The organism is Lentilactobacillus raoultii (assembly GCF_900411375.1).
In the GTDB taxonomy this organism is placed as follows: domain Bacteria; phylum Bacillota; class Bacilli; order Lactobacillales; family Lactobacillaceae; genus Lentilactobacillus; species Lentilactobacillus raoultii.
On the sequence record NZ_LS423002.1, the window covers coordinates 1 to 57,671 of the forward strand.

Below are 57,671 nucleotides of genomic sequence, written 5' to 3' on the forward strand. Positions count from 1 at the left end.
GCCATTTTCTCACGCATCTACCGGCCGTTTTGACCAGGGAATTAGTGTCAGCTTGAATTTCCATTTTCTGACGGATTATTCCAGGACGACTAAGGTGTTCGGTTAATTTTTAGCTTTCAAGTTTCAGTTAAGATATAAGAAATAGGGTGATGCTGTTGAGTCATCACTCCAAACTTTGGGGATACAGAGAGGAAGATCCTAATGAAATTTTTAAATAAAGCAGTTACGTTTCTTTTCTTAACCATCAGTTGTGGGCTCTTTTTCCTAGACCCAGACGATGCTCAGGCAAAGAGTAATTGGCATCCATATAATGATCTCCTGTTTGGATATGCCAAAAGGCAAAAGATCCTTAAGTATAGTTCAACTGGTTGGGGGGATTTTGACGGGTATCAACACATGCTTTTTAGCTCCAAACGCCATCCCCAGTATAAATATACTCGAAAAAATAGAACATTTCTCATTAGGTATAATACAGTAAGCCCTTATCTAAAGGCTAAATACAATTATCGAAAAATTAAAATTAGTCACGGTACGAAGACACCGATTTTTTCCTATTGGTTTAAGCATCAAAATGAAGGCTGGACTTACATCAATACGATTGAATTTTGGATGGTAAAGCCAATAAGATTCTGAAGGTTTAAATAAAATCGGGAAAATAAATCATAAATTCCATATTTGCTAACTTAGTTGGACTTCTTCCCCGTGTAATGGGGCAGAAAATGATTAGTTATTAGTTGGTGTAAGAACAGAAAAAATTATAACTGCATAAATACAGTACCTAAATTAGGGGACTTTTGATACCAATAATTAATTCTAGATTCATCAATACAGCATTTAGCAATTGAATAGTTTGATTTTAAGGCAAAAGCATTTAGCATAAAAGTAAATTTAAAAGCGCATACAAAGAATTTTTATAGACGATTTTCTTTACTATTTTTCAGCCCGTAGTATGATAAGGCTGTACATAGAAGTGATTACTTTTGGTTGATTAGTGGGTTGAAGAATCTCTAATTCTCTCGTCAATCATGCAATGTAAAGGCGACTGCTGATGTTACTTAGCCAAACATTATATTTCAATTTGGCTATATTAAGGAATGCTAATTGCGGCATCGGCTGTTGTTAGAGCAATTGTGGCTGACTCAATTTTGAAATTAAAGTTGGGTTGCACATTGACGTGGGGAGGTAAGTAACATGAAACTGTCCTTATCTGTTCGAATTCTGTTAATCATCTTAATGTTGGCATTGCTTGTAGCGTATCTGTTGAAGGATGACAATGTTGCAATTGCCTTATTATTTGCTGTCGGCATCCTTGGGTTTGGTGAGCAATTTTATTTGAGTTCGCATCGTCATCATCAATAAGGGCCTAACCTTGGAATTCTTGATTTCAACAGGCATTTCAGATTGGATCATGCGGACTGGCAGATTAAAAATTAGTCGTCGTTAAGAATTAAGTTTGGCATAAAGGAATCATTATCTGGAAAGGTGATGAGGATAATGTCAGTTATTAAGAAAAGATTGCTTACCTATTTCACGAAGAGTGTCCCGTTTGCAGGGTTAGTAATTTCAGTGCTGGCCTATATCTACTTTGTTTTAATCAACCACCAAACTAGTCCGGGGGCATTGTTCTATGTATCAATTCCATTTGATGTCGGTGTCTTGATTGCATTGCCATTTTGGGGATGGCTATTTTGGGTATGGATTCATAAAAATAAAACAGATGCCAATCAAAAAGTCAAAAAATCCCAGTGAGACTAATCACTGAGAATTTTGACACTTATGTAATCAGGAAGTACTGGACGGAGTAAGCCGATGCTTCCTGATTTTTCGTTCAGAGGGGGCGTAGTAAATAGTAACAGACACGACATAGAAGAAGGAATTAATGTATTTGTACGGGTACATGACATCCTTTTTTACCCCCTCCATATTTTATATACGCGAAGTAATTGCCGGATTTTTTGGTAATTTTGATTTTTTGGAATTTATTTTTACCCATACGATTGATTTTAATGGCCAAGTTGGCTTAGAATCCATGGAAATCGATTTTCGGATTGAAAGGCAGTTATCAACTCGTCAACCGTTCTTTGAGCCGTTTGAAGGGAAGTGTCGGGCTTGATTTTTTGGATTTCGGATGCTAATTGATTGGAAGTGACCGGACTTTTTTTGATTTCAATTTTTGCTAAAAATGAAAACAAATTTTGAATGTCGCTGTCTGAGTAAGATCGATTTAAAAAGACCAATGCACTACTTTTGATCTCAAGTTTATCGCAAATGGTATTTAGAACTTCTAATAATAAAGCTTTTTCGGTGAAAACTTCCATGTGATAACCCTACTTCCTGTATTTTAAGTTAATGATCGAGCAGCTTGTGTGATCTAAAATTCAACTGATTTAGAAATGAAATAAGCGTTGAGATCACTTTATCATATTTTGTGAGCTGAACCAAACTGAATTCTAGTTGAAAACCTAAGTCAGGGAAATTCACAACCTTTTGATTGCTGTACATGGTCTTAATTGATGTCTAAACCAGAGGTAGTAAAAAATGAATAATTCGGTTAAAAAATTGAAAATCGTACAAAAAAGCACTCGTAATGAGCGCTTTTTTTAATCACCAATCAATTGATTTTCTTATCCGAATTCAAAACTATTTAATTTGTTCGGCGACATCCTCCTGAGCGCCACTACGCGTTCGCAGGTCTTCTTCGATATCTTCCAATGATCGGTTTCTGGTTTCAAAGACTTTGGCGTGGACGAACCAGATGGCCACAAAACACAAGACCCCGTAACCAATAAAGAGGCTTCCAGTGCCGAAGAAATCGAGTAATGGTGGAAATGTCAGGGAAACAATCATGTTAGCGGTCCAGTTGATCACGCTGGAGAAAGAGTTTCCCAGGCCACGAATATTTAATGGGAAGACTTCACCAATCATGACCCACATGACTGGTCCCCAAGTGGCGGAGAAGAAGGCGATGTAGATGGTTAGGGCAATCACGCAGATAATTGCAGCAGCCTGACTTTGACCGGAGAATTTCATCGCGAAGCTCATGATAAATAGTGACACACCCATCCCGATGGCACCGCCGATCAGCATCTTTTTTCGATCAATCTTATCCATAATCATCACGGCTACAGCAGTCACAATAACGTTGAAGATCCCAATGCCGATGTGGGCAATTAAAGCAGCAGACACGCCAAAGCCGACGTCGGTAAAGATAGTTGGTGCGTAATAAAGCACGGTGTTGCAGCCCATGACCTGTTGAAAAATGGCTAAACCAACGCCAATGACTAATGCCGGGCGGACCAATTTGCCGAATAATTCTGACCAGCCGCCACTCTTGATAGCAGCCTGTTCTTTAATGTCGGCAAGTTCCTGGTCCACAACGCTGGTATCATGACGGTTCATGATTTCTAAAATTTGTTTGGCTTCAGTAACTTTATTTTCTTTTACCAAAAAACGGGGACTTTCCGGTAAGATCAGGGCGCCCAAAAAGAGCAGGGCCGCCGGTAATGCCGCAAAGCCCAGCATCCAGCGCCAACCGGTGTAGAAACCGGAGAAGGAGTAGTTGGTCACGTACGCAATAAAGATCCCGGTCATGACCATCAGTTGAAAGAGACTGGACATGGATCCCCGCTTGTCAGCCGGTGATAGTTCAGCCAAATAGGTTGGAATCAGTGCTGAAGCAGCCCCAACGGCCATCCCCAAAATGATTCGGGAAATAATCAGTGTCCAAAATTCAGGGGAAAAGGCTGATCCCAAGGCCCCAATGAAGAAGATAATGGCAGATAACAAAACAAGTTTTCGTCGGCCAAAGTGATCAGACATTGGTCCGATGACAGCGGCACCCAAAATAGCGCCTAGTAAAACGGCACTGACTACCCAGCCCTGTTGCCAGGAATCCAGGTGAAGTTGTTTTTCAATAAAGAGAATCGCCCCGGAGATCACACCGGTATCGTAACCGAATAACAGGCCGCCCAGTGCGCCGAAAAAGTAGACAAACGCTGACGAAACCTTATGAACCTTAGGAGTCGGATTAGAATTAAGTTGCATTTCTTAACACCTCATATTTGCTATAAAATTTCAACAACAAATTAATTGTAAGTAGGTTGGTTGTTTGAACTTTTTAACGTGGCTTGATTATAGCGCGTTGAAAAAATAATTGCAACCGCTTCCAAACAAATTTAACCCAATTTCAGTCGGATATGGTTAAATAGACAGTGATGATAAGGGATTATTCGAGTTAAAAACGAATTCGGCTAGATAATCAGGGGGGATTAAAGATGCAAACAGAAAGTAGAAAACATCCCATTTGGTTAAAAGTGGCCCTGATAAGCTTATTAATGGGGCTGAATCTGCTTTTTGGGACCATCATGATCAATACACCATCAGCGATTGTGCCAACGGCCCTTGCCAAAATTCAGCCTAATGCCAATCAAGCAGCTATTACCAAGGGCAATGTGAGTGGTTTGTGGCACCAAGGCTATCGTGGTCAGGGGATGGTTGTAGCGGTTATCGATACGGGCATCCAGCCGCATCGTGATCTGCGATTATCTGATCCGAGCAGTGCTAAACTTTCCAAAAGCGATGCCCAACAATTGATTGCTAAAAAAGGATATGGCCGTTATGTGAACGCTAAGATTCCGTTTGCCTATAATTATGTCACCAACAGTAGCCGGGATACGGCACCGGATAACGTTTCGACCTACCACGGTGAACACGTTTCCGGCATTATTGCAGCTAACGGGCAACCGACAACCAAAAAAAGTAATGAATATGTTATCGGTGTCGCACCGGAAGCCCAGCTGCTGGATCTTAAAGTCTCCGATATGATTAATGATGAAACCAAGAATGACGTGGCTCGGGCCATTTACGACGCGGTTGATCTGGGCGCGAATGTGATTAGCATCTCACTTGGGGTGGGACTACCCAACCAGTCAATGACGGATGAAGAGCAGGCGGCCGTTCAATACGCGATTAATCATGGAGTGTTTGTTTCCCTTGCCGGAGGGAATAGTGGTCATTCTGCCAGCATTTTTACCAGTAATCCGTTAGCCGACACCAACAGCATTAACACGGCCTTTGAGCCGGCTAATAGTGGGACGTTGGCCGATCCAAGCGTGGCTGTTAATGCCATGACGGTTGGCGCAGAAAATTCGTTGCAGGGTAAGAAATCGGATGAAGCCGGTTTTTCGTCTTGGGGTCCCACTCCCAATTTTGCGTTAAAACCAGATATTTCAGCTCCCGGAATGGGCATTACATCAACTTGGGCTAATAATACCTATCAGGTTCAGGAAGGCACTTCGATGGCCACCCCATATGTTTCCGGCGCGGCGGCGCTGTTATTGCAAAAGATACACCAGGATCAGCCAAATTTGACGGGAGCGGGCCAAGTTGCGGCCGTTAAGAATGCGTTGATGAACGGTGCCTCACCGCTAAGAGATCCTAATGATAAAAAAGCGAAGGTGCCAGTGTCACCCAGACGACAGGGGGCTGGCCAAATCAACGTGACTCGGTCTGCAAATTTAAACGCTAGTGCAGTTGACCCGACTACCAACCTGGCTTCGGTTTCTTTGGGACAAATCGGATCAACCAAGCATTTTCGAATTAACATTACCAATCATGGGACATCACCAATGACCTATTCAGTTAATGACAATGGCGGCCCCATGACCGAAGTTCGTGATAAAAAGCAGGCGGGTCAGGTTCATGATGCATTTTTGAAAGGCTCCTCAGTGGTTTCAAATTATTCCCGGATTACCGTTCAACCGGGGGAAAGCCAGACGCTGGACTTTCAATTGACCCTCGCTGATAGTGTCGCTCCCCAACGAATGGTTGAAGGGTATCTGACTTTTAAGGCTGATCAGGCCGATCAATCTTTAGTGGTGCCTTATATGGGATATTACGGTGACGCAACTAAAGAGCGGATTGTCGACGCCCCGGCTTATCAACGCGGCAGTGCCTTTAAAGGCGGTTATTTAATCGATGAACACAATACGCCGTTAGGAATCAGTGATCAGGCGTCACTCAATCAATATGTCAATGCCCACGCTGATCGAATCAGCTGGAAGCAACTTGTTAAAAGCATTCACCCATCGTTGGTTGCCTTTTCGCCTAACGATGATCATCATCAGGATTTGGTGGAGCCATTAGTGTATGTCAAACAAAGCTTAGCCGGTGTTAAGGCCCAAATTGTCAATCAGGCCGGCCGGGTTGTCCGAGTCATTGATCAAGAAACCAATTTGGATAAATCGATTGCCGGTGACGATGATAATTTGGATTTGACAACCTCGTATTCGATGCGGCAACATCCAAATGCGTTGGAATGGGATGGTCGATATGACGATGTAGCCACTGGTCAAAGTCGGGTTGTCCCAAACGGCCGCTACCATTATCAGTTGATTACGACCAACTATAATGACGGGATCCAAAAGAAACAGACAGTTTCCTATCCAGTGATGGTCGATACGATTTCACCAAAGGCCTTTCACTTGGTTTACGCCGGAAAATCCGGGCGGCTAACTGGTCGTTTCAGCGATCGGGGTGCCGGCTTTACCAAAATTTCTCGAGCCGCCCTTGAAATCAATCGCCGACAATATGCCGTGCCAGTCACGGCTAAAGCAGCTAAAACCGGACACTTTAGCGATCACTTGAACTCGGCAGCGCGAACAGCCTTGCGCCGACATTCAGCTAAACTTAAGTTGACGGATATTGCGGGTAACTCGGCAACTTTTGCGGTACGACGCCATCAAGCAGCAACGGCTTCGGCTAAACCGACTACGGAGACCCGTCAAGCTATGCCACAATTTAAATGGTATCGATATGGAACCAGTCAAACCGGCTTTTCAAGTTCCTACATTGATATTCGGGATCGGACCTTTAAGTTGTTGGCCCGGGTGCCTAAGCATGTGACTGGTTTAACAGCCTATGCGAAAAACACGTTGACCAACCGGGTGACCAAAGGACACGTTAATTCTGCCAAGGGAATTGCAAGCTTTAAGTTTAAATTTGATTCAAGCGGCTCAATTGTTTTGAGTGGTTGGAGTCAAGTCCCTGGCAGTCAGGTTGGGACTTACTTGAAGTCTGCCTCAGCTGAAACTTCCTTGGGCCGGTTTCCAAGCTCGCCAGCTTTTGCAAAGTTGAAAAAGTTGGCACCGAAATTGGCAACCAATCGGCAGGCTAAAAAGCTGGTTACCATTTCCAAAGGCGCCCCGCAGATTTATGGTCATCGCCAGAAGGATTTGACAGATCGAGCGGCCGCAACACCGGGGATTAAATTTAGCCAGTTAAAGGATAACGGACCAAGCTGGCTGAATGCTAAAACCAGTGCGTCAATTTATAATCCTCAGTCCCAAGAGTTAACAATCAACGGCCAGGTTAAGAATCCTAAGCGGCAACAACTGACGATCTTGGTGACTCCAGATGATCAAGCAGCTATCAATCAGGTACCCCTTTCTGCGACAGGTCACTTTAGTGTTCAGGTACCCTTTAAACCGACGGAACAAAGGGGCGTTGGTTATATTCTGACAACTAAAGTTAAGGAAAAACATCGAGTTAAATACCAGCGTCACCGGGGTGTCTTGGAAATTTATCTGGACACCGTTGCACCAACTTTAACAGTTCAGAAAACGGTTGCGGCTAATAAAGTTACTTTTACCGGTTCCGCAAACGATAATGTGTCAGGGGTGCGATTGCTGATTAATGGAAGTAATCTGTTGACCCAGCAAAATGATGCCGGTCTAAATCAGCACGTTGCCGGCCAGCCATTGAATCCTTATCCGGCTGAATCATTTAAAAAGACTTATTCATTAAAGCCGGGACCTAATCACTTTAAAGTTGAGGCAGTAGACCAGGTTGGCAATGTCACCACCAGTTTATATACAATTAACGGTTAGTCATTAAAATTTATTCTTAAAGTGGGTTAAACAACTTTGAAATTGCAAAAGTTGTCTAGCCCGCTTTTTTACTAAATTGGTTTAATTTGATACACTAAGAACACGTTAATTAGAACATCAGAGAACATTTTTTAGAAAGTGGTGTGTTCAATAATGAAAGCTTTTATGTTGTCACATCCCAGATTAAGTGGCTGGTTACTGGGGCTCATGATTATCTTTTCGTCACTTCTGTTTTTAATGAAATTGGATTACTTTATGGTCGACTGCGTAGTGGGACTGCTGGTCGGAATTGGCCTTTTTCTAAATTGGCAATGGTCAAACAACCATCATCATTGATCCCTTTGGGGTTTTAGTAAAGTAGTCAGTTAGTGTAAACTAAACATATAACTATTTTAGACTGAAAAAGTTACCGACTATCGAATTCAAGCTGTTTCTTCCATCATTCCTCTGATAAGATAGGGTTAACTTAAATCAATGCAAGAAGGCAAAACTTATGAAAACAATCACGAACAAGGATCTGATGCGCCAGGCCAATCGCAAGCTGGTTCTTCAAGAAATTTTTAATAATAAGTATACGACACGGGCGGCCATTTCCCGCCAACTGGGGCTAAACAAATCAACCGTCTCATCGATTTATGATGAATTAAAGGCCGAACAATTGGTTGAAGAAGTCGGTGAGGGAGCGGCTTCGCACGTTGGCGGCCGCAAACCAACCAATATTCGAATCTATGGCGACTACGGGTTTACGCTGAGTTTTGATATTTCATTTCATAATTTACATTTCATGGCGAATTACTTAAATGGCCAAGTGATTGACCAATCCGAGGCCCCGATTTATCAAAAGTCGATTCAAGAGATTAGTCAAATTATTGACGAGCAAATTAATCATTATCTCACAACGGTGACGTCAATTAAGGGGTTACTCGGCATCTGTCTGTCGATTCACGGCATTGTGAACGATCAGCAGGAAATTACTTATTCCCCCTTTGTGAATTTTGACAACGAGAATTTACGCGAACGCTTGGGATCCAAGTATCACGTGCCCGTTGTCCTGGAAAACGAGTCTAATTTAACGGCCGTTTACGTTCGGGACTTTATGATGACGTTTGACCATAAGAATCTGGTGGCTATTAGTATTCATAAAGGTATCGGGTCGGGGGTCATTTTGGATAACCGTTTGTTTCGGGGCTTTAAGGGCCAGGCTGGTGAAGTGGGACGAACCCTGACTAAGAATGCGGCTGGTCAACTAACGCCGATTGAACAAATTTGTTCGGAAGATGCGATTATTAATCGGTTGAGTGATGAATTGAACTTGACGGACTTAAACCGCTATAAAGTTGTTGACATGTACCGCAACCGTGAACCACACGCTGTAGCGGCAATCAATGAATTTATTCAAGAAATTGCCGGTTTAATTTACAATTCGGCCATGTATTTTGATACGGGGGCGATGTATATCGGCTCACCATTAATGGAAGCTGCCCCGGAAATCTTTGATCAAGTGGCCGTTCGGGTTCAGCAACTTGGCAAGTCCGAAATTGAGTTGGTACGGTTGACGGATTCGGATAAAGCCACGTTACTGGGTGCCTGTTCGGTGATTACACACTATGCGTTGGATTTAGTGGGGTATTCGCTAGATTTTTCGAAAAATTGATGCGATCGTAAAACTTTTTGGTGAACCATTGATTGGAAATTCGAAAATGATGATTAATTTTAGGAGAGATGGCTTAGTTGAAAATAATTGTTTTATTTCCCAGAACGGTCACTTTTTTAATCTTTTTAGTAAGTTCAGGAATTGGAATGCTTGTGATGGACGTGGTGATGAAAGTCAATCCACCAGCAGACCTTCTAGGAGACTGGTTGGTTCCTAATTTTGTACTTGCGGTTGGTTTTGGAATTAATTGGCTTCGGCACCAAAAATAGAATAGAAACATAGTGACTCAGAAAGTTTGAAAAGACAATTTTCTGAGTCACTTTATGTATGGGTCATTATTAAAAGTATGCCGTCACAAACAAATAGGCAGCCAACCCAAAGGCGGCCAGCGAAATTAAGGCTCGCAACAGGTGAATATTGGCGTGACGAACGATAATCGGGCCGGTGTAACCGCCAATTAGCAGACCGAATCCCAGTGGAATCACCATTAACCAATCAATTTGTGAGTTGAAGATGAAAATGATGGTCGCAATCAAATTTCCGGCAAACGCAATTACGTTTTTCATGGCGTTCACGACCGCAAACCGATCATCAGTAATGACTGATAAAATGGCCAAAAAGATAACGCCACCAGCTGCACCGAAATACCCGGTGTAGGCACCGACAAGGATGATGCCGATCAAACTGATGAGTGAAACCCACCATCTTTTGTGAGGCGTGGCGTGGGCTTCCTTTAGCTTCGAAGTGGAGACATCCTTTTTACGACCCGAAAGAAACAGGAGGATCCCGGCGAACAGAATGAAGAAAGGAACCACTTTTTCAAAGGAAGACGCCGGTGCGACTAGGAGCAAAATGCTACCGCCGATACTTCCGAATAGAGAGAGCACCACAAACAGCATCAGCTTTTTCCAATGTCCCCGTAACTCCTTTAATGAAGAGACGGTGGCTCCAATTCCGGAAAAAATCAACGCGGTCGTATTGGTCACGTTGGCAAGAACCGGTGGTAAACCGACAGCTAAAAGGGCGGGGTAGGAAACCAGAGAAGCTAATCCGGCAACGGAGGCGAGTAAACCAGCCGCAAAACCGGCAATTATCAGAAAAATAAATGCAAGTATCAAATTAGATGACACACCCTTTCAAAATTTAGATACTTCTAATATACTACTTCCGTCAAGTATTCAGGGGGCTTTCTGAAAAAACGTTAAAAAATTCAGTGATAAATGAATTCTTTAACGTTTTTGGATTAAGAAATCGTATTAACCTGTTTTTTCCGAATGGCGCGATTTAATAAAAATAAACAACCGAGCGAAATAGCAGCGTAAACTGCAGCTCCAATACTGATTTTGTCCAAGCCAACAATGCCGACCATGGCAGACGCAGTGGCAGAACCCAGTGAAATGCCGAAATTAAAAAAGATGGAATTTAGGGATGACGCCAAGACCAGTGATTGTGGGTAATCGGTTTCGGCAATGTTGAGAAAATGAAGTTGAATGGGTGAATTTAGGACGGTCACAATGAGTGTTAAAATCAAGATAATTGTCATTCCTGATAACTTGTTCAACAAGCCGAGTGGCAGTAATAGTAGTAAGAGAATGTCACCCAAGTAGAATTTTGGCAATGTTCCTAAACTGTTGGGCCTTTCAGCGATGACGCCAGATAACCGGTTACTTAGGATGCTCATAATACCAATGATGAATAATAGCCAATTTAAACTGGCCGTGCTAAAGCCCATCGACGTGGTTAGTAGTGGTCGAATGTAGGTGTAGTAAGCATACATGGTGGCAGCTGTGAAGAGAACCAGAATGATGCCAAAATAAATTCGCGGATCCAACAACAGCACTAGCTGATTCTTGATCGAGCTTTGGGTTTGGCTGACTTTCTTTGGCAGGAGAAAGACCAACAAAATGAAGGTTAAAATGCTAATCACTGAAATGCCAAAAAATGTGTATCGCCAATTATAACTGGTGCTAACCGCTACGCCGATCGGTACACCAAAGACTGACGCAATACTGAAACCGGCAAAAATCCACGACACCAGGCTGGCCCGTTTATTTCGAGGGGCGATCGTGCTGGCAAAGGTCATAATCAGTGAAATGATTGAACCGGCGGTCATGGCGGTGATTACTCGAGAGGCTACCATAAACAGATAACTGGTTGAAAGCCCGCTCAAGGTGTTCCCAATTAAGAAAATTATCATCAAAGTTAGTAGCGTTTTGTATCGGCTAAAGCGACTGGTTAGCACCGTTACAAACGGTGTACTAATGGCATAAACTGTCGCGAAGATGGTGACCAGATACCCCATAATGGAAATTGGTACTTGAAATTGTCTGGAAAGATCAGATAGGATACCGACAACAATAAATTCGTTACATCCTAACATGAATGAAACCAACACAAAGACAATGGACTGCAATTTGAATTTGGTCATGGCAGTTTCCCCCTCAGTTGATAATGATTAAATCGTTGATTTGCTTTAAAACGATGCCTTATATAGGCTATCATAAATTATCAATTATTGGAAAAGATATTTTGTTATCGGGTTAAATCTGGGGATGAGTGCCTAAATCGGGGATCATTGACCGGAAACTAATAACAGATTAGAAAGGGGCTTGCCAATGAGCCAAAAATTAAAAATTACCCTGCTATTTTGGCTAAATCTTTTAGTCAGTCCCATATATATTTATTTTGCTAACGGGTTTACTTTTTTTCAATTTTTTAAGTCTGGTTCACAACCATTTGTTAAGCCGTCTCTAATGCCGGGACTGATCGGCAACACATTTTTGTTTTCGTTGCTCATCAGCTGCTTACTAATTGGACTATTAGCCAAACACTATTTTGATAATCAACCAATTATGGAAAGCACTTCTGACCGAGTAACTGTTGCGTTAGTAATTGTAGGAAACTTAGTGCTTCTGGGTGGTGTGATTGTGAAATTAATGACTGGCGAAGCGCTTCAAATTGCCGTCGTGGTCAATGACTTTTCATCAGTAATTGCCTTGGCATTATTAGTTTGGCTTAATTACAAGTTTTGGAAATCAACTAATCCAAGATGGGTGTTCCTTGGTTTACTAATCCAAGGATTATGTGTTTGTCTTTTCATGGAAGGCTTTTATTCATCAATTTGGTAAACGTTGCTTGTTGACAGGATTGTGAGGAATTGAAACCTGATAATACAGTTAAAAATTTAAACCCAAAAAGCGCCTTTAATCAACTGTTTAAATGCAACCGATCAAAGACGCTTTTTATAATGACTTAATTAAATCCGGTTAACTAATCATTGGCATTAGCCGAAACCATACTGCGTTGGTGCAGGTAAGTAATCCCGCCAAAGATGACGGTCCAGGCAATGGCGCCAAGTGCACCGATAATATCTTGTGGAATAAAGAACAGGGTCATGAAGATGACGGCAAAGAACGCAATCGTTAATGGACTGGTAATTCGATACCAAGGCATCTTAAATCCGTCAGGCAGGAAGTCAGATGACTCCCGGTACTTTCGGTGAGCAAGCATGACTAATGCGTACACAATAATATACATATCATTTGAAGAACCAGCCACGATTGTGAAGACGGCGTTTGTGGCGTTGGTCAAACTCATCAGTGGGGTGATCAGCAACACTAGCGCGGAAATTTTAATAGCGGCTGCCGGAACGCCATTTTTAGAAATCTTGGCAAAGTGATCGTGCAGCCAAGAGCCCTTGGGTAATTCATCCGCAATTTGATAGAAGTGACGACCAGCCGAAAAAATGAAGCTGTTCAGTGATGAAGAAGCTGAGGTCAAGACAACGAAGTTAATGAAAGCAGCCGCTGCCGGCAAACCAGCTAACTTGAAGACTTGAACAAAGGGACTGCTTTCGGGGGTCAGATGGGTCCAAGGAATAATTCCCATGATCACGATCATTGCACCAAAGTAGAAGATTAAAATTTTCAGTAGGGTTTCATTAACCGCTTTTTTAATGATGCGGTGCGGGGTTGTGGCTTCCCCAATGGTAATGCTGACAAACTCGATTCCTTGAAAGGCAAAGAAAACCATTGGAAAGGCTGAAATAAAGCTTAAACCGCCGTGCGGGAACATACTGAAGTTGTGAAAAATGTTTTGAACCGAAGCGTGACCAAGTGGGGTGACTGAATGACTAGTCATCATAAAAATCCCGGTAACAATTAGGGCCAAGATGGCAACAATTTTAATCAAGGCAAACCAGAATTCAGCTTCCCCAAAGATCTTAGCGGCAATTAGGTTGACCGATACCAGTGTGCCCAAAAAGGCCAATTGAATGATCCAGGCCGGTAGATTTGGGAACCAGAACTGAACATAAGTGGAGATTGCAGAAAGTTCCGCCATGGCGCAGAAGGTCAGACCCAGCCAATAGGTCCAGCCGGTAAAGTGACCAACTGTTGGCCCAAGATAGCGGGTAATAAATGAAACAAACGTATGTTGAGACGGGTCAGAATAAAGCATTTCGCCGATTGCCCGCATCATCCAAAAGAAAAAGATTCCTAAGACTAAGTAAACTAATAAAATTGATGGTCCAGTCTTGCTAATGGTGGTACCGGAGCCAAGAAACAATCCGGTTCCGATCGTTCCGCCAATGGCAATCATTTGGACGTTGCGGTTGCTTAGAGAGCGCATCGTACCATCCGCATTTTCAGTAATTTGCGACTTTTTCATGAAACTAATTTCCTCCCTGATTAAATATGGAATCATGTTTATTAAAATTAGAGGCCCTCTGATTAATCTGAAATTATCCTAACATGTCAGTGTCCAAAATCCATTATTTTTGAGGGAAGTTTTTAGATGATTTTGTTTTTCATGAAAATCTTTAATGAAAAATAGGCAGATGAAGAAAATTACCTATGAAAATGAAGTCGAAATGATTTAACAACAATGATCAAGATCGATTATACCGGCAAAAAGAAAAAGCCGGTTTAATCCGACTTTTCTTCAGGTAAGTTTAATGGCCGTGGTCCGATATTGGTTGTAAAAGCAACGTTGGTATGCGTATTGCCGAATTCCTTTAATGACGCGTTAAATCGGTTAAGTTCCGTCATGGTTTTATAAAAAACTTTTAATTGGACGGAAGCATCCCCCGTAATAAAATTGCATTCCACGACATTGGGGACCTGAGAGACAAATTTAACGAATTTGGGTAATTCTTTGTAGCTGACGTCAATTCGGACAAACGCCTTAATTAAATAGCCCAACTTTTCATAGTTCACATGGGCTGTGTAGCCGGTAATAAACCCGTGATTTTCCAAATTTTGTAGGCGAACCGAAGCCGATGGTGCTGAAATAAAACACTTTTCGGCAATTTTTTTAATCGAAATTCGACCATCCTGTTGCACAATATTTAAAATTTTACGATCAAGTTTATCCATGTAAAGCAACGCTCTTTTCTAAAAAATAACGATTGAAGTCTTTCTATATCATATCATTTTGCTTTGAATTTGCCGAGAACTCGCACCTTCTTGTCATTTTCAGAGTCAATGATGGTCGTTTCGACGACCCGAAATCGTTATTATTTTATTGAAAGGGCTTGCATTTTGAAAAAGAGGTTATTATAATAGCATTTGTAAGTTGGTTGCGTGAACGAACTAAATAAAATGAATTTTTGGAGGATACTCGTTATGGCATATTGGAATGTAGATAAAATCAAGTATATTGGCACTAAGAATAAGAAATCAGGACTGGGGTTCCAGTACTATAATCCTGATGAAATGATTGGCGGCAAGAAAATGCGCGATTGGCTGCGCTTTGCCGTTGCTTATTGGCACACCTTTGATCAGCGGTTGGTTGATCCATTTGGGGATGGCACGGCAATTCGGCCCTATGATCAATACACCGACCCGATGGACCTGGCCTTGGCCAAAGTGGATGCGGCTTTTGAATTTTATGATAAATTAGGTGTCGACTTCCTGTGCTTCCACGATCGTGACTTGGCTCCTGAAGGCGACACGTTACGGGAAACCAACCGGAACTTGGATAAGGTTGTTGATAAAATTGTCGACTATCAAAAGACTTCCGGCATGAAGGTTCTTTGGAACACCTCGAACCTATTTACTAATCCACGGTTTGTAGAAGGTGCCGGGACCTCACCATACGCTGACATTTTTGCTTATTCAGCTGCGCAATTAAAGCACAGTTTGGAAATCGGTAAACGGGTTGGTGCCGAGAACTATGTTTTCTGGGGCGGTCGTGAAGGTTACGAATCACTTTGGAACACGGATATGAAGCGTGAACAGGAACATGCTGCCAAACTCTTCCACATGGCAAAAGATTACGCAAATGAAATTGGGTTTGATGCTCAGATGTTACTGGAGCCAAAGCCAAAGGAACCAACCACCCATCAATATGAATTTGATGCAGCGACGACCATTGCCTTTATGAAAGAATATGGACTGGATAAAGATTTCAAACTCAACTTGGAAGGCAACCATGCCAATTTAGCCGGCCACACTTACCAACATGAGATTCGAGTAGCTCGTGAAGCCGGTCTGCTTGGCTCATTGGATGCTAACCAGGGAGATAAATTAATTGGCTGGGATATTGATGAATATCCGTCAAATCTGTATGAAACAACCGCAGCCATGACGGAAGTTGTTGAAAATGGTAGTATTGGTCCTCACGGTGGGTTGAACTTCGATGCTAAGCCACGTCGTTCATCATTTGAACCAAATGACCTGTTCTATGGTCACATTGTCGGAATGGATAGTTTCGCGGCTGGACTGCGAGTTGCCGTTGCCATGAAGGAAGACGGCGTACTGGATAACCTGGTTAAGGATCGTTACAGCTCCTTTGATTCAGGAATTGGTGCCAAAATCGAAAGCGGTAAGGCAACGATGGCTGAATTAGAAGATTATTCACTTGATAAGACTCAGAAACAGTTACGGGACGCAACCCATTCTGATCATCTGGAACAGATTAAGGACACGATTAATCACTATATTATTCAAACGTTAAAGTGAGTGCAGCCAAACGTTTAATCTACGGAGTCTAAGGCGTCGAATGGTGAAAAGCCCGCTTTTGGCTTTTGGCCATTCGATCCCTTAGATGCAGTAGATTGTTTGGCGGAACTGTCCTAAGTGAGTGGATTCAAGCGGTTAGCTTAGCGATGTATGAAACTTACTAGCACTATTAAATAAAAACCGTTATTCTTAAACTAACAATTTGGTAAGAGACTAACTATAAACAAGGGAATGGAACTGATCTTCCATTTCTTTTTTTGAAAAGGAGGAATTGTGATGACCGAATGTGTCTTAGGTGTTGATTTAGGAACCAGTGCCGTGAAGGTTTCCGCCGTGACTAAGAAGGGGGAGATTATTGCCCAGGAAGGTATGGACTTTCCGCTCAGTCAACCGCAGCCCGGATACGCGGAACAAGATCCTGAAGATTGGGTAAGTGCGGCAACGGTCGCAATTGTGCGACTGATTTTAAGGGATCAATTAAAACCTGAAGAAATTAAAGGAATCAGTTATTCCGGCCAAATGCACGGCTTGGTTCTTTTGGACAAGGATAACCGAGTGTTACGGCCGGCGATGCTGTGGAATGATACCCGTTCCACTAAGCAACGTGAAGAAATTATGGCTAAAATGGGCAACCGATTTATTGAAATTACCCACAATCAGCCATTGGAGGGCTTTACCCTACCAAAGTTGCTTTGGGTTAAAGAAAATCAACCGGAAATCTTTGCCAAAGCCAAGACAATGTTACTGCCGAAGGATTATTTACGATTTCGGATGACCGGCAAGTTGGCCATTGACTACTCTGATGCCACTGGAACGGTGATGTTGGATGTTGAAAAACAAACTTGGAGTCGTGAAATTCTTGAGACGTTTGGAATCTCAGAAAGTCTTTGTCCGCCATTAGTCCGATCAATTGATAATACAGGTCAGATTGATGACTGGTATGCCGAATATTCGGGTCTTTCGACGACAACTAAAACTTTCGGCGGTGGTGCTGATAATGCGTGTGGCGCGGTTGGGGCCGGTATTGATAGTCCGACTAAACTATTATCCAGTATCGGGACTTCCGGCGTGATTTTAAAATATGAACCAAACAGAAAAACCAACTATCAAGGCGTTCTTCAGTATGAAGATCACGCAATTCCTGACGCTTTTTACTCAATGGGCGTCACGTTAGCAGCAGGTTTTTCGCTAAGCTGGTTTAAAAAGACCTTTGCGGCCGATGAAGACTTTACAACGGTTGTTGAAAGCGCGGCAAAATCAACGGTGGGGGCGAACGGTCTGTTATTTGCCCCTTACATTGTTGGTGAGCGGGCACCATACGCTGATGCAGATATCCGGGGGAGCTTCATCGGGGTTGACGGTATCCATCAACGCCATGATTTTGTCAGAGCGGTACTGGAAGGAATTATCTTTTCATTCCGAGACCTGATGGATAAGTATGAAGCGAAGGGCAGTCATTTTGAGACGGTTGTGTCCATTGGTGGTGGTGCCAAAAGTCGATTGTGGCAACAAATTCAGGCCGACATTTTCAATACGCGAGTGGTGTCATTGAAAAACGAACAGGGCCCGGGACTGGGAGCCGCGATGCTAGCCGCCGTTGGTCTTGGGTGGTTTAAAGATATTTCCGAGTGTACTAAGGTCTTTGTTCACTTTAAGGATGTTTTTTTGCCTCAGCCGGGAAACGTTGAAAAATATCGCCGACTTCATGAGATCTATAAGCAGATTTATCCAAGTACTAAGCAAATAACGCACGAGTTAGTTGCTTATCGGCGGGAAAATCAGGATCGTTAAACTGGAAATGATGGCCTGAATTGGCCGATCATCTTATGAAACTATCCTTCAAATAACCGTTTTTCGCCCACCAAAATTGCAACAGCCAACCGTTCTGCTATAATATTGCTTGTGCAATTAATTCGAAAGCAATATATAGTTAGGATCTTGATAAGAAATTATGGCAAAAGAAAAGACACCACAATGGAAGAAAAACTTATGGGCGCTTTGGTTTGGCAATTTTGCCACCGGTGCCGGCGCGAGTATGGCACTCCCATTTCTGCCGCTGTTTATTACTGAACTGGGGAATTTTCCCAAGTGGGAGTTGACATTATACTCTGGACTGGCTTTTTCAAGCGTGTTTTTAAGTCAGGCGATTGTGTCACCTATGTGGGGAAATTTAGCGGATCGAACCGGTCGAAAACCAATGCTGTTGCGAGCGTCAATTGGGATGACAATCAGTGCGACGCTGTGTGGATTGGCTACCAATGTCTGGGTATTGATTTTCATTCGACTAATCCAGGGGACTTTCTCGGGTTACATTAACAATGCATATGCGTTAATGGCTAGTGAAGTGCCACAAGAAGAAAGCGGCCACACAATGGGCACTTTGACCACCGGTAACGTTGGTGGTAATCTCATTGGGCCAATCATTGGCGGGTATTTGTCCGGTATCTTTGGCTACCGACTGCCCTTCTACATTTTTGGTTTTATGATGTTACTGGCATCGATTTCAACTTGGTTATTTGTTAAAGAGGACTTTAAACCGGTTAAGAAAAATGCCAAGTTGGGCATTCGGGATGCCTTTGCCGGGATTCAAAAGAAGTGGATTGTTTCGGCAATGATTATTTCATCTATGCTAATCATGGCGGCTACTATGTCGATTAATCCAATTATCAGTTTGTTTGTTAGAGAGCTGATGCACGGGCACGGTAACGTGGCGTTTGCCAGTGGGGTGATCGCGGCACTGCCGGGGATTGCCACCATTTTAACGGCACCGACTTTAGGGAAATTAGGGGACCACATTGGACCGGAAAAGATTTTGCTGGCCGGATTGATTTTTTCGGCGGTTGTCTTTTTCCCGATGACCTTTGTGACCACGGTTTTAGTCCTGGGGATCTTAAGATTTTTGATTGGAATTGCCAACGCCGCGTTAATGCCGATTACTCAAACCGTTATGACGCTGGAAACACCAGCTAATTCGGTTAGTCGGATTTTCAGCTATAATCAGTCTGCCCAAGCGGTTGGAGCGGTCGTTGGCCCAATGATGGCCTCAGGAGTTGCTGGAATTTTAGATTATCGATATGTCTTTTTAATGACGACCCTACTGGTTTTACTTAACCTGGTGATCGTGTTGATCGCTTACCATAAGGATCGTGGTCGTCGAACGGCGCCTTTAGAGTAAATTAAGTATTAAAAAAGTTGAGACAGAAGTTACTACCGCTTTTTAACTTCTGCCTCAACTTTTTTTACTCGAAATAGAGAATCTTTACCATTTCTTAATAATTTGACTAGTTGGGAGGCTTATCAAAATGGTGTCGGTTTCATGAAACCGGTCTCGTTAAAAATCGTCAAAAGGGCATAGCCGTGGTAACAAATTGATTGTATAATCGGTTCAAAATTAAGTGAGTGGATCAAAGCGGTTAGATTTCGGAGTGTAAGGCGTTGATTCGGAAAATCCCGGTTTTGGATTTTTTGAATCAATCCCTTACAGGTAGAAATCTGCTTTGAGGAACTGTCCTCCAAAAAGTGAGTGAAACCAAACAGTAATCTACGATCCCTTAGACGCAGTAGATTGTTTGGCGGAACTGTCCTAAAAACAGTGAGTGGATCAAAGCGGTTAGATTTCGGAGTGTCAGGCGTTGATTCGATGGCAGTCACTTGCTTAATTTTGCCAGATTAAGGACACCGGTTTTTAGAGAGAGAACTGAGAAGACTATCAGGGGGTTATACATATGACAATATTTTTGAAAATTACAGATTTCCTGTTGCTTTATTTGTTAATTGCACTGTGGGTTGGCGATTTCTTCTCAATGAGAATGCAGGGGAAAGCTTCCGAGGCCGTTTCCAAGTTATTAAGGAATGATGCTGAACCACTGAAGATTGCAATTGAGAATCCGGTACATATTTCTGATGCGACTCAAGCCTTAATTGACAAGAAGCTGGCATCGATTAACCGTTGGTACTGGCTGGCCAAGAAGAACGTTGTTATGCTGGTTGTTTTAGGTCTTCAGCAGTGGTTGGTAATCACAGCCAAGCAAAACTGGGGGTTGGTAACAATTGAACTGGCGATGTTAGTGATCTGTGGCATTATTTTGGCTGCTGATTTGCGGGTCAATCATGTTCGGGTTCAACTTGAAAAAGCATTGAAGCCGTATGAAGACCGGTTGTGGTTTGAGTATCAACTTCGAAGTTGATGTTAGGGCCTCAATGGGCTTACAACAAAAAGGTGGTTAACGTATTAAACGCGTTTGGCCGCCTTTTTGGTTACTACAAATTCACAGGCATCTTATTACACTTTTTGAAGGGATGGTTGTATACTTTGGGAAAAATCATCAAGGGTGATCAGAAGTGCATTGGGGGATGCCGATAGAAATGGACAAGTAGTGCCAACAAACAGCTTGTCAAGGGTACAAATACGAGAGTTTGGAGGGATTAAAATGACTGACTTTTTAAAACTGACTGACTTCATCTTAATTTATATCTTAATTGCACTTTGGGTTGGTGACTTCTTCTCAATGCGAAGGGTTGGAAAATCATCCACCTACGTTTCCGAACTGCTGAAAAAGGACGCGAAGGGGCTACAGATTGCTCTTGAAAAACCGGCTAATTTTACCAGTGACCTTCAAAAGCTGGTGACAAAGAAGATTCGGGCAATTCACCGTTGGTACTGGCTGGCTAATAAAACCTTGGCGATGATCGGAATTCTGGGACTGCAGCAATGGCTGGTGATGACAGCTAAACAAAATTGGGGACTGGTTGTGATTGAGGTCACCATGTTGGTCATTTGTGGCGTTATTTTGGCGGCCGACTTTCGGGTGAACATTGTGAGAGTCCAACTGGAAAAAGCATTAAAACCATACGAGGATCGGCTTTGGTTTGAATATCGACTCAGAAGCTGAACACTAGTTTTAACTTAAGTTTAAGCTCAAAAATATCCTTTTTTCTTTGGTTAGTGGTACATTAAAGCTGTGGTAAACAGTGCCACGTAGATCATTGATGGGGGTAGAATTGGATATGAAATTTGAAGCAAGAAAATCACTATACGTTGGATTAGCGGCCTTGTCATTCGTTGCAGCAACTGGTTTTGCGGCGACTCAAGCAAGTGCTAAGACTTATGCCAGGGTGACATCAAATGCCACTTTGACAACTGATCCAACCACTCGAAACGTCACGACAAATGGTTCCAACGCCTTATATACAAAGGCTGGTACGTTGCGGGGCGCGCGAGTGGTTGCTGGCAAAGCCACTTTGGCTCAGTATGGCAATTCAAACAGTTCCCAGCAGTATTTCCGGGCTTATCGGGTCGCTACCACTAATAAAGGATCAGTTTACTATAAGGTGGTGTCGTTTAACGGCAACCTTAGAGGCTGGATTTATGGCGGCCGTTCAACAAACGCATTTGGCGGCGGCATTGCGTCGGCCAATACCATGACGCCGGCAAGCTTGCCATCAGTCACCAAAGGCTATACGTTGACGAATGTTAATAAGAATTCACTCTGGGTGAACCCAAAGTGGAGTCAATATAAAGCAAAGCAGGCAGATATGAGCGGTTATAAGAGCGGCGATACCTTTACGATTACCAGCGCTGCCACTAAGACCCGTGAAGGCTGGCTGTACTATCAAGTGACAGATGATAACAATTCTGCTGTAACTGGCTGGGTCTTTGCTGGCGGGTTAACTGCGCCGGCGACTAATCCATCAACCAATACCACGACGCCAACCAAGGATAACAGCATTCAAATTGTTTACTTGAACGCGTCCGGTCAGCAGGTCGGTCAGACTTACAACTGGATTATTCAAAGCAGTGATTTGAAGTCTGGCGCTAAGCTGACGAATGGTGCCAAATTAGGCGACATATTAACCAACTCGACTGAATTAACGGATGTGGCCAATAAGAATGTGCCGGCTGGCTACACCATCAGTAAGAGTCAGCCGAATAATCCGGTGGCTAATGTGACTGTCGGTAGTAACTACACGGTTTATGTGGATCAAAGCGTTCAGAAATATGCCTCGCAATTGACTTATTACGATGCTAAAACCAACAATCAAATTCTAAGTTCGCAGTTGCAGGGTAACTCTTATCCACAATTGTCAACGATTGAACAGGGAATTTTCAGTAGCCCAACACAAACGACGATTCAACCGGCATTGTTTGATAACGCCATCTTTACAAACGGTGGCCGGCTATCCGGGTTAACCGGAAACACAATCAACGCCGGTGGCCAAATCTTCACACCAAGTTGGCGGTTTGATGCGGCGAAAACAAAGCAGGCAAATGCCAATATCAAATACGGTGACACGATTAAGCTTTATTACGATGAAAATTAATTAGGATTCATCAAAAAAATGATTAATAAAAACGGCTTCCATCTTTGGAGGCCGTTTTTTAATATAGGGTGTCTGGCTTGATTGAACCGGTTTATTCAACAGCTTTCACAACGAAGAGCTGTGAGTGAAAGTCCTTGGATGAGTTACCATCCGGCAGAATGGTCGGCACAAAGTAACCGGCATGCATGAGTTCATCCCCATAATAGATCTCGGTATCATCGTTAACGCGATACTGTTGATCGGGCAGTAAGCCTTTAAAGTAGAAACGGGTGTAAGGGACGTTAACGTGATTGAGTATTTGGTAACGCGCGGCAATCGCCTGCTTCTGATCAGCACTGACTACCTGCCAACTAATCACGTTGCCGTCGCCGGTAAATGGACTGTCGATTCGATAGAAAGTCTCAAATTGAAAGAGGCGGCGATATTGCTTATAGAAGGCCACCTGCGCTTTGATTTGGTCGCGTTCGGCATCTGTGAGTTTGGTGATATCCAATTCATAACCAAAGTCGCCAAAGAAAGCCACGTCACCCCGAGTCTTGAGCGAGGTGATCCGACCAGTTTGATCATTTGGCACGGCTGAAACGTGAGCGCCCATCATGGTTTGCGGATAACCATAGGATGTCCCAAATTGTATCAGCAATCGTTCAACGGCGTCGGTATCGTCGCTGGTCCAGGCTTGCGGTGCGTAATACATCATCCCCAAGTCAAAGCGGCCACCACCGGAAGCACAGGATTCAAACAGGACGTCCGGATAAGCGTTGGTCAGTCGGTCATAAAGCTGGTAAACGCCAAGAATGTAACGGTGTGGGAGTTCCAACTGCTGGGAGCGATCCAAAGCTGAGCTGAACATTTCTGTGATGTGGCGGTTCATATCCCATTTAATATAATCTAAATGAGCAGATTCAATCATGTGACTCATGAGGTTATAGAGATAGTCAATAACGGCTGGTCGGGTCATGTCAAGAACAAATTGATGCCGCCCAGGGCTTGGGGTTGCTTTGGGCGCTCGAATCATCCACTCAGGATGTTTTTGATAGAGTTCACTATCAATTGAGATCATTTCCGGTTCAAACCAGAGACCAAATTTCATCCCTAAATCATGTACCTGTTGACTAAAGTGTTCAATGCCATCCGGGAATTTTTTCCGATCGACAAACCAATCACCCAGCGAGGTTGTGTCATCATCGCGGTGGCCAAACCAACCATCATCCAGGACAAACATTTCGATTCCCAACTGGTGGGCTTGGTTCACAATTGTCATTAACTTACTTTCGTTGAAATTAAAATAGGTTGCTTCCCAATTGTTAATTAAAATTGGGCGATCTTCATGCGCAAATCGTGGATTGACTAAGTGTTGCTGATAGAAGGCTGCCATTTGTTGTGAAAGTTGATTCATCCCAGCATTCGTGTAACTGAAGACGGCTTCCGGCGTTTGAAATGACGCTTTGGCCGGCAGGTTCCACCCGAATTCGTCAGGATTAATCCCAATCAGAACACGGCTGGTGGCATATTGATCAACCTCGACGGAGTCCAAAAAGTTGCCGGAGTAAATTAAATTAAACCCCAAAACGTCACCTTGCTGATCAGTGGTGTCTGGTCGAGCCAACATGACGAATGGATTCTGCTGGTGACTGGAAGAGGTTCGTAAGCTGCCAATACTTTGGACGCCTGGTCGTAGGTGATTACGATAGAGGTGCCGTTCACGAGCCCATGTTCCGGAAAATTGAATAAAATCGTAGTTGGCATCTGGCAGATCGAGTTGGGCACTTAGCGCCCGGTTGAGGAATAATTTTTCCGGCGTGGGATTGGTAAACTTAGTGCTTCTGACAATCACGTCCTGATGGGGAAAGAGTGTATAAATTAATTCCAATAAGAGGCCAGTAATCTGATCTTTAAAGTAAACAATCAATGTTTGGGCATCATCGTTGGTATCATCGAACGTCGACGGCAGGTTGACTAATCGCTGCTTTCCGGCTAAAAGTTGATAATGGTCATACTTTAATTCGGTAATTCGGCTGCCGTTTTCTTGAGTGACCTGGAAGGCGGGAAGCCGAAAATCACCTTTGCCAAGGCCTGAATATTCGGCTTTGAGGGCGCCCGGTTGGAAATGGGGATCGGCTTCACTGAGGGATGGGTTGTCATTTCGCCATTCCCGAGTGATTAAATTTTGATAGTTAGGCTGAACGTGAATTTGACGACCGTAATAAATCTGACCAGCTTCACCGTTTTCCATGATGCGGAAGATATAACTGGTGTGATCGGTTTGAAGATGAAAAACTAAATGGTCATCGTTGATATGAATTGTCATTTGCGCCATCCTTTCGAAATTAAGTGCCGAAAATAACCGGTTGGCACTTTGAATAATGTCTGTTACATCTCTAAGGTAACCGTTTTCAACAATAAACACAATACTCAGATTGGTAGAATTTCGATTTTAATTTAATGTTAATTTCTAGCGTTTTTGATCGTTCCGTACCATAATAGGATTACCAAAGAAATCCGAGGAGGCATCGTAATGTCAATTTTAACTGAAACGTACCAGTTAAATAATGGTAATGAAATTCCCAAAGTTGGTTTTGGGACCTGGCAGATTCCGGGAGGTAAACCAACGTATGAGGCGGTAACAGCAGCTTTAAAAGCGGGTTACCGACATGTTGATACGGCAAAAGCCTACCGAAACGAGGAAAGTGTGGGTCAGGCAATTTTTGATTCCGATGTCGATCGTGAAAATGTGTTTGTGACCTCTAAGCTGCCGGCTGAAACTAAAACTTATGACGGTGTGATTAAAGATTTTCAATCCACGATGAAAGCGTTGGACTTTTCGTATTTGGATTTATATTTAATTCACGCACCGTGGCCGTGGGCTCAAAGAGGGTCAACAGACTATGATCAGGCTAACCGCGAAGTCTGGCAGGCAATGCAGGACATCTATGAAAGTGGTGAAGTGAAGGCAATTGGCGTTTCCAACTTCAACGTTCACGACTTGCAAAATATTTTAGCAACCGCGGATATCAAGCCGGCCGTCAACCAAATTCGGTATTTTGCCGGCTACACGGAACCGCAGATCACGAAATTCACCAAAGATAACGGTATTTTGGTGGAGGCTTATTCGCCATTGGCAACCGGGGCCTTGTTCGAAAATGAGGACATCCAGACAATGGCGAATAAGTATGGTGTTAGTGTGGCACAATTAGCAATTAAATTTGTACTCCAAAATGGTGTGTTACCGTTACCAAAAGCGGTTAATGAAAACCACATTAAAAATAACACCCAGTTGAATTTTGAGATTAGTCAGGATGACATGCAGCGATTGGATGATTTGAATGGGAGTGACTTCGGGTAGTGCGCGGAGCCAACCCAGGATAAACCGGACTGTAAAGCGTCATCAGTTAATTCCCGCTTTTGGAATTTGCTGATGACGCTTTACATGTAGGTTTATGGTTGGCGTAGCGGTTCTAATCGCAGTTGCAAGACTGAAAATTATCTCTGGAAAGATATTTCAACCAAACTTTTTTGAAGCTTAAAACCAATTTTAAGGTTGAGTTAAGGTAGGACCGTTATTCTTTAGATATTAAATATTCAGAGTGTTTAAGCAAATGATTTCTTCTGATGATACCCTACTCCAAGCGAAAATGTATTTGAAGATGATGAACCCTTAATACCCCCGCTCTGAATATTTTGGGAAATGCAATGTACTGTTAGGATACCCGATAATAACTCGCCCCAGATAATTACTAATACCAATAATTTCTAACGAATACACACTCTAGTTACATTTTCCCTCAAAGTAGCCTTGTTGCAGATGCACAGGGCTTTTTTGTTTGAAACCTGAAAGTGGTCGGCTGATTTCTTTAACGAGATCAAGCCGACCATTTTTTAATTTAGACAATATATTTAAGCTTCAATTAAGCTGTGCCGGTTATTCTATTAACAATCAAATATGACCAAGCAAGTAGAGATAATTCAAAAAAATAATTAACAAACTGAAATTGATTTAAGCTTCGATTAAGCTGTAAGTTATATGATACAGACAATTAATCAAAGTTGATGAATGAAAACGAAAGGAATGATTGCAATGACAGTGGCAATAAAGAGACGACCTAAATTTAAATATGATAAGACAATCACTAAAAAATACCGAGTGGTGGTATGGCGTTGTTATTAAACAATTGCGACCCAAGTTATTTAGGCGAATCACCTGAGTTAATTCAGTTCGAGAGCTGAAACTCAGCACTCGCCAACACAATCTTGAAAGAAGTGATGCGATGACCAGTAACTTGTAACTTGTAATTTGTAACTTAGTGCAACCCATGCACTTAAAAACTCACCCCTCAAATAATCAAAAATACGATTTCTTAACTAACTTTATGATAAATACCCTTCAATATAATAAACTCTTCCCTCAAAGTCCTGCGCGAACAGGGCTTTTTCTTATGGATTTCCAACAATTAAGATCTTCTTTTCCTAAAGATCCCCAGAACAATCAGTCCCAGCCATCCCAGCAAGGAGAGCATTGAAAACAGGCTTCCCAACTTTGTGCCGTGACTTTGGATACTAATAGTTGCCTGATTAACTGTTTTGGGAATTCGTAGTTTAAAGGTGCCACGTTTTGAAAGTGATGATTTTAAGGGATGACCGTTGAATTTAACGGTATAGTTCATGCCGGTATAACGAATAAACGGTAAGTCCAAGAAAGTAGCTTTTTTCATTGGAACCTGCAGATGATAGGTGATGACGTTGCTTCCCGATTGGATACTGTCAGCGGCAATTTTAAACGATTGACCATTTAGTATCGCTGCTTTATTGGCTAATTCGTCAATATAGTGGCCAGAAGTAGTCGGTAAATAATCTGTTCGACCGGAGCCGTTATCGGTTGGAAATTGGTTGTTATAATCCTCATTGTTAACTTTATAATTTTGCAAATTCAGATTGGATCTGGGAATTTGATGAGTGGGGGTGGCTTTGTACGATAGTTCTGGCTGACTGGTTCGATCGAATTGGTTATCGAATGGATTTTGGCTGGTTGTGACATTCATCGGATAAAGCGCTGAATAACTGAAAGAATTGAGTAGGCAGAAACTAAAACCGATCAACAACCCGCAAGCACTCAACCAGTGGTGATTGAATTTAGCATTAATGAAGTAAGCACCAAAAGCGGCGAGAAACATGAGCACGACCGGCATGATCCGGTGGCCACTTTGGATAGCTTCAATACCTCTGATAAGTGGCAGATGATGAATCAGATTCCATGGGAAAAGATTTGATAAAACAAACAGTGTGGCAATTCCGCCAAAGTATGCCAGACGACCAACCTTAGGCATTGATTTGAGAAAAAGGAAGCCGAATATCAGGAAAAACAATAGAATAAGGCCGATCCCTTTGTTGGCAATACTTTGATTAAATAAGGTGAATAAATTTTGGGGATCTTTGTAGAGATTTTGTGGCTCTGGTCGCATTAACTTTTGGCTTAACGTCAAAGTTGCCAATGGTCCCCAGACAATTAAGCTGAGTATTAAGGTGTAGATCGCAGAAATGGCTAGGTAGAAGAAACGGGTTAGTCGTTCGTTAACCGGCTGTTCTGTGAAGAAAATCAAGTAAAAAATAAGCAGGGCAACAATCACAATCAAACTGGTTGGTGCATGGGCGTACATAATGCCAATGACTCCAATAACTAATAAGTACCAGCGTCGATAGTCTTTGAACATTGCTTGATAAAGACCAGCAAAGGCCAACGGAATGAACGGATAGGAAAGAAATTCACCAAACTGGGTAGTGATAATCTCCATCACCAGATAGGTGGTCAGACCATAAAAAATAGCAAATAGAAATGCAACTCTGCGGGACTGGGCAACTAATCTCATACTTTAGTAGGCGAGAAGCAATGTTGTGAGAATTATCAAAACATATGTAAAGTAGATGGCACTGACGGCTGAAAAGATGAATTTAAATCCGGCAAATAAATACAACCATACCCACGGGTAGCACGCCACTACCGCATCACCGAGCTGATTAAAAGTGTGGGTGGCAATATGACTGATTAAGGTGCCGTGTTTTAGATTAAGAAATATTTCTTGAATACGGCTAAGGTGAAATTGTAAGTCCGGGCCGGAATATAAGTGCATGGTCACCCAGAATGGCAAGACGACTAGAAATGATAATACGCCGAATATGACAGTCACAGTTAAATCTTTGTGCTGTCGGAGCTTCGATATTAAACTTTGCAATAAAAGCACACTCCCTCATTTGTGAAGCAATTTAAAATGGTGTTCTAAAAATAACCAGAGCACTGCTAATCTAATTGCTTGATTATAACTATCATACGGTGAGAAAGTGTGATTTTCAATTGCTGATTAATGGGTTAAATAAAGTCCAAGTAGCGTTGTCACTGGCAATAGGATATAGAGAATCATATTTGATACTGACTAAGTGGCGATCGTCGAATTGCAGCGTCCACGCATCTCTTTAGGGCGATAACAGTGGCAATGTTTAAATTGTGAGTCGATTAATTTTCATTAGTAAGCCCCTCTTCAAAAGTTAGGATTCTAGTTACGACAAAGTTTTGGAAAGAAATTTAAGTGGCTTAAGCTTCAGTTAAGGTAGAAACGATATGATAATGACAATCAAATAAGGGAAGTGGAAGCAACCCTTATTTGGTGAAAGTGGTGTAGCGGTACTTGATTGGCTGCTTTAAGAAAGTTGATAATAATTAACCCCTCAAAATAATTATTTTCCCCCAACGATTTCTTAACCAACTTTAGATGAATAACCCTTCAATATTAATGAAAAATCTTCCCCCCTAAATTGACTTAAGCCACGTGCTTGGGTCTTTTTTTAAACTTATAAGGTATTATAAAATTCTAGAGCGTGGTAACTGTTGAACTGCTAACGATCATCATGCTTTTAATTTTCACAAAATGGTAGTCAAAGCTTATCTTCACTATGTAGCCATGATTTTAAGATCAATCAAAATTAATCAACTTGTATTTGCTTCCGTGACCTGCAAATTTAACTAATGTCGGCACATATTTTACCTGATACTTCTCTCGAATTTGCTATAATTTCTTATTTTGGGTGTATTCTGAGTATTGAAATAGTAGAAATGCTTAACATGATGCTGTTTGACATATCCCCAAATTTTGTTAATAGACAATAGACAATCTGGGCAAGTTGAGCGTCCAAAGTAGACATATGTTTGTGCGTTATGCTTAATCATATTTTTAAAGCTGCCAGAAATGACTTTATCAAGACGTCCGGCCTTTTTTGATAATTTTTCTTTGCCTGATTCCAACTGCTAAAGCAAGAAGACGACGTTAAAGCCGAGTTGTTCTCAGCAGCTAAAGTTGTGTGGGGATCGGAAAAACTGACCCAGGATACCATAACTGCAAAAATCAATGTTGTTAATAAAAATATTTTTTTCGTAACGTAGTCCCATCTTAATCATTCTTATGCTTTCTCTTTGAAACTTGCCATTCAGCTAATAATTTTATAGTGAACAAAGTGTCAAATACGCAAATAAAACTGAAATAGTTTAAGTTCCAAGAAAAAATAACAGAGGAAAAGGTAAACGCAATTCCAAGTAGCCAGATGCTCAGTCTTACATGTGATAGAAAAAATTCCTTCATCTATCAATCACCCCCTTCTCAATTGGTTGACTTAACTACATTTAATCGCCATCCAAGATAATTCGGCAACGAGTGCGTAAACGCTCAAACTGCCAATACCTTCTTGAACAATTAGTTTAGTTGCTTCTTCCCAGGCTTTTTTCAATGAGCTCTTCCAATCCTCCAGCTACTAGCGCTCCATATAAATCTGCGCTAATGTTCCTCTTTTTGGTGTGATTTAATCTTATCAGATACCCCCTGATTATATCAATACATTTTAGGAATTTTATAATTCTTTTTTAATTATCACAAAACCATTTCTTAATTTATCTTATTGAATGAGATAACCACCATTTAATCAGCTGCCACGAAAGCACTAAGAAAAATTAATTTTACTTTGAAAATGAAAATGCTTGATTGGTGGCCCTAGCACCACGCGTTATTAAAGAACCTTAAAGGAAGCCTAAAAAAATCATATTCATCACATCATTAAGATGTCGTGAATATGATCTATTTTTGCCAACTTTTACAATAATTAATTGCCAAAGCCATACTTAAGCGCCTAAAATGGTTGTTAACAAGAGAAATGCTAACAATCTAAAAGAAATCAGGTGGTTAAATGGCAAGCTCGAATACTAGATGGGCAACCCGCTGGCCCGAGCGCATCAGCTATGGGTTAAGTGATGCGGCTGACAATTTAGTGTTTCAAATGATGACAACCTATTTACTCTTCTTCTATACCGACGTTTACGGATTAAGTGCCAGTGCAGCTGCAATTCTATTTATTGTTGCACGAGTGGCAGACGTTGTTGAAAGTTTTGTGATTGGTGTGATGATTGACCACACTCATTCCAGATTTGGCAAAAGTCGGCCTTTCTTTTTGTGGTACGCATTTCCATACGTTATTTTTGCAATTTTGACATTCATTACACCGAACTTTTCATATGGCGGGAAAATTGCCTGGGCATATTTTACGTACCTGGGACTCGGCTTCCTGTACACTGCCGTTAATCTGCCGATTACTTCAATTTTACCAACACTGTCACGGAACTCTCGCGAACTAACTTTGTTGGGGGTAATTCGTCAATTCTTTGGCAGTTTGGTTCAGATTATTGTGGCCGTGTTCACTCTGCCATTAGTCGCTTTGTTTGGTAAAGGCGATCAGCGAACCGGCTTTTTAGGAACGATTATCTTATTTGGTATCATCTCATTGTTTTTGATTTTGAACACGTTCGTTCATGTTCGTGAGCGTTATGCTAACCCAGAGATTGCCCATCAACCGTTAAAATAAGTTTTGGCAATGGTTCGACGTAATCAGCCTTGGATCATTATCTCAGTTTCAATCTTTATGTATTGGTTGGTAACGTCAATCAAGAATCAAACCACCATTTACTATTTCAAGTACGTGATGGGAAATGAAAATCTGGTTCCATTGGCCAATAGTTTCACCTTTACGTCATTGATTGGGGTCCTATTGATTATGCGGATCACGGAAACCCAGAGTAAAAAGCGAACCATGATGAGTGGGATTTTAGTGGCATTTGTCGGCCAAATTGTGATTGCACTAGGCGTCTACCTCAATCAGGTGCCGACGTTATTTGGCGGGATTTTCATCAATTCAATTGGTAACGGGATTATTATTGGGCTGGTATCAATTATGATTGCCGATACCATTCGTTATGGCGTCAGCATGGGCGTTCAAGCTGAAGGTATTCTCGCTTCAACCGATGACTTTGGTGTTAACTTTGGCCTGGGAATCGGTGGTTTGATTACCGCCGGCCTCTTTCACCTTTCCGGTTACGTTGCCAATCATCAACAGAACGCCGCGACGATTACCATGATTAACGTCAATTACGTTTGGCTGCCATTGGCGATCTATGCAGGGATGTACTTTGTGATGCGGCTGTATAATGAGCAGCAGATATTGGATGAGATTAAAGGATAGGATTGATAAATTTAACCAGATAAACATGGACAGCTACGAAAATTAGCTGTTTTTTTATTACAGTGATTCGGTATTTAAGCTTTTATTATGATAAAATTAACATAAGTTATTCTGTGATTAGAATTAGCAGGGGGTCGGGAAGAATGGTTGTAGAAACTCACGAATTAGCTTTTGAGGATGAGCTGATTCATTTTTTAACAAGAATTGGTGGCACTAAGCAATGGCAGTATTTGCCAAACGTTAAGACAACGGAGCAGCTTTGGGCAAATTTCAGACATATTTTGGAACTGAATAATCCCGATAAACTATCTCAACCGCTTTCTAAAACCGAATTTGCTCAAGTTAAACGTGAAATTAACAATTTGAGAACACCTTATCAAGCTGGCCAATTTTTGTATGGGTTAAATGGAAAATCTGAAATTGAGTTGGATTTGGATGATGGTCGTCACGTTTATCTAACGGTGTTTGATCAGGACCAAATTGGCGCTGGAGATACTGTTTATCAAGTTGTGAATCAAATTGAGCGGGCACCGGTTTTAGCTGGCCGAAAGAAACGTCGATTTGACACCACATTGCTCATTAATGGCTTGCCAATTATCCAAATTGAAGAAAAAGCCGACGGAAAAGATGCTAAAGAAGCGTTGAACCAGATGAAACAGTACATATCTGAGCAACAATACACGGGAATTTTTGCGACTTTGCAAATTCTAGTCGGCATGACGCCCCATGACATTCGCTACATGGCAAATGCAACGGAGCATCAATTTAATATGGACTTTACTTTTAGGTGGCAACGTGAAAAAGACAACGTACCAGTTCATGACTGGCAGGAATTTACAAATGCGGTGCTATCCATTCCGATGGCTCACCAAATGGCCACCAACTATATGATTTTGGATGGAACACCAAATAAACAAATGATTAAAGTGATGCGGCCTTATCAGGTTTATGCAACAAGACGGATAATGGATAAGCTGCGGATTCACCAATTTGGTGTCGATGATAAAGAGATTGGTTATGTCTGGCACACAACTGGCTCGGGTAAAACCATCAGCTCGTTTAAAGCAGCGTGGCTGGCTTCACGGCTTCCTAATGTTGATAAAGTCGTGTTTCTGGTTGATCGAATTGCACTCACAAATCAGACTTATGATGAGTACAGTGCTTATGATCCTGGGACAGATCAGGAAAGTACTAAAGGCGGCATTGTTGAGGATACGGCTAATAAACGAGCTTTACTGGCTAAACTAAAGAAAAAAGGAACTGGGATTATTGTGACGTCCATTCAAAAAATGGATGGTTTGGTTCGCCAGCACCATAATCCGTTTGAGCGGCGAGTAGTATTTATTGTCGACGAAGCCCACCGATCAACGTCTGGCGATATGTTGCAGCGAATTAAAAAAGCGTTTAAGAAATCGGCTTGGATTGGATATACCGGGACACCACGATTTGATGAAGATGATGGCCCCACGACTCGTGACATCTTTGGTGATTTGATTCATGCATACACTATTCGGGATGCAATCGCTGATAAAAATGTTTTAGGATTTAAGGTTGATTTTGAGACAACCTTATCTGATGAAACGTTGCGAAAGCAGTATTTACCACGGTATTTTAAGTTTCGATATCCAAATTGGTCTTCAGAACAAATTGAACATCGAATTGAAAATATCACGCCTGAAGATATGGATGATGCCATTGTTCCAAGCGTCTATGATATGAATCAAAAGCATGTTTATCTGGTTGTAAAAGATATCTTATCGAAATGGCAGAACAGATCATCAGAGTATCGTTATAATGCACTATTCACAACTCATGTTGGTGGCGGTAAGGCCTCTACTCCTATGGCGATGATGTATTATCGAGAATTTCTTGCGCAAAATAAGCATTTGGCAAAACCGTTGAAAATTGCAATTACTTTTAGCCAGTCAACTAATAATGGCGATCACCAATTACAGGCAAATAAAGATCTTCGAGAAGCAGTTGATCATTATAATCATTTATTCGGCACATCTTTTGACGATACAAACATGGGCGACTATACACAGGATGTGGTGGATCGGTTGAGTCGAACAGCTGATGATGGAAAATATCTTGACCTGGTAATTGTCATTGACCAATTGCTGACGGGCTTCAATGCACCGGAGTTAAACACGCTTTACGTTGATCGAACATTAAAAGGTGCCAGTTTAATTCAAGCTTATTCAAGAACTAATCGAGTTGTTGATATGCAATCCAAACCGTGGGGTAGAATTGTCAATTATCGATGGCCGAAGCAGACTGAAAAGCTAATGAAGGAAGCATTAGCAGTTTACGCTAATCCGGACTCTGCAAATGTTCAAACCACTTTGGATTTGCCAAACGATGGTACCATTTTAGCTAAAACTTTTGAGGATCTTCAAAAGGATCTTTCAAAAACGGTGACAACGATTAGTGATTTAACTAATGATTTTGAAGCGGTTCCTAAAAGTGAAAATTCTCAAGATGAGTTATATAGTCAATTGCAAACATATAATCGAACAATGGCTCAATTAAAGCAGGATGATCGATACGACAGTGATCATCCGGAGAAGTTATTAAAAGAAGTTGGCATGACACCTGATCATGAAGAATTATTAACAACGACTTTTGCAAATGAATTGAAAGATCGGATTGCCAAGAAGCAACATTTAAGTGTCGGCGATTTGGATCTTCGGATGGAACATGTTAAAGACATTCAGGTCAATTACGATTACTTGGAAGAATTAATTGCTCAATTGGCTAATCAGGTTCATGAGCATCAAATGGAAGATGCTGCAAAGACCAGGGGAACGGTTGATCAGATTGCGGATCAAATTCCGGATGAACATTATCGACAACAGGTTAAGCATTTTAATCAAGACTTATATGAAGGTAATACAGAAGTTGCCACTTATCCTGTACAAACAGAGGATGTTAAGCAGTTAATTCTTGATCATGCTAATAATCGAAAGCGGATGCAAATTCTGGCATTTAAAAAGCGATGGGGGTTAGTCGATATTCCATCAACCAAACAAATTAATGGCTTGTTGCTACATCACACACTTGGGGCAGATGATTTAAACCAGATGGGTGAGCTGAATAATATTATTCACGAAGCTCAAGGCTATTATGAAACGGATGCTGAGGATCCTAACGTGCGAACTTTGCACAAACTCAAGTATCGTAATCATTTACGGCAAGCTTTCACAGCATTTGCTGATCAATTAAAACGTAACTTTTAAGGGGAAAGACAAAAGATGGCGGAAACTAAAAATACAGCAAGAGATATTACCAATCAGCTCTGGGCAATGGCAAATGAGCTGCGAGGAAATATGGACGCAAGTGAATTTCGAAATTATATTTTAGGCTTTTTGTTTTATCGGTACCTTTCTGAAAATCAAGAAGCTTATTTGAAGGCTCAGGATTTATTGGACATCCAGGTAGGTGAATCGGTCAATGACGCTTATTTAAGGGAAGCCAGCGGGGATGATCTAAACGATTATCTTGAAGATATTGCTGGTTCTTTAGGCTATGCAATGCCACCTGAGAGCACTTGGGCCACTATCGTTAACAAAGTGGAACAGGACGAGATTCGAACTTCCGACTTTCAAGATATGTTTGATAACTTTGAAAAGAATGCATTGTTAAATCCTAATTCTCGGGCTGACTTTCGGGGCATTTTTACTGACATTAATTTAGGCAATAGCCGACTGGGTAACTCAACAGCTGCTCGTGGTAAGGCGCTGAGTAACATTGTGACAATGATTAATACCTTCGATTATAACGATGAAAATGGTCACGATATTCTTGGCGATGTGTATGAGTATTTAATTGCCCAATTTGCTGGGAACTCCGGCAAGAAAGCGGGTGAATTCTATACGCCACACGAAGTCTCACAGGTATTAGCAAAGTTGGTGACGTTGCATTTACAGAAGGATAACGAACAGTTCACGGTATTTGATCCGGCGATGGGATCGGGTTCTCTGCTATTAACGGTTGGTTCAGAAGTGCCGGGTGGTTATCAGTCGGGACGGGTTCACTTTCATGGACAGGAATTGAATACGACGACATATAACTTGGCGAGAATGAATTTGATGATGCATGGGGTCTCTTATCAGAATATGACGTTACGAAATGCGGACTCACTTGAGATGGATTGGCCGGATGGAGTGGATGCTCAAGGAATCGATCACCCACGTAGTTTTGATGCAGTGGTCGAAAACCCACCGTATTCTGCTCATTGGGATAATCAGGACAGCAAGATGAAGGACGTGCGATTTAAGGAGTATGGCTTGGCACCTAAATCGAAGGCCGATTTTGCTTTCTTATTAGATGGCCTCTATCACGTTAACAATGCGGGCACAATGGCAATTGTTTTGCCACATGGTGTGCTCTTTCGAGGTGCCAAGGAAGGTAAAATTCGTCAAGCCTTGTTGGAAAAGCATCAGATTGATGCCATTATCGGGATGCCTGCCGGATTGTTTTATTCGACGGGGATTCCAACGATTATCATGGTTTTGAAAAAGCAGCGACAAACCGATGACGTCTTGTTTATTGATGCCAGTCGTGATTTTGAAAAGGGGAAAAATCAAAACCATCTGCGTGCTCAGGATATTGATAAGATTGTTTCAACTTATCAAAAGCGCCAAGACGTTGATAAGTACGCCCATGTTGCCACCATGGACGAAATCAAGGAAAACGAATTTAATCTCAACATTCCAAGATATGTAGATACGTTTGAACCAGAACCACCAGTTGACGTTGACAAGTTGGTTTCGGATATTAAGAATACAGACGAACAAATTAGCAAATTGGAGTCTGAATTTTCGCCAATGCTGAATGATCTTGAAGGCAAGAACCCTGTCGCTCAACAGCAGCTTGCTAAGATTAAGGAGTTGTTTAAAAATGAGTGAAGAAAATCAACCTAAAATCAGGTTTAAGGGGTTTGATGACCCTTGGGAACAGCGTAAGTTGGGAGATGTCACCGAAGGAATTTCTGGAAATGACGGGAGAACAAACTTACCAATTTTAACAATATCTGCAGGACATGGTTGGATGGATCAAAAGAGTCGTTTTTCTCAAGTGATCGCTGGCAAAGAACTAAAAAACTATACTTTGTTGAAGCGTGGACAACTCTCGTATAATCATGGTAATTCCAAGCTTGCTAAATTTGGTGCAGTATTTGAGCTTCATGCATACAATGAAGCTTTGGTCCCGAAAGTTTATCACAGTTTCAAAGTTAATAACCTGTCTAGTGGTACGTTTATAGACTATCTTTTTTCTTCCAAGATACCAGATCAGGAGCTCCGAAAGCTTGTAACCTCTGGTGCACGCATGGATGGATTATTAAATATAAGTAAAAATGCATTCTTCGGAATCAAGTTAAATTTTCCAGTAAAGGATGAGCAAGAGAAGATTGGAAGTCTTCTCTCGTTAGCTGATAATCTTATCGCTGCCAATCAGAGTAAACTTGAACAGTTAAAGAAGCTAAAAAAGTTACTGATGCAAAAGATTTTTAGCCAAGAGTGGCGGTTCAAGGGATTTAATGACCCTTGGGAACAGCGTAAGCTGGGAGATGTAGTAGATAAAGTTACTAGAAAAAACAAAAATCTTCAATCAAAATTACCACTAACGATTTCTGCTCAGTTTGGGTTAGTTGATCAACGATCCTTTTTCAGTAAACAGGTTGCAAGTAAAAATATGAAGAACTATTTCTTGGTAAGAAAGGGTGAATTTGCTTATAACAAGAGCTATTCAAATGATTATCCTTGGGGAACTATAAAAAGGCTTGATTTGTATTCTGAAGGTGCATTGTCAACACTTTATATCGTTTTTAAGCCACTTAAAGTTGTATCAGATTTTCTTGTAGCATATTATGACTCCTCTTTTTGGTATAAGGAAGTTTCAGCAAAAGCAACAGAAGGTGCAAGAAATCACGGCCTTTTGAATATTTCTCCTCAAGACTTTTTTGATACGAAATTAATAATTCCAAGAAGTAACTTTGAACAAGGGAAAATAGGAAATTTGTTAAAACATACGAATAAAGTTATCGCTGCCAATCAACGACGGCTTGATCAGTTAAAGAAAGTCAAGAAGTATTTGATGCAGAATATGTTCGTTTAAATTCGTTTAAATTCTTAACTTGAGAATGGTCCTGTCACTGCTAATCAGTGATAGTCACATTAACGACTGATTTTGGAGAGAGTTAGTATCGATATGTTTTTATTGAGTTGTCACATGTTTTTATGTAAAGAGGAGAGCTACCAGTGGATCTTTATAAATTAATTGATGGTCAGCGATTAAAAAGTGTTAAGCCTGAAGATTTTGCAATTGAACGAGTGATGCAGAATATTGTTCAGGATAATCTGGATCAACTTTTTGGGGATGCGTTTCTTGCTGCAGAGTTTACGGTTGGCAATTATCGACTTGATACAGTAGCGTTTGATGCAGAACTGAAAGCGTTTGTTATCCTGGAATATAAGAATATGACCCGGTCAAGTGTGATTGACCAAGGATACTCGTATCTGAATACCTTAATGAATCATAAAGCCGACTTTATTTTGCTTTATAATCATTTTTATGATTTGAATAAAGCTGAAGATTATTTTGATTGGTCGCAAACCAAAGTAATCTTTGTGGCAAAGGGGTTCACTCAGTATCAAAAAGACGCCGTTAATAATCCAAAGTTGCCAATAGAATTATATGAAATCAACAAGTACGCAAACGATTTTGTGACGGTAAACAAAATTGAAAAGAGTAATTTCTCACAGACTGCACATACGCAAGTCGTGGTTAGTAATGCAAAGGACGGCGACAAAGTTGCTTCAACACTTACACCGTATACTGAAGAAGATCAATTAAGTAATGGTTCTGAAGAAGTTCAGAAGCTATATCAAAAAATTAAAGAGTCGATTTTGGATTGGGATAATGCAATTGAAGTGAAACCTCTTAAGAAATATATTGGCTTCCGAATTCGAAAGCATAGTTTTACTGATATGCACGTCCAAAAGAAGCAACTAAAAATATGCATTAATTGTTCAAAAGGTGAGCTTACAGATCCATTGAAGCTAACTCGTGATGTTAGTCAGATTGGGCATTGGGGAAATGGTGACTATGAAGTAAGTATCAGAGATGATGCTAAATTAGAATATCTGTTAAGCCTTATTAAACAGGCCTGGGTGAATAAGTCGAAGTTAGATTAAAGTGACTGAAACCGGATTTCACTAAGTCATTACGTTTGGTTTAAGCGTTCGGATTTACGAAAAGTGCTGTTGTATCATTAACTTTGGGATTGGAGTCTTGTTTGACTATTTTTATCTTGAGTATTGCATATTATTCGGAAGTAACAGGTATGGACTGATGGCTGAATTATTGTAAATGTCTTCGGATTGAATAATCATTCCTTTTTTAGTCGAATGGATAGTTCGTAATTATCTATTTTGTAATTGTTTGCTTGTCGCGGATTGGCAGCGATAAGATGATCATTTTTTAATAGAAAACGGCCGATCAATAATTGTTCATCATAACTTGGATAGGGTAGTGGCAAGGTTTGGAATACCGAATCCTTAATTGCAAATCTGTCAGATCTCGCACCTGAATCACCGTTTTGGATCATAAAATGTCTCCAGAGATCAGTGAAAAAGTATTGCTCAAGGAAAGTAATGCTAATACCATGCACTCGAAAAATATAGTATAGAGGAGACATAACGCCTGCTTTTCCTAAATTATTCTTTCGAATAGGTCCAACAGGTGCATGATTAGAAATCCGTGGATTATAAACAAAGTCGTCTGGTCTAACAATGTAATAACCGCTAAGCTTTTTTGAATTTGAAATATCTTTATCAAAAAAGTCCCGTTGATTAATAATTCCAAACTCAGCAGAATTTGTTAAAGTGTCCGAATAAGTATTCTCTGTATTTTTTTCATTCACCTTTTTTGAAACATCCCCCAACTTACGCTGTTCCCAAGCGCATTAGAAATAGCCATTTATGAGAATAGACTTCATTCTTGACAAGCATCACTATTTTTTACTAATAGGCGTTCAATAGAATCAGATATTGACTGCATCATTTATTTCTTAACTCAAAAGAGGCGTGCTTATGAAAGCAACTAAGCAATTTCTTGTTATGATTTTTGTGGCTGTTTTGTTATTCGTTATTGGCAGTTATCGTGTTCAAGCAGCCACTAATTTTCAACCTTACATGATTCAAGACCAGTTGCATTTGCTGATGCCGGCTCAAAAGCAGAAAATTATTCTGCAGAACCAACGATGGGAACATAAAAGGAATCGACCGCAACTTTGGGTTTACACGCTTAAAAAGCGGCCAGCAGATATCGAAGACTTGGGAGATGATCTATTAAGGTCCATCGCCAAAAAAGTTACACCTAAAAATGGTGATTATGATTGGGAAACTGAAATAGATACAAAAACACAGGAACTCCATCGAAATATTTCCTTATTAGTAGCCTATCCTGGTAAGGGGACTCAGGTTAAAGTGATCAAGAGTGATGACCTGGCAGCGGCAGCATCCGACTTTCAGGATTGGCAACTACATAGAGGACTATCCAATAGAATTGCCGATGAAGGTGTGATTTATCAATACTTTAGTCGCTTTGCACCATTTATTAATAAACATGTGGCTGGCGTTAAAACGATTAATCCAGGAATTAGCTGGGGAACCATCATCACGATTATCATGATTCCGATTGTTATTTTAATAATTGCTCTGATTATTCGTTGGTTTTATAAGTTACCGCCATCAGGAGGTGATGATGACAGCAGCTTTGATGATGGTTACGTTATAGGACGCTGGATGCGGTAAGTGTCGATCGAAAATTGATAGAGTTTAAATTGGCTTTTTAGAGTACTTTACCTGTTTAATATGACTGAGGGGACTTCTGTGGTGGAAGTGTCCTCAATTTTATTTTTGGAGGAGTATATTATGGCCAGCGATATTAAATTGCACCGATACTTTCAAGACTGGATGAATTTGTATAAGAAAGATGCTGTTAGAGAAGTCACTTATCGCAAGTACGAGATGTCATATCGACAAATTGTTTTATTAGCACCGGATTTAAAAATGTCTGAATTATCAAGATTAACTTATCAAAAACTACTGAATGATTACGCAGAAACTCATGAAAGGCAAACGGTGATGGATTTTCATCGGCATATTAAAAGCTCATTAATTGATGCCTTAGAGGAAAATATTATTGAACGGGATCCAACTCGTAAAGCAATTATTAAGGGCAAGAAGCCTGGACCGCATAAAACTAAATTTTTGAATCAGCATGAGGTTCAATTAATGCTGGATGATTTGGTGCTGGATGAAGGGGTTAATTGGGATTATTTTATTTTGTTGATTACCAAGACTGGCTTGCGCTTTGCTGAAGCGCTGGCAGTTACACCGAATGATTTTGATTTTGCCAGACAAACGTTAAATATCAATAAAACTTGGGACTATAAATCAAAACAAGCCGGATTCGCGCCAACTAAAAATTTCTCATCCATGAGAAAAATTCAATTAGACTGGCAAACAGTGATCCAGTTTTCTCAATTGGCTAAAGGATTACCTGAAGATAAGCCGATTTTTGTAAAATCAAAAGTTTATAATGACACAGTCAACCATTATTTGGAAAAGGTTTGTCGAAGATCGGGTATCCCGATTATTTCAGTTCACGGGCTTAGGCATACGCATGCATCACTATTGCTATATGCAGGAGTGAGTATTGCTTCTGTTGCCCGTAGGTTGGGCCATTCCAACATGAATACGACGCAGCAAACTTACCTGCATATCATTCAAGAGTTAGAGAACCAGGATAATGACAAGGTCATGAAACATTTGGCAAGTTTAATTTAAGAAAAAGACAGTGAGCGCCTAAAAAAATCGGCGCCTTTTTAATTTTGCACGATTGCACGATCAAGTAGCGTATAATTATCTCTAGAAATCAAAACGTGAAAGAGGGATTAAGGTTATGCGTTTACATACTGTTTTAACACCGGAATGGATCGAATGGGGGAAGCAGAAATCAGCAGAAAATCCACGCTTGGAAGGCTTTGTTGCTGGAGAAGGCGGCTATCATCCCAAAGTTTTATTGCTCGGCGAAGCTCCTGGTGATAAAGAGGTCAAGTTAGGCCATCCCTTTCAAGGACCTGCTGGAAAAGAGCTGGATCGTTGGTTAGCCTCACTTGGCTTGACTCGTGAGGATATCTACATTACTGGGGTTGTCAGTGCACGACCATTTTCAATTGGCAAAACCGGTCGAAAGCGTGATAGACGGCCTAATAATACTGAAGTTAAGCAATGGGCGCCTATGTTTGATTATGAAATGACCTACTTTAGGAATCTGTTGATGATTCCAATGGGCAATGCCAGTCTTCAGAGATTATTGGGGAATCAAGCCAAAGTTGGTGAACTACATGGTCAGTTGATTGAACGTCCCATCCAATACTTTGATGAATCAGATCAGGCATTTAAATGGACTGATAAGCCGCGAAAAATTTTCCCACTTTATCATCCATCATATTCAAAGCGGTTTAAGAGTATGCAAACTGTAGTCGATGAAGATTCGAGACATTTAAAAAAGCTGTTGGAGCAAATGAAGAATAAGGATGAGGTTTAGATAACCAGACAAGTTTAGAGAACTTGCTGCAAAGTTGCTTTGCTAGAATGAATAAATGTAGCGTTAAGTAATGTAAAAAGACAATTAGTTGGGCCTGTTTTTTGGGCCTGATCGATTGTCTTTTTCTTTTAGGCAGAAATTTAAATCGGAAACTTAAACGAAAACTAACCGGAAACTTACTAAGAATCTCAAATCTTTTAATACTTGAGGCTCAAGGGATGTAAACCGCATGTAAAACAAGTCTTACTTGTTTGTAAGAGTTGATGTAGTAACCTTGGAATTATGCAAAAAGATCTAATTATTTTTTAGGTAACTTGTCTAAAGAAGCGAGGTGTTCAGAGTATGAGACAAAGTCACCGACTAATTTGCATAGTGTTACTCCTTATATTCTTTTGTGTTGGTGGAGCGTTGATTTTTAATAGACATTTAAATGAGAATTCACCGGTAGCACCAAAGAAAACGACACATTCTAATAGTGGTCACCGGAATAACGAGAAGCGTGGCTTTCAACCAAAAAGGAAACTGACTGATGCTTCGGATATTAGAACGGTTACGATCTATTTGAAAAAAAATCATTTTGTCGGTTCGGCGTTAATTGTAAAAAATGATCGATTCTTGTATCGAAAAGCCTTTGGATACGCTAATTACGATCAGCATATTAAAAATAAAACCACTTCGCAATTTCAGATTTTATCAATTCAAAAGTCTTTGACTGCGGCTTGCATTATGAAGCTAATTCAAGAAAAAAGGTTGTCTTTAAAGACACCTTTATCGCGTTTTTATCCTCATATTCCGAATTCAAATCATATTCGTATTCGAAATGTGCTTGATATGAATTCGGGATTATCAATGAACGGGGCTGGCTCAAACAAACAACTAAGTGAAAGAAAAGTCGTTAGGTATGCAACCAATCATTTATTGAGTCATGAAAGAATGTATGGGCAGTGGCGTTATCAGCCTGTTAACTATGTCTTACTGGCTGGAATTATTTCTCGACTGATGAGAACATCGTATCATCAGTATTTTGATAAAACGTTAATTAAACCTCTGAAATTAAAGAATAGTGGGTTTGTTCAAAATCAGCCACTAACAGCTAATAAAACGATGGGATATTGTTACTTGAGTTCTTCTCAAGTCACCCCTAACTATCAAAAACCATTTCAAGAATCGTTGTCAGCGATGAACAATGAGCTTGGCACAGGGCAGGTTTATATGTCTGCTTTTGATTTATTTAAAGTTGAACATGCATTACTTCGAGGAAAGATAATTTCATCGGCGAATGTTAAGAGATTGCATAAGCCCGGTAACCCATCGACTTACGGTGGCGGTGTTTATAACCAATCAAATGGTATTCGGTCACATGGCGTTGGTTATGGATATGAAGCGTCAATTTTGATTTCTCGCAATGGAAAAACGGGCGTCGTTCTTCTTAGCAATGATTATCGACCAGCCGTTTCAATTCAAGATTTGGCAATCACGTTGTTCGATAAAGTGATGACTAATCGAGTGAAGCCCTTAAAATAACTGATAAAATGCACTTTTTAGAAAAAAGAGGTGGCAATAGTTATGAAAATGACGTTATTAAAAGAACCTATTGCAAGGTTTATTTTGAAGACGCTGTTTTACTTTGCAATTATGATGATTCTTTTTTACTTGTACGATTACAGCGGCATTAATCAAGCAAAATTTATTTACAATGACTTTTAATGAGGTGAGTTAGCATGTCAAATAATTTAATCAGTGTCATTGATTCCTATGCTGAAAGTAAAGGAGACCAAGTTGCTTATCATTATCGTGATCAAACAAACACTTATTCTGAACTGAAAAATTATTCAGATGCTTTGGCAAAATATATTGACGATATGAAGTTACCTGAAAATCGTCCGATTATGGTATTTGGCAGCAAAAGTTTTGAAATGTTAGCAACTTTTATTGGCATTATTAAGTCTGGTCATTCTTATATTCCGGTTGATGTTGATTCACCTGATGAAAGATTAATGTTAATCGAGATGATTGCAAAACCAGTTGCAATTATTGCAGTTGAAGATTTACCGGTTACCTTTAAAAGAATGCCAATCATCAGTAAAGCTGAACTTGGAATTATCTTTTCAAGGAAAGAAGCTTATCAGGTTAATCACCCGGTCGATGGAGATCAAACGTTTTATATTATCTTCACTTCTGGTACGACGGGTGTTCCGAAAGGGGTTGAAATCAGCTGTCGTAATCTAATGAGTTTTGTAAATTGGATGGTTGGTGATGATTTCGATTTACCAACTAATTTGCAGATGCTTCAGCAACCGGCTTATTCATTTGATTTATCAGTTATGAGCCTATATCCCACTTTGTTTAAAGGCGGCACATTGCAGGTCTTATCAAAGGAAATGACAGATGATTTTTCAACGCTTTTTAAAACACTCTCGTCATTGCCTATTAACGTGTGGGTTTCAACGCCTTCATTTGTTAATATTTGTTTGCTGGAACCAGCCTTCAATGCTTCAAGTCATCCCCAATTAATGAACTTCATTTTTTGCGGAGAAGAGTTACCGGTTAGAACGGCTCGCATGCTGAAGAAACGGTTTCCACAGGCCAAAATTTTTAATACTTACGGGCCAACTGAGGCTACGGTTGCGATGACCAAAATTGAAATTACTGATGATATAATTGAAAAATTTGATCGACTACCGATTGGATATGTAAAAGACGGCATGCATGCAAGAATTATTGATGATGCTGGGAATGCTATTTGTGATGGTCGCCAAGGAGAACTTGAAATTTATGGCACGGGTGTTTCAAAGGGTTACATCAATAATACAGAAAAAACAAACCGAGTTTTTTCTGTATTAAATGGTCAATCAGCTTATCGAACCGGCGACGTGGCAACAATTCGCCAAGATGGCCTGATTCAATACTTTGGTCGAAAAGACTTTCAAGTAAAAATAAACGGATTTCGAGTAGAGCTGGAAGACATTGCCGTCTTGGTTGACAAAGAAAAATATGTTAAACAAAGTGTTGTTGTCCCCAAATATAATGCTCAACATCAAGCAGCAATGTTGATTGCTTATATTGTTCCTTACAAGAATGAATTCCAGAGTGAATTGGATCTGACGTCGGCAATTAAAGGGGATTTGAAGGAACTAATGATGTCATATATGATTCCTCAGAAGATTGTCTATCGGGAATCACTCCCGCTGAGTCAAAATGGCAAAGTAGACATTAAGTCAATGATTCAAGAGGCTAATTCATAATGAAATGGTATATACCCTATGGAGATCCGACCTACTTTATCTGGTTAATCGCTGCGTTACTGCCATTAATGGTGGGATTATTTTATGGCCATCGGTTCAAGGGTTACCAAACCTTGATTTCTCTCTTTTTCCTAGTATTAACGTTTGGTGGGCCAAATTGGCAGACTGGAATTGCGCTGGTTGCTTATGTAGTTTATCAAGTACTGCTGGTATTTGGATATTCATATTATCGACAGCGTAGAGAATCTTCAAATAAAGGTTGGGTGTTTGTTTTAGCAGTTGTTTTAGCAATTGCGCCATTAATAGTTGTTAAGATTACGCCGGCTGTTCAATCTGGAAAACAGTCGATTATCGGTTTTCTCGGCATTTCCTACCTAACCTTCAAGGTTGTCCAAACTATTATGGAAACTAGAGATGGCATTATTAAAGACTACCATCCGATTTTGTTTGCCCAATTTTTATTGTTTTTTCCAACCATCTCGTCGGGTCCGATTGATCGATATCGACGATTTATTAATGACTATCAAAAGGTGCCTACCCAAGAAGACTATTTAGACCTGGTTCAAAAAGGGGTCTGGTATATCTTCATGGGATTTCTTTATAAGTTTATTTTGGCATATATTTTTGGGACAGTCTTACTTCCAAAAATTCAATTTGATGCCTTAATGGCTCACGGCTTCTCCTGGTACGTTATTGGATATATGTATGTTTACAGCATGGATCTATTTTTTGATTTTGCTGGTTACAGCTTATTTGCAGTTGGGATTAGTTGCTTCATGGGAATTAAGACGCCGATGAACTTTAATTACCCATTTAAATCAAAAAATATTAAAGAGTTTTGGAATCGCTGGCACATGACGCTTTCTTTTTGGTTCAGAGACTATATCTTTATGAGATTAGTGTTTTTCTTGATGAAACATCGCGTTTTTAAAAGTCGAATTGTGACAGCCAACGTGTGTTACATCATCAATATGTTAGTCATGGGATTCTGGCATGGCGAAACCTGGTATTATATTTTGTACGGGTTTCTCCATGGCTGTGCGCTAGTTACTAACGATGCCTGGTTGCGTTATAAGAAAAAACACCAAGCTAAAATTCCTCATAACAAGGTTACGGAATTAATTGCAATCTTTATCACATTTAACTTTGTGTGCTTTACATTTCTAATCTTTTCGGGGTTTCTTGATACACTGTTTTTTAAGGGGAAACAGTTTTAACAATAAATAACTTATCTAGGGGTTGACAATGATGAATAATACAAAAGAAAAAGTACTTTCGATTTTAAACGATTTAACAGGTGAAGATTTCTCAAGTAAATTGGATGAGAATCTTTACGATAGTGCATTACTGGATTCAATGGGAACGGTTCAGCTTTTATTGGATTTACAGGATCAGCTGGGAGTGAACGCACCAATTTCAGAATTTAATCGATCGGATTGGGATACACCAGCCAAAATTATTGAAAAGGTTCAAAAAATGCAATGAGAATCAAAAAGCGACTTTTTGAAATCTTCGGTCCGGTATTCTGTGCAGGGTTGCTGGTATTAATTACTTTTGCCTCGCCAGTTTGGATAAAGTTTGGCTATGTTAGTCCTACCTCTCAAAAAGATGCAGCGGTTTCTTTATCACCGTCAGTATTGAAAGAAAGATTGATTAAACAGGCAGCATTAAATGACGAGTATGTTCCTTTCTTTGGCTCATCAGAATGGTCACGTTTTGATCCCTTTCACCCAGCTGTTTTGGCAGAAAAATATCACCGATCTTACCGACCCTTTCTTTTGGGGACACGAGGTACTCAATCGCTGACGCATTTTTTTGGAATGCAACTGATGCATCATCAATTACATCTTCAAAAGGCAGTTTTCTTTATTTCACCTCAGTGGTTTGTTCCTAAGGGAGAGAATCCTAACGCTTTCTCCTTTTATGATTCGCCACTCGAAACGACTAGTTGGATTCGATCAGAGAAGGATTCTAAGATGACTCGATTTGCTGCTCATCGATTATTGCAAATGCCAGCAGGTCATTCGGACAAAATCATCGCAGATACCTTGTCAAGAATTGCCACTGGGCTTAAACCAACAGCTTTTCAAATGAATTATATTAATTGGCGTCACCGAATTCTATTAAATGAGGATCAAATATATGCCAGATTTAGAATTCCAGCGGCCAATGAGAAAAAAATCGAGAAAAATGCTGCTAAGTTGCCTGCAAAATATCACTTTCAATATTTAAATGATTTGGCTGGCAAAATTGGACGGCAAAAGACGGCTTCTAATGATTATCAAATTAATGATCATTTTTGGAGATATCGCTTAAAGCATCACTTTAAACGATTACAGGATTTTCAAGTTGGCTTGAGCTATTTAAAGTCGCCTGAGTATGGCGATTTTCAGTTGGTGCTAAACCAATTTGCTAATGAACGGACTAACGTTTTGTTTATTATTCCACCTGTTAATCAAAAATGGGAAAAGTACACGGGGCTATCCTTTGGAATGTTGAAGAAATTCAATCATAAAATTAAATATCAACTGCGATCTCAGGGCTTTAATCACATTGATGATTTAAGCAACGATGGAAAAGTTAATTATTTTATGACAGATACGATTCACCCGGGCTGGCGGGGATGGTTGAAAATGGATCGAAAGATTGAACCGTTTTTAACTAAGAAGGTGCCTTCACCCCACTATAAAATTAATAAAAAATTCTATTCTAAATCGTGGCAGCAAACTGACTCCAATTTCGAAAAATAGAATCGAGATGGTGATTTAATGATGAATTGGAGTAAAACAACTAAGAAATTGAGGGCATTTTTATTATTTTTAAGCGGATTGCTATTGGCGGGATCATGGGCAATTCGCGGTATGATGAACGGTTATAATCCCGTCTTAAAAGTTAGTAGTCAACGGTATGATGCTCAAATTGTTAAGCACACTAAATCTGGCGATCCTTATCCAATTTATAAATCTGGGCCATATAATACCAGCTCAAGTACCCAAACTGGCATCAGTAATGGAAAACGTTATGTAGGTGACTATGTTCGGGTGATGCAGACAAAAATAACCAAAACGGGGATCTACGCAAAGCTAAGGTATTTTAATCGCTATATTGGATGGATGAATATTAGTGGACTTAAACCGGTCACGGTTTCTCAGATCGCTAGTCAAATGATGAAACAATACGATGTGAGTGGAAGCGCGTTAATTGCTTCAGCTGGGAGTCGTAATATAGCAGTCGTTAGCAACGGCTTTGCCAATGCTGCTAAAAAGATCGCGAACAGTAGTGGTGGAGCTGTGTTATATCCATTAGCTTCCTTACAAAAAGTTATGACTGGCGCGATTATTCAACAACTGATCGAAAATGGGGACCTTTCTGCAACAACTAGTTTAAATCGTTACTATCCTCAAATTAAAGGAAGTCAGAATATTACAATTGGTCAATTGCTTTCAATGACATCGGGAATTGATAATGAAGATATTACTCCAGATCGTGCAATGACTGAAAAACAAGCTTATGCAGATATAGTTAAACGGCTAAACTCAACAGGAAAGCAAGGTTATCTATATAGTGATGCTAACTATGTTCTTTTGGCCGGCATTATCGCTAAAGTCACTGGTCAAAGCTATACAAAGAACTTGCAGGATCGGATTATCAATAGGTTGGGGATGAACAGTACAGAAATTGTGAATGCTCAGAAGGTGGATGCTAATTCGATTGCCATTAGCTATTTTCGAGATGGTTTAAAAGATTATACTAATCCGCAATCTGTTTCGTTGCCAAGACTTTCCTCAATTCCTGGAGCAGGTAATCTCTTAACAACACCTAGCGATTACTATAAGTTGATTTTAGGGCTGCAGGATGGAACGATTCTGACAGCCCAACAATATCAAGAATTATTGAGCTATGGCAGCGTTTATTCGGGTGGCATGTATGTTTCCAAGAAAGGAGTGGCATACAGTAACGGCTCATTTGACGGTCAAGGGTTTCATTCAGGCTATTTGGCAACCACTGATAATTATCATTTAGCCATTGTTTTTGAAAACCAACCACCTCTAAATTTGGGTGCAAAGAAGTTTGTTGAAAAAATGTATGAAATCGCAACGTATTACTAAACTTAATGACTTTGTGAAAAGAGCCAGATGGACTACTTCACCATCTGGTTTTTGTGTGCCCAGATGCTAATTTTGTGGCAGCTCATTTGACTGAAATGAATTTGTAAGAGTGGAATATTGTTTTTAATGAAAGCGGTATCATAAAATGATATAATTAAAACGGTTTAGCAGGTGACGGAAAACTTCTGTTAGCCATTAGGGGTTGGAATTGACTATAAGGAGTAGGGGGATATAACCAAATGAAAAAATCAATTATTCTGGCGACAGCAATTTTATCCGGAGCGTTCTTCTGGGGTTCGATTCATCAACAGTCGGTCTTGGCCGCCGAAAAGCCGGTTAACGTATACTTAACCCGACACGGACAAACAATGTTTAACATTAACGGGCGAGGCCAGGGTTGGGCTGATAGCCCGTTGACGGACACGGGAATTCAAGTAGCTCATCAATTGGGATATGGCCTTTATGGAATCCATTTCAAAGCGGCGTACTCAGCTGATAATATGCGAACTTTCAAAACAGCTCATTACGCACTGACTTCTTCTGGGAACGGTCGAGTGGCTGTTAAATGGACACCTAACTTGCGGGAAGGTGGTTATGGTAGTTTTGAGGGGCAAAAGTACGATGAGGTTAATAAGATCACGATGCCACTACTACGACCTGCGGGAACCTACTCGGGACCACAGGACTTTGCTAAAGCACAGCAGGCGCTTGGTAAGGACTTCTGGCCGGTACTCCAAGATGCTTATCATGATGCAGAATCAGTTGATGGCGGCAAATATAGCGATCCGACGCTGCCAGCTAATTTAAAAGCTGAATCTGCTAATCAAGTGATTTCGAGAATGAATACGGAATTAACAACCATTGCCAAAAAAGCTGCGGCTAAGGGCGGTAATGTGCTGGTTGTGAGTTCAGGAATGTCAATTCCGGAGTGGTTATCTGCTCAAACTAATTACACCGTCAATCAGTTTGTAAATTGGGGGAATGAAGCTGTTATGAAAGTGACCTATAAGCACGGTAAATTCTATTTTCCAAAGTATGTTAGTAGTGAAACGCTTCTCTATACGATTAACAAGGGCGCTAAATTACAAAAATTACCGGCTAATCGACTGGTTGTTGGTCATTACAGTTTGAAAAAGAACCAGTTGACTGGAAAGACTTCTCCCAAGGCATTGTTAACGATTTTAGATCAAAAGGGATCACCAATCCAAACAGCCCAAGCCAAGGCAGCAGGAAAGTTTAAATTCAAACTGACCAAAGCAGCCTTGAACAAAGTGAAACATTTCAAATCGTTCAAGCTAAAATCAACGCCGGCCGGGGCAAAAGAAACGCTAAATATGGATTCTGAGACGATTACGCAGACAGTATTTGGTGATAAATCAGTGTCTGTCAAAGTAGCCCCGTAAAGATTGATGGGCCGAATGATGAACCAGCGGCCAGCCTTCGAATCTGAAACATCATCCGCGCTTTAATATTAAATCTAAGAATAGAAATCCCGTCTCATCAGCGTGTTAAGAGTTTGATGAGATGGGATTCTTTTGGTTGATTGTCATTTATGAGTCTTTTGTCCAAATCTTTTTATTCCTGATAAACTTTATTGAGCATTAGATCGGCCATTTGCGCAGGGGATATCGGGCCAATGTTTTCCGCTAAGCGGCTGTTTTGGAAGGCTTCCTCTAAGTTGGCCCGCTTAAAAGGAACACCGGTAAGATGGGCTTCAATTTCGCTTAAGTGGCCGGTTGCTTGATTAAAATCACCAAAAATTTTGATATGTGAAACCAGTCCGTCACTAACCGAAAAACTGATTTCAACGTTACCGATGCCATCATAGTGATTAGCGTGATAGTAATCGTCATGATAGTGCTTGCCCATGGTCCACGACTCATCTTGATAGTCATGACCGGTAATTTGGTCAACATTGTGCCAATCCTGGTTGGTCATGGTGTAGGTTGGAATTTCGGTCAAGCTTTGAACTTGAAAAACGGCTTTTAAAATCATCTGGGTGATGTCATCAATTGAAATATCTTGGTAGGGCGACTTAAAGTAGGGGCGAAGGTTGGTGACGCGACTATGAACTGACTTAACGCCTTTGGATGCCAACTTCGACTTTGGCGGGTTCAACGATTTATCGGCCGTGTTTAGATCAACATCAATCATGAGGGTCCCACCACAATAAAAGCGTTGGCCCACTTTAAAGGCGGCCATTCCGGAGAATTTTTTGCCATCGACCGTTAAATCGTTTCGGCCGGTCAGCGCTGCGTCAACACCCAATTCTTTCAAAACACCAATGATGGGCGTGGCGTATTTCTTGAAATTCATATAGTTGGTCCCATCATCGGTATCGATGAAAGCATACGTCAGGTTACCCGAATCAACGTAGACGGCACCGCCACCACCAGCTCGTCGGGCAAGTTGAATCTGATGTTGCTTGATATACTCCAAGTTAACTTCAGAATAAACGTCCTGATTGGCACCGATGACAACGGAAGCATTAAGCGGTCGTGACCAGACAAATAAGGTATCGGTCAATTGCTGATTAGTCATTAGGTAACGGGAAACACTTTCAAACATCGTTGGCGAGCCCATGTATTGGGCACCAGTGGCAAGATCTACGTATTTCAACCTATCACGTCCTTTTTAAAAACTAAGTAACCGTTTTCGCCAATCAGTATAACATTCTGGCCGTTTAATCGACTATTTTTCGATTAACTGAATTTGAAATGGGATGGGATCAGCATTATAGTAGAGGATGTGTCAATTAATACATAACGGGGGTTAAATTGATTATGAAACGATTGCTAATGGTGTTTTCCACACTTGTCGTTGTGATTCTTGGGTTAGTGTTGATAAGTTCAAATTCAAAGCAGCCGACTTATGCAAAAACTAAGCTGACAGGGTTAACCATTAATTGGCGGAAACCGTCAGAAAGTCAAGCCTATCCAAATCTGGCGCATTATTCAAAGCTTTGGATCTACGTCAGAAAAATCAACGGGTTTATCTTCACGGAAATGGTCATGTCATCTACAAAATGATTTGTTCCACGGGTAAACCGTCTTCGCCAACGCCTAAAGGGACTTATCACATCCAAGCTGAACGTGGTCGGACTTTCTATAATGCTGCCTCAGGTGAGGGTGCCAACTACTGGGTTTCCTGGTTGGATCATGGTGTTTATTTATTCCACAGTGTACCAATTAATCGAAAGGGCCAATATATTGCTTCTGAAGCCGAGAAACTTGGTACGCCGGCTTCACATGGATGTGTTCGACTGACGGTGGCTGACGCTTATTGGATGTACAAAAATATTCCTTATGGAACAAAAGTTGTGATTCGATAATCAAATAGCCGGATAGAAAAATAGCTCGACAGACATGATCATGATGACATGCCTGTCGAGCCATTTAAAGTTGGTAGCAAATTAAGTTTTTAGTTTAATAAACTTCCACAATCCAGTTTTTCTCCCGATCAGAACTATTAATTAAGTGAGGTTGGTATAGCAGCTCAGTGTGGTATTTAACGACTTCACCGCTTTCCGGGGAATGAAGCACCGTCGTATCACTGACGGTGTTGGGGCTTTCAATTGTGATAAAGTCATCCCCATCGTAGATTTCTTTTTTATCGGTAGCAAAAGAAACTGAAGAGATCTCGCCAAACGCAACCCGGGCCACATCGTTAAGCCCAATTTTAAAGTGGCCGTCATTGGCACGGGCTTTCCAGAAATAACGTGAATCATCAATTTTACCAGCCATATTTATCATCCTTTCACGCGTACGATATCTAGTTCCTATTATCGTTCTTATTGTGAAAATTTGGTAGTGAATGGGCGGGCTTTTTTGCAACCAACCTGTTTCAGGAAGTTGAAATTAATCAAAAACCGGAGCAGCACGATGACTGCCCCGGCTTTTAGTTAAATTGTGTAGAAAATTTATCTGATATCCAATGGTTGTTTACTGGTTGGCTTTGGGAACTGGGCATCTAATTTAGCCAAATCATCTTCACTTAAAGTAATTGAAGCAGCGTGAACGTTGTCAACAGCGTGCTTAGGATCACCTGATTGTGGGATTGCCAAGGTACTGCCGTCACGAATTGCCCATGCCAGCAAAATTTGCCATGGCGTTGCCTGATGAGCGTCCGCAACGGCTTTAACAGCGGGATTGTTAATTAGTTGCCCACGTTCGTCACCGGCGGCTACCGGGGTATAGGCAATCAACGGGATCCCCTGCTTTCGTTGCCATGGTAGTAAACTGTATTCGATGCCGCGACTGCCAAGGTTGTACAAATCTTCGTTGGCAGCAACTTGATCGCCACCCGGAAGGTCAAGTAATTCCTGCATATCCGGCAGATCAAAGTTGGAGACACCCCAGCGTTTGATCTTTCCCTTTTTCTGCATCAACTGCAAGGTTTCAACGGTTTCACTCAAAGGAACGGCACCCCGCCAGTGATACAGGTAAAGATCGACGTAATCAGTTCCCAGCAGTTTCAGACTGGTATCCAAACTGTGTTCCATTCTGCTGGCCGAGGCGTTGGAAGGTAGTACTTTGTCGATTAAGAAAAGTTTCTCTCGATTTAAATCGCGAATGGCTTCACCCACCAGATTTTCACTACGACCGTTACCGTACATTTCAGCGGTGTCAATAACGGCGGCACCCGCATCGATTCCGGCTTGAATGGCCTTGATTTCTTTTGATCGGGTGGCGCTTGAATCACCCATATGCCAGGTACCAAGCCCAATGGCCGGGACCGTTCTATCGCCAAGCTGTAATTCTTTCATTTAAAATTAACCCTCCTTGATAGTGGCAGTGTGTCGTCAAGAATTTATTTTCGTTCACAGTCGGCACGCTATGAAAATAATATAACCATTTTCATTATAGGAAAAATCAGTGATTGAAGCAATTAGTTTCTGATTTTCAGCCATTCGAAAATCATTTGGGCATCTTTAAGGGGTAAGTAACGAACGGAAATTTGTTCATTGTGATTACCGTGACGAACGTTGACCCGAATATGGGCTAATGATTTACGAGCCATCCAAATCGACTGATCAAGGCTAAATGATTGGACGTTCTTTTTGGGAACGATGAATTCAGTGCGGGTGAATAACGAGCCGGTTTGCATAATTAATAATTTTTGGTGAATCTGCCAGCCAACATTATTGGCTGCATACCACCCGAGAAAGAAAGCGATGATCAATAAAGGTAGACTGAGTAATCCCCAAAGTTTTAAAAAATAAAGGCACCCAATTACTGGGACTAGCGCGATCAGTATGGCATTTCGAATGAAATAGTAGTGATGTCTTTTAGGAAGTTGGTTAAGTTGGATTTGTGCGGTTGGCACCCAGGTGACAAACTGATGAAGCCGATCAAAAAGTTCGCGGGTTTTAATCACCGGCAAAATGATCATGTCATTTCCCTTGTCATCATCACCGGCTGAGGAGGCAGCCAAGGCTTGAATGGTCGCCAACTTAGCCCACTGCCGCAACACGTTTTGCTTAATTTTCAAGGCCTGGATGCGGTCAAGCGGAATGGTAATTGAACTCCGTTGAAACAAGCCCCGGTAAGTTTTGAGCTGACCGGGTTGGGCCGTCAACGTGAATTGATAATATTTTTGGATTAAGGACAGGTAAGAGCCGATAATTGCAATCATGACCAGAAAGCCAACGACTAACGCGATAATTAAAATTGATTGGGAAACCAGTTCGTTGGTGACTGTATTAAGCAGGTGCTGTGGCAAATAATCTTGGAGTTTACCATAAATAGCAAACAAAATACCAAGAAGGGGCAAGAAACCAAATGATGTTAACGCAAAGATGTTCAAGTCATGAGTGTTGATCCGATAACTTTGGCGGTCGGTGGCAGCGGTTGCCGAGACGGGAGTGATAGTTTCCGATGGCGAGGTCGATTGTGGTTGAGTCAGGGGACTTTTAATTGCTGCCCGTTTTTGTTCGATTTGCTGGCGAACGGTTTCGGCAACCACTGGCAACACAACTTCCGGTCGATGACTATCGTGGCCGGCGGTCTCAATTTTTAACTGTTCCAAATGCAGGGGTTTTAAGAAAAACCACTGGTTGCGTTGGATCGTTTGAATACGACCGTAGGGGATATGAGTGTGGCGTTTGATGAGAATTCCCGAATTAATCGTGATCATTTCATCCGAGATTTGAAAAGTAAAAAAGTAAAATTTTAATAACCCCCAACCAATTATTAACCCAAGCAGGCCACTCACAACCATCAAGACGTTTAAATGTAGGTCAGTTAAAGCATTTTGAGCAGGCATAAACACTAAAATCAGTAGTCCCCAGTTGGCCAGTCCCTTGGCAGCATAATAAAATAATGAAAATAAGCTTAAATGCTGTTTGGGTGTTTCAGACATCATTTTCTTTCACCTCCACTGCCAGCTGTAAAATTTGCTGACGCAATTGATCGGCAACGGCCGGTGTCAGACCATCAATTCTATGAGAAGTTGACGCAGTGGTAATTTCCACCCGCTGCAGCTTTTGTGATTGAAGAATCGGGCCGGCTGAAAGAGTGACGTCCTGAACCCGGGCAATGGGAATTGAAACTAATTTTTTGAAAATATAGCCGGATTGTAACTCAACAGCGTCATTTGTTAAGTGATAACGCCAAAAAGCGTAACGGTAAGGAACCAAAATTAGTTCAACCACTAAACCGAAGAAGGCAAGGATTCCTAAACCCACTGCTACCCAAAAGAGCCAGTGCCAGTTAAAAATCACAACGGCTGCGGCGCAACAGCCGGCAATGATGGCCCATGTGGCAAAGTTTAGTAAGGCAGAAAATCGCCAAACTGTTTTAATTTTCGAAGGTAATTGGTGCCCGTTGTTTATCAAAAGATCACTCCCAGTTATAGATTTCTCATTATGAGTAGTGTACAGAATAACCATCATGGTTGCTACCCTTTTTCGTAGACAGCCCGATAAGAGTAGCGTTATACTATTGTGTATGCGCTTTATGACTCATACAAGGGGGATGATTAATTGTCAGCAAAAGTAAGAAACGCCATTATTGTGTTGATATTTGGGAATTTTTTGGTGTGTATCGGGATGAGCTTGATTTTTCCTGTCATGCCATTTATTAAAAATGAACTTCATTTATCAGCCACTGATATGGGGATTATGAACTCGCTGTTTGCCTTTGCCCAATTAATTGCTTCCCCAATCGTGGGTCAGCTTTCTGATCGAATTGGCCGAAAGCCCGTCTTAGTTTGGGGGCTTGGCCTGTATATGGTATCTGAAATTTTGTTTGCAGCAACCAACTGGCTCTGGATGTTTGATATTTCGCGGACCATCGGTGGGTTGTCGGCCGCAATGGTGGTGCCAACGA

General features: G+C 41.0%; 46 protein-coding genes and 2 pseudogenes (1 of these 48 running past the window's edge). 33 read left to right on the top strand and 15 right to left on the bottom strand.

What is annotated here, in order from left to right; translation table 11 throughout:
* Window positions 1-201: 201 nt before the first annotated feature.
* The 3 genes from ED605_RS12865 to ED605_RS12870 all read left to right on the top strand — a co-directional run bounded on the left by ED605_RS12865 (window position 202) and on the right by ED605_RS12870 (window position 1,749).
* Window positions 202-633, top strand: coding sequence for a hypothetical protein (locus tag ED605_RS12865; protein ID WP_121979299.1), 432 nt, complete (start codon window positions 202-204; stop codon window positions 631-633).
* A 558-nt stretch (window positions 634-1,191) separates the two neighbouring features.
* The gene (locus ED605_RS14655; RefSeq protein WP_162919809.1) at window positions 1,192-1,359 is read left to right on the top strand and encodes a hypothetical protein; all 168 of its coding nucleotides are present in this window, start codon (window positions 1,192-1,194) and stop codon (window positions 1,357-1,359) included.
* 135 nt (window positions 1,360-1,494) lie between these two features.
* Window positions 1,495-1,749: a hypothetical protein gene (locus ED605_RS12870; protein ID WP_121979300.1), complete on the top strand. Its 255-nt coding sequence runs from the start codon at window positions 1,495-1,497 to the stop codon at window positions 1,747-1,749.
* A 254-nt stretch (window positions 1,750-2,003) separates the two neighbouring features.
* On the opposite strand, the gene ED605_RS12875 is transcribed toward ED605_RS12870, so the two are convergent.
* Together ED605_RS12875 and ED605_RS12880 are read right to left on the bottom strand one after the other, a co-directional pair.
* A complete protein-coding gene (locus ED605_RS12875) occupies window positions 2,004-2,318 on the bottom strand; it encodes a hypothetical protein (protein WP_121979301.1) in 315 nt (104 codons plus the stop codon).
* A gap of 322 nt (window positions 2,319-2,640) precedes the next feature.
* Entirely contained in the window at window positions 2,641-4,044 is a 1,404-nt protein-coding gene (locus tag ED605_RS12880) for a sugar porter family MFS transporter (RefSeq protein ID WP_121979302.1), read from the bottom strand.
* 230 nt (window positions 4,045-4,274) lie between these two features.
* On the opposite strand from ED605_RS12880, the gene ED605_RS12885 reads away from it, so the two are divergent.
* The 4 genes from ED605_RS12885 (at window position 4,275) to ED605_RS12900 (ending at window position 9,809) form a co-directional block, all read left to right on the top strand.
* Entirely contained in the window at window positions 4,275-7,886 is a 3,612-nt protein-coding gene (locus ED605_RS12885) for a S8 family serine peptidase (protein ID WP_121979303.1), read from the top strand.
* A 153-nt stretch (window positions 7,887-8,039) separates the two neighbouring features.
* Window positions 8,040-8,222, top strand: a complete 183-nt coding sequence (locus ED605_RS12890) for a hypothetical protein (protein WP_162919810.1) — start codon at window positions 8,040-8,042, stop codon at window positions 8,220-8,222.
* A gap of 157 nt (window positions 8,223-8,379) precedes the next feature.
* Entirely contained in the window at window positions 8,380-9,540 is a 1,161-nt protein-coding gene (locus tag ED605_RS12895) for an ROK family transcriptional regulator (RefSeq protein ID WP_121979305.1), read from the top strand.
* 77 nt (window positions 9,541-9,617) lie between these two features.
* The gene (locus ED605_RS12900) at window positions 9,618-9,809 is read left to right on the top strand and encodes a hypothetical protein (RefSeq protein WP_121979306.1); all 192 of its coding nucleotides are present in this window, start codon (window positions 9,618-9,620) and stop codon (window positions 9,807-9,809) included.
* A 69-nt stretch (window positions 9,810-9,878) separates the two neighbouring features.
* Here ED605_RS12900 and ED605_RS12905 read toward each other — a convergent pair whose 3' ends face one another.
* Together ED605_RS12905 and ED605_RS12910 are read right to left on the bottom strand one after the other, a co-directional pair.
* Window positions 9,879-10,658, bottom strand: coding sequence for a sulfite exporter TauE/SafE family protein (locus tag ED605_RS12905; protein WP_121979307.1), 780 nt, complete (start codon window positions 10,656-10,658; stop codon window positions 9,879-9,881).
* Window positions 10,659-10,783: 125 nt separating this feature from the next.
* Window positions 10,784-11,968 (bottom strand): MFS transporter, encoded by a 1,185-nt coding sequence (locus tag ED605_RS12910; protein WP_121979308.1) that lies wholly within the window; start codon window positions 11,966-11,968, stop codon window positions 10,784-10,786.
* Window positions 11,969-12,155: 187 nt separating this feature from the next.
* Here ED605_RS12910 and ED605_RS12915 point away from each other — a divergent pair, with 187 nt between their 5' ends.
* Window positions 12,156-12,668: a hypothetical protein gene (locus tag ED605_RS12915; protein ID WP_121979309.1), complete on the top strand. Its 513-nt coding sequence runs from the start codon at window positions 12,156-12,158 to the stop codon at window positions 12,666-12,668.
* Between the two features lie 142 nt (window positions 12,669-12,810).
* Here the strand turns inward: ED605_RS12915 and ED605_RS12920 are convergent, their stop codons facing one another.
* Window positions 12,811-14,208 carry an amino acid permease gene (locus ED605_RS12920; protein ID WP_121979310.1) on the bottom strand — a complete coding sequence of 466 codons (1,398 nt, stop codon included), beginning with the start codon at window positions 14,206-14,208 and terminating at the stop codon, window positions 12,811-12,813.
* A 257-nt stretch (window positions 14,209-14,465) separates the two neighbouring features.
* On the bottom strand, window positions 14,466-14,915 hold the full coding sequence (locus tag ED605_RS12925) for an Lrp/AsnC family transcriptional regulator (RefSeq protein WP_121979311.1): 450 nt from the start codon (window positions 14,913-14,915) through the stop codon (window positions 14,466-14,468).
* 249 nt (window positions 14,916-15,164) lie between these two features.
* On the opposite strand from ED605_RS12925, the gene xylA reads away from it, so the two are divergent.
* The 6 genes from xylA to ED605_RS12955 all read left to right on the top strand — a co-directional run bounded on the left by xylA (window position 15,165) and on the right by ED605_RS12955 (window position 22,823).
* Entirely contained in the window at window positions 15,165-16,502 is a 1,338-nt protein-coding gene (xylA, locus tag ED605_RS12930) for a xylose isomerase (protein WP_121979312.1), read from the top strand.
* A 276-nt stretch (window positions 16,503-16,778) separates the two neighbouring features.
* Complete coding sequence (gene xylB / locus ED605_RS12935; RefSeq protein ID WP_121979313.1) at window positions 16,779-18,293, top strand: xylulokinase; 1,515 nt, start codon at window positions 16,779-16,781, stop codon at window positions 18,291-18,293.
* A 160-nt stretch (window positions 18,294-18,453) separates the two neighbouring features.
* Window positions 18,454-19,677, top strand: a complete 1,224-nt coding sequence (locus tag ED605_RS12940) for an MFS transporter (protein WP_121979314.1) — start codon at window positions 18,454-18,456, stop codon at window positions 19,675-19,677.
* A gap of 550 nt (window positions 19,678-20,227) precedes the next feature.
* A complete protein-coding gene (locus ED605_RS12945; protein ID WP_121979315.1) occupies window positions 20,228-20,689 on the top strand; it encodes a hypothetical protein in 462 nt (153 codons plus the stop codon).
* A 243-nt stretch (window positions 20,690-20,932) separates the two neighbouring features.
* On the top strand, window positions 20,933-21,394 hold the full coding sequence (locus tag ED605_RS12950; RefSeq protein ID WP_121979316.1) for a hypothetical protein: 462 nt from the start codon (window positions 20,933-20,935) through the stop codon (window positions 21,392-21,394).
* A gap of 115 nt (window positions 21,395-21,509) precedes the next feature.
* Complete coding sequence (locus ED605_RS12955) at window positions 21,510-22,823, top strand: S-layer protein (RefSeq protein ID WP_225419143.1); 1,314 nt, start codon at window positions 21,510-21,512, stop codon at window positions 22,821-22,823.
* A gap of 91 nt (window positions 22,824-22,914) precedes the next feature.
* On the opposite strand, the gene ED605_RS12960 is transcribed toward ED605_RS12955, so the two are convergent.
* On the bottom strand, window positions 22,915-25,131 hold the full coding sequence (locus ED605_RS12960) for an alpha-galactosidase (protein ID WP_191981382.1): 2,217 nt from the start codon (window positions 25,129-25,131) through the stop codon (window positions 22,915-22,917).
* Between the two features lie 207 nt (window positions 25,132-25,338).
* Between ED605_RS12960 and ED605_RS12965 the strand changes: the two genes are divergently transcribed.
* Complete coding sequence (locus tag ED605_RS12965) at window positions 25,339-26,166, top strand: aldo/keto reductase (RefSeq protein ID WP_121979318.1); 828 nt, start codon at window positions 25,339-25,341, stop codon at window positions 26,164-26,166.
* Window positions 26,167-27,271: 1,105 nt separating this feature from the next.
* Here the strand turns inward: ED605_RS12965 and ED605_RS12970 are convergent.
* Window positions 27,272-28,684: a putative glycosyltransferase family protein gene (locus tag ED605_RS12970; protein WP_225419144.1), complete on the bottom strand. Its 1,413-nt coding sequence runs from the start codon at window positions 28,682-28,684 to the stop codon at window positions 27,272-27,274.
* A 1,166-nt stretch (window positions 28,685-29,850) separates the two neighbouring features.
* Window positions 29,851-30,111, bottom strand: a complete 261-nt coding sequence (locus tag ED605_RS15120) for a DUF6568 family protein (RefSeq protein WP_503100503.1) — start codon at window positions 30,109-30,111, stop codon at window positions 29,851-29,853.
* Window positions 30,112-31,043: 932 nt separating this feature from the next.
* Between ED605_RS15120 and ED605_RS12980 the strand changes: the two are divergent.
* The 5 genes and pseudogenes from ED605_RS12980 to ED605_RS13000 all read left to right on the top strand — a co-directional run bounded on the left by ED605_RS12980 (window position 31,044) and on the right by ED605_RS13000 (window position 39,568).
* Window positions 31,044-32,369 (top strand): annotated as a pseudogene (locus ED605_RS12980) (MFS transporter).
* Between the two features lie 143 nt (window positions 32,370-32,512).
* On the top strand, window positions 32,513-35,608 hold the full coding sequence (locus tag ED605_RS12985) for a type I restriction endonuclease subunit R (protein WP_121979320.1): 3,096 nt from the start codon (window positions 32,513-32,515) through the stop codon (window positions 35,606-35,608).
* 15 nt (window positions 35,609-35,623) lie between these two features.
* Window positions 35,624-37,279 carry a type I restriction-modification system subunit M gene (locus ED605_RS12990; protein WP_121979321.1) on the top strand — a complete coding sequence of 552 codons (1,656 nt, stop codon included), beginning with the start codon at window positions 35,624-35,626 and terminating at the stop codon, window positions 37,277-37,279.
* Entirely contained in the window at window positions 37,272-38,489 is a 1,218-nt protein-coding gene (locus ED605_RS12995; protein ID WP_121979322.1) for a restriction endonuclease subunit S domain-containing protein, read from the top strand. The genes ED605_RS12990 and ED605_RS12995 overlap by 8 nt, the downstream gene beginning before the upstream one ends.
* A gap of 143 nt (window positions 38,490-38,632) precedes the next feature.
* Entirely contained in the window at window positions 38,633-39,568 is a 936-nt protein-coding gene (locus tag ED605_RS13000; RefSeq protein ID WP_121979323.1) for a DUF5655 domain-containing protein, read from the top strand.
* Window positions 39,569-39,762: 194 nt separating this feature from the next.
* Here ED605_RS13000 and ED605_RS13005 read toward each other — a convergent pair whose 3' ends face one another.
* On the bottom strand, window positions 39,763-40,317 hold the full coding sequence (locus tag ED605_RS13005) for a restriction endonuclease subunit S domain-containing protein (RefSeq protein WP_191981383.1): 555 nt from the start codon (window positions 40,315-40,317) through the stop codon (window positions 39,763-39,765).
* 148 nt (window positions 40,318-40,465) lie between these two features.
* On the opposite strand from ED605_RS13005, the gene ED605_RS13010 reads away from it, so the two are divergent.
* From ED605_RS13010 to ED605_RS13060, 11 genes are all read left to right on the top strand, one after another.
* Window positions 40,466-41,188, top strand: coding sequence for a hypothetical protein (locus ED605_RS13010; protein WP_225419145.1), 723 nt, complete (start codon window positions 40,466-40,468; stop codon window positions 41,186-41,188).
* A 120-nt stretch (window positions 41,189-41,308) separates the two neighbouring features.
* Entirely contained in the window at window positions 41,309-42,226 is a 918-nt protein-coding gene (locus ED605_RS13015) for a site-specific integrase (protein ID WP_121979324.1), read from the top strand.
* Window positions 42,227-42,341: 115 nt separating this feature from the next.
* Window positions 42,342-42,989, top strand: coding sequence for a uracil-DNA glycosylase (locus ED605_RS13020; RefSeq protein ID WP_121979325.1), 648 nt, complete (start codon window positions 42,342-42,344; stop codon window positions 42,987-42,989).
* Between the two features lie 408 nt (window positions 42,990-43,397).
* On the top strand, window positions 43,398-44,513 hold the full coding sequence (locus ED605_RS13025) for a serine hydrolase domain-containing protein (RefSeq protein ID WP_225419146.1): 1,116 nt from the start codon (window positions 43,398-43,400) through the stop codon (window positions 44,511-44,513).
* 42 nt (window positions 44,514-44,555) lie between these two features.
* Window positions 44,556-44,696 (top strand): teichoic acid D-Ala incorporation-associated protein DltX, encoded by a 141-nt coding sequence (locus ED605_RS13030; protein ID WP_370825222.1) that lies wholly within the window; start codon window positions 44,556-44,558, stop codon window positions 44,694-44,696.
* 14 nt (window positions 44,697-44,710) lie between these two features.
* Window positions 44,711-46,234, top strand: coding sequence for a D-alanine--poly(phosphoribitol) ligase subunit DltA (dltA, locus tag ED605_RS13035; protein ID WP_121979327.1), 1,524 nt, complete (start codon window positions 44,711-44,713; stop codon window positions 46,232-46,234).
* The gene (gene dltB, locus ED605_RS13040) at window positions 46,234-47,451 is read left to right on the top strand and encodes a D-alanyl-lipoteichoic acid biosynthesis protein DltB (RefSeq protein ID WP_121979328.1); all 1,218 of its coding nucleotides are present in this window, start codon (window positions 46,234-46,236) and stop codon (window positions 47,449-47,451) included. Before dltA ends, dltB begins: the two co-directional genes overlap by 1 nt.
* A 31-nt stretch (window positions 47,452-47,482) precedes the next feature.
* Window positions 47,483-47,719, top strand: a complete 237-nt coding sequence (gene dltC, locus ED605_RS13045; RefSeq protein ID WP_121979329.1) for a D-alanine--poly(phosphoribitol) ligase subunit DltC — start codon at window positions 47,483-47,485, stop codon at window positions 47,717-47,719.
* Complete coding sequence (dltD, locus tag ED605_RS13050) at window positions 47,716-48,984, top strand: D-alanyl-lipoteichoic acid biosynthesis protein DltD (RefSeq protein ID WP_121979330.1); 1,269 nt, start codon at window positions 47,716-47,718, stop codon at window positions 48,982-48,984. Before dltC ends, dltD begins: the two co-directional genes overlap by 4 nt.
* An 18-nt stretch (window positions 48,985-49,002) precedes the next feature.
* Window positions 49,003-50,343, top strand: a complete 1,341-nt coding sequence (locus tag ED605_RS13055; RefSeq protein ID WP_225419147.1) for a serine hydrolase domain-containing protein — start codon at window positions 49,003-49,005, stop codon at window positions 50,341-50,343.
* 239 nt (window positions 50,344-50,582) lie between these two features.
* Window positions 50,583-51,746 carry a histidine phosphatase family protein gene (locus ED605_RS13060; protein ID WP_121979331.1) on the top strand — a complete coding sequence of 388 codons (1,164 nt, stop codon included), beginning with the start codon at window positions 50,583-50,585 and terminating at the stop codon, window positions 51,744-51,746.
* 172 nt (window positions 51,747-51,918) lie between these two features.
* Here ED605_RS13060 and lplA read toward each other — a convergent pair whose 3' ends face one another.
* Window positions 51,919-52,962, bottom strand: coding sequence for a lipoate--protein ligase (gene lplA / locus ED605_RS13065; RefSeq protein WP_121979332.1), 1,044 nt, complete (start codon window positions 52,960-52,962; stop codon window positions 51,919-51,921).
* Between the two features lie 164 nt (window positions 52,963-53,126).
* Here lplA and ED605_RS13070 point away from each other — a divergent pair.
* Window positions 53,127-53,674 (top strand): annotated as a pseudogene (locus tag ED605_RS13070) (L,D-transpeptidase).
* Between the two features lie 94 nt (window positions 53,675-53,768).
* Here ED605_RS13070 and ED605_RS13075 read toward each other — a convergent pair.
* The 4 genes from ED605_RS13075 to ED605_RS13090 form a co-directional block, all read right to left on the bottom strand.
* Complete coding sequence (locus ED605_RS13075; protein ID WP_225419148.1) at window positions 53,769-54,086, bottom strand: glycine cleavage system H family protein; 318 nt, start codon at window positions 54,084-54,086, stop codon at window positions 53,769-53,771.
* Window positions 54,087-54,262: 176 nt separating this feature from the next.
* Entirely contained in the window at window positions 54,263-55,108 is an 846-nt protein-coding gene (locus ED605_RS13080; RefSeq protein ID WP_121979334.1) for an aldo/keto reductase, read from the bottom strand.
* Window positions 55,109-55,230: 122 nt separating this feature from the next.
* Complete coding sequence (locus tag ED605_RS13085) at window positions 55,231-56,706, bottom strand: PH domain-containing protein (protein WP_121979335.1); 1,476 nt, start codon at window positions 56,704-56,706, stop codon at window positions 55,231-55,233.
* Window positions 56,696-57,175 carry a PH domain-containing protein gene (locus ED605_RS13090; RefSeq protein WP_225419151.1) on the bottom strand — a complete coding sequence of 160 codons (480 nt, stop codon included), beginning with the start codon at window positions 57,173-57,175 and terminating at the stop codon, window positions 56,696-56,698. Before ED605_RS13090 ends, ED605_RS13085 begins: the two co-directional genes overlap by 11 nt.
* A gap of 150 nt (window positions 57,176-57,325) precedes the next feature.
* On the opposite strand from ED605_RS13090, the gene ED605_RS13095 reads away from it, so the two are divergent.
* Window positions 57,326-57,671: the beginning of an MFS transporter gene (locus tag ED605_RS13095; RefSeq protein WP_121979336.1), read on the top strand. Its footprint extends 854 nt past the window's final position; 346 of the gene's 1,200 nt are visible here — the first part of the coding sequence; the start codon lies at window positions 57,326-57,328; the stop codon falls past the right edge of the window.

Bases quoted from the DNA above. Each gene is read 5' to 3' on its own strand.
- xylA (WP_121979312.1), top strand. From the start codon at position 15,165: ATGGCATATTGGAATGTAGATAAAATCAAGTATATTGGCACTAAGAAT.
- ED605_RS13060 (WP_121979331.1), top strand. From the start codon at position 50,583: ATGAAAAAATCAATTATTCTGGCGACAGCAATTTTATCCGGAGCGTTC.
- ED605_RS12910 (WP_121979308.1), bottom strand. From the start codon at position 11,968: ATGACCAAATTCAAATTGCAGTCCATTGTCTTTGTGTTGGTTTCATTC.
- ED605_RS12895 (WP_121979305.1), top strand. From the start codon at position 8,380: ATGAAAACAATCACGAACAAGGATCTGATGCGCCAGGCCAATCGCAAG.
- ED605_RS12990 (WP_121979321.1), top strand. From the start codon at position 35,624: ATGGCGGAAACTAAAAATACAGCAAGAGATATTACCAATCAGCTCTGG.
- ED605_RS12960 (WP_191981382.1), bottom strand. From the start codon at position 25,131: ATGACAATTCATATCAACGATGACCATTTAGTTTTTCATCTTCAAACC.
- dltA (WP_121979327.1), top strand. From the start codon at position 44,711: ATGTCAAATAATTTAATCAGTGTCATTGATTCCTATGCTGAAAGTAAA.
- dltC (WP_121979329.1), top strand. From the start codon at position 47,483: ATGAATAATACAAAAGAAAAAGTACTTTCGATTTTAAACGATTTAACA.
- ED605_RS12940 (WP_121979314.1), top strand. From the start codon at position 18,454: ATGGCAAAAGAAAAGACACCACAATGGAAGAAAAACTTATGGGCGCTT.
- ED605_RS12945 (WP_121979315.1), top strand. From the start codon at position 20,228: ATGACAATATTTTTGAAAATTACAGATTTCCTGTTGCTTTATTTGTTA.
- ED605_RS12985 (WP_121979320.1), top strand. From the start codon at position 32,513: ATGGTTGTAGAAACTCACGAATTAGCTTTTGAGGATGAGCTGATTCAT.
- ED605_RS13020 (WP_121979325.1), top strand. From the start codon at position 42,342: ATGCGTTTACATACTGTTTTAACACCGGAATGGATCGAATGGGGGAAG.
- ED605_RS12875 (WP_121979301.1), bottom strand. From the start codon at position 2,318: ATGGAAGTTTTCACCGAAAAAGCTTTATTATTAGAAGTTCTAAATACC.
- ED605_RS12955 (WP_225419143.1), top strand. From the start codon at position 21,510: ATGAAATTTGAAGCAAGAAAATCACTATACGTTGGATTAGCGGCCTTG.
- ED605_RS12880 (WP_121979302.1), bottom strand. From the start codon at position 4,044: ATGCAACTTAATTCTAATCCGACTCCTAAGGTTCATAAGGTTTCGTCA.
- dltD (WP_121979330.1), top strand. From the start codon at position 47,716: ATGAGAATCAAAAAGCGACTTTTTGAAATCTTCGGTCCGGTATTCTGT.
- ED605_RS13075 (WP_225419148.1), bottom strand. From the start codon at position 54,086: ATGGCTGGTAAAATTGATGATTCACGTTATTTCTGGAAAGCCCGTGCC.
- ED605_RS13030 (WP_370825222.1), top strand. From the start codon at position 44,556: ATGAAAATGACGTTATTAAAAGAACCTATTGCAAGGTTTATTTTGAAG.
- ED605_RS12995 (WP_121979322.1), top strand. From the start codon at position 37,272: ATGAGTGAAGAAAATCAACCTAAAATCAGGTTTAAGGGGTTTGATGAC.
- ED605_RS13080 (WP_121979334.1), bottom strand. From the start codon at position 55,108: ATGAAAGAATTACAGCTTGGCGATAGAACGGTCCCGGCCATTGGGCTT.
- ED605_RS12920 (WP_121979310.1), bottom strand. From the start codon at position 14,208: ATGAAAAAGTCGCAAATTACTGAAAATGCGGATGGTACGATGCGCTCT.
- ED605_RS13015 (WP_121979324.1), top strand. From the start codon at position 41,309: ATGGCCAGCGATATTAAATTGCACCGATACTTTCAAGACTGGATGAAT.
- xylB (WP_121979313.1), top strand. From the start codon at position 16,779: ATGACCGAATGTGTCTTAGGTGTTGATTTAGGAACCAGTGCCGTGAAG.
- ED605_RS13055 (WP_225419147.1), top strand. From the start codon at position 49,003: ATGATGAATTGGAGTAAAACAACTAAGAAATTGAGGGCATTTTTATTA.
- ED605_RS12890 (WP_162919810.1), top strand. From the start codon at position 8,040: ATGAAAGCTTTTATGTTGTCACATCCCAGATTAAGTGGCTGGTTACTG.
- ED605_RS13010 (WP_225419145.1), top strand. From the start codon at position 40,466: ATGAAAGCAACTAAGCAATTTCTTGTTATGATTTTTGTGGCTGTTTTG.
- ED605_RS12885 (WP_121979303.1), top strand. From the start codon at position 4,275: ATGCAAACAGAAAGTAGAAAACATCCCATTTGGTTAAAAGTGGCCCTG.
- dltB (WP_121979328.1), top strand. From the start codon at position 46,234: ATGAAATGGTATATACCCTATGGAGATCCGACCTACTTTATCTGGTTA.
- ED605_RS13085 (WP_121979335.1), bottom strand. From the start codon at position 56,706: ATGATGTCTGAAACACCCAAACAGCATTTAAGCTTATTTTCATTATTT.
- ED605_RS14655 (WP_162919809.1), top strand. From the start codon at position 1,192: ATGAAACTGTCCTTATCTGTTCGAATTCTGTTAATCATCTTAATGTTG.
- ED605_RS12970 (WP_225419144.1), bottom strand. From the start codon at position 28,684: ATGAGATTAGTTGCCCAGTCCCGCAGAGTTGCATTTCTATTTGCTATT.
- ED605_RS12870 (WP_121979300.1), top strand. From the start codon at position 1,495: ATGTCAGTTATTAAGAAAAGATTGCTTACCTATTTCACGAAGAGTGTC.
- ED605_RS12950 (WP_121979316.1), top strand. From the start codon at position 20,933: ATGACTGACTTTTTAAAACTGACTGACTTCATCTTAATTTATATCTTA.
- ED605_RS12965 (WP_121979318.1), top strand. From the start codon at position 25,339: ATGTCAATTTTAACTGAAACGTACCAGTTAAATAATGGTAATGAAATT.
- ED605_RS12925 (WP_121979311.1), bottom strand. From the start codon at position 14,915: ATGGATAAACTTGATCGTAAAATTTTAAATATTGTGCAACAGGATGGT.
- ED605_RS12915 (WP_121979309.1), top strand. From the start codon at position 12,156: ATGAGCCAAAAATTAAAAATTACCCTGCTATTTTGGCTAAATCTTTTA.
- ED605_RS12865 (WP_121979299.1), top strand. From the start codon at position 202: ATGAAATTTTTAAATAAAGCAGTTACGTTTCTTTTCTTAACCATCAGT.